Source organism: Blautia sp. AF26-2 (assembly GCF_003460955.1).
GTDB lineage: Bacteria > Bacillota > Clostridia > Lachnospirales > Lachnospiraceae > Fusicatenibacter > Fusicatenibacter saccharivorans.
The window spans coordinates 236589-294259 of sequence record NZ_QTWD01000001.1 but is presented as its reverse complement, the minus strand read 5'-3'; the positions used below and the strand labels follow the sequence as shown (position 1 = coordinate 294259).

The window sequence follows — 57671 nt, the reverse complement described above, 5'->3', positions numbered from 1 at the left end:
CTCATGTGCCAGATCGTAAATATCTTTTCCTTCTGTCTCTACGCCCCACTCTTTTGCGATACGGATCAGTTTCTCCGGATCTTTTACTTTGTAGTTTCCGTTTGGATCAGCCTCATGCAGTGTGTGGCAGATCTCACGGCCATGATCGGAATGTGTTGCGGAACCGCCTGCTGTAAAGCGCAGGAAGTTACGTCCTACAATACCGTGTACATCGCATCCGCAGATTCCTCTCGGTGCCTTTGGTGTAATACGGCAAGGTCCCATCGTACAGATACGGCAGCAGGTTCCCTGCTCACCGAATTTACAGTGCGGGGTCTGGTTTTTTACACGAAACTGCCATGCGTCAGCGCCAACCTTTGCACCATTTTCCAGGAGCTCATTCGTGGCCTGTTCGAATTCTTCTACGCTTGTTAATTTGAATTCGCTCATCTTGTCCTCCTCAAGATTGTATTTTAATATTTTTATGGTAAAAACATCCTCCCATGGGGGATATTTTACTTTTGAAATATCCCTCCGTCTGCAGCGTGTACAAAGCGGAGGGCAGATTCTCTGTTTTTATAAATCAAGGTTTTCTACGATTTTCTTTAATGCCGCGCGTACCGGAGAGTCTTCCGGCAGACGTACGGTTGGTTTTCCGTCACAGTCATATTCATAAACCTGATCATCGTGCGGAACAACGCCAAGGAGAGTTAATCCCTGTTTTTCAATCTCCTCACGGGTTCCCTCATTTAACACGCCATTCGGCGCACGGTTTACGATCAGTCCTACCTGCTTCGGCTTCATATCGCATTCTTTGATCAGCTCCGCGATTCTCGCAGCGGCCTGTACTCCTCTTCTTGAGCAGTCACTGACCAAAATAGCTGTATCCATTCCCGGAAGTATACCACGGCTGATATGCTCCATGCCTGCCTCGTTATCCACAACCATGAAGGGGTAATTCGGATACAGCTTTGCAAGCTGATTCTGCAGAAGTCCATTGACGAAGCAGTAGCAGCCTTTTCCCTGTGTTCTTCCCATCACAAGCAGGTCAAAATCATCTTCCTCAGTCAGAGCGCCTGCAAATTTAAATTCCGCATAATCTGCCTTGCTCATACCTGCCGGAATCGGGTTTTTGGATGCCATCTCTGCACGGGCAATCTCCTCCCGGATATCTCCAAGGGTAGCTTCTACTTCTACACCGAGTACCTCATTCAGGTTTGAGTTTGCGTCCGCATCAACCGCAAGAACAGGACCTTTTCCTGACTCGCAGAGATACTGGATCAGCAAGCCGCATAATGTTGTTTTTCCAACGCCGCCTTTTCCGGCGACAGCTATTACGTGTGCCATAAAAATCGGATGCCTCCCAAATTCAAGTAATTAATTCATTAAACCAGTGTGCAAAGGCCGGATCTGTCGATGATTTCAGATACGTCTTTCCATTTATTCAGTGCATACAGATGAATTCCATTGACACCGAGTGCACGGTATGCATCAATCTGTTTTACGGTATATTCGATACCCTCTTCTTTGAACTCTGCAACTTTCTTGTCGTAGAATACGTCGAACGGTTTGCCCTCTGCATCTTTTGCTGCAAATGGGTTCGGGAACAGCCAGTGTCTGGAGATCATTCTGGAAAGCTCTCTGTCCATCACACAGCCGTTTCTGGAAAGTGCCATGTTGATGGTAGCTGCCTGATCCAGGATCGGCATAACTCCAACGTCTACCGGCATGGTGATTCCTGCTTTACGGATTGCATCGAGCCAGTATTTGAACTGCTCCATATCCCAGCAGAGCTGTGTCATGATGTAGTCAGCTCCGTTGTCCTGTTTCTGTTTCAGAACTGCGATATCAGACTCCAGACTTCTGCAGGAGATGTGGCCTTCCGGTGAACCTGCAACAGCGATTTCAAATTTGTCGCCGTAGGTATCACGTACGAATTTTACAAGATCCGTAGCGTAGTCAAAGTCACCGCAGGTTGTGGTCTCGCCAAGCGGAATATCACCGCGCAGTGCCAGCATGTGGTCTACGCCGTCAGCCAGATACTGATCCAGCTGTTCTTTAATTCCTTCTTTTGTGTTTTTGATAACGGTGAAATGAGTAACCGGTGTGGTTCCGGCATTTTTGATCATCTGACATACTTCACGGTTTGCTCCGACGTTTCCGCCGCCTGCTCCGTATGTACAGGAAATGTAAGACGGGTTATATTTCATCAGGTGGTCGATGGTACCCGGCAGATTCTGCAGTCCCTTCTCTGTCTTTGGTGGGAACAGCTCAAAAGACAGAAGGGTCTTGTTTTTCATCTCTTCTGAAAGTTTCATAATTCAATTTACCTCCGCTTTAATATAATATATTCCTATTCTAAGTCCCGGTTCGCCTGTTCTGTTTGTTCCGATTCGCAGACCCCGGGGTCTTAAAACCACTTTTATAGAATAACTGGTTCCGTCAACCAATTATCATTCACAGTCCAGCTCTACGATGCTGTTTGCAAGATCTACCATTTTGATCTTACCCTGCAGTCTGATCTCTTCGCCCAGGATGTCGCGGATGAGAACGTATTCTCCATCGACATCGATGCGGCTTACATTTTTACAGACAACTGTGTTCTCCGGATTTTTGTATACCGTTGCAAGGCACATAGCTTACGCCTCCTCTACTTAACTTCTTTCAAATGCTCTTTTACAAGCGTCAGTGCAAGGGACAGGCGCATATTGCCTTTCTGGAAATCGGATACTCCCTCCCTGATCTGTTTTGCGGCGTCCGCCATTCCGGCTTTTTCCAGTTTGTCGGCCATCTCGTCGAGTTCTGCTGCGTGATGTTCATTGTGCTGCAGCATATAGGTTAAAAGGGCAAGATTCTCGTCCTTGCATTTTTCTTCGGAACCGCATGCATTGCAGGCATGTCCGCAGTCTTCTCCCTCGTGATGATGGTCATGGTGATGATGGTGCTCGTCGTGAGCTCCGTGCGGAATGGGATTTCCATTCTCGTCATATAATAAATGCATAATATGGCCTCCTCTGTCCCCGTTTTTCTGCTCTGCCGTCCGTTTCGTCCGCTTTTGTTTTCCTGAAACGTCCTGCAGATTGTACAGGGAATGATAAATAAATATCAATTCAAACTTATTATACTCTATTTCATGCACAAAATCAATACGGCCTCCACAAAATTTCTGTACAATTCGCCGTACAGGCCGTCCTGGCATCCTTCTTTTTTCTTGCGTGGCTTGTTATTTTTTTCATTTCCCGATTGTGTTAAACTTTTTTAATATATTTGGTCTGATTTCTTTAAATTTTCATGTTATACTAAACATAATTATGAGAGAAATACGGCAGAATCTTTTTTTGATTCAAGATACGGAGGGTTTTTATGGCACTTTCTATTCCAACCATCACATTGAACGACGGCAGAGCGATGCCGCTTCTGGGGCTTGGCACTTACAAATCGACAGAAAAAGAGGCAGAAAAAGCAATTGTCACCGCGGCAAAATACGGCTACCGTCTGGTCGATACCGCCTCCTCCTATAAAAATGAGGACAGCATCGGCCGCGGGATCCGCGCAAGCGGGATTCCGCGGGAAAACTTTTTTATTACCACAAAGGTATGGAATACCGCGCAGCGGGTCGGTGATATCGAAGGTGCCTTCAACCGCAGCCTCGACCGTCTCCGTCTCGACTACGTTGATCTTTACCTGATTCACTGGCCGGTGCCGGGCTGCTACCCGGAGACGTGGCGCGCACTCGAAAAAATCCGCGAATCCGGGCGTGCAAAATCGATCGGCGTCAGCAACTTCGAGGAGCCGCACCTTACCGCCCTCTTTGAATTTTCCGGCATCATCCCGGCCGTCAACCAGATCGAATGCCATCCGCTCTGGAACCGGAAACCGCTCATCGCTTTCTGCCGTTCACATGGAATCGCCGTTCAAGCGTATGCGCCGCTCGCAAGAGGTCTTTATCTGAACCGTGAGATTATGCAGCAGCTGGCAGAAAAGTATGTACGCACTGAAGCGCAGATCGGCCTCCGCTACCTCGTCCAGCAGGGCATCAGTGTCATCCCGAAATCGACACAGCCGGACCGCATTTTTGCCAACGCGGATGTCTTCGACTTCGAACTTTCTGAAGCCGACATGGCGCTCATCGACACGATGGACGAACAGCTCCGCTCTGCTTCCATACCGGATGACCTGCTGTAACTGCGGATTCACAGAAAAAGCAGCACAGAAAATCTGTTTCTTTCCGTTTCAGATTTCTGTGCTGCTTTTTCTGTTTCTCTTTATTTCGAGGATACCATCCAGTCTGCTGCAGGTGCAGATCCAGTCCCCCATTGCTTCGGCTTCTTTTAAATCATGCGTGACCAGAAGCATCGTTTTTTCTTTTCCTTTTCTGCGGATATAGTTCATCGTTTTCTTTTTCGTCCCCGCATCCAGTCCCCGGAACGGCTCATCCAAAAGGAGGAAATCTGCGTCCATGCGCATGGCCCGCAGAACCGCCACCCGCTGGCGCATGCCACCCGACAGTTCCGATACAGCCTGGTTTTCACAGCCCGAAAGGCCGAGTTCCTCCATCTCCTCCACAAGATGACGGGAGCTTCTTTTTTCTTTTCCAAACATGCGGCGCCTTACCGCGAGCTGGATATTGGCTGCAGCTGTCAGTTCTTCTGCCAGCCGCGGTTCCTGAAAAACCATACTTTTTCTTAAGGCTTCCAGTCCCCCGATTTTTCCGCCGTCCGCCTGCTCCAGGCCTGCCAGAATCCGCAACAGGGTTGTCTTTCCCTCCCCGGAAGGAGCCATCAGACAGGTCACTGCTCCTTTTTTCAGTTCCATCGTAAGATTCGAAAAAATAACGTGTTCTCCATACGCTTTTTTCAGATGGCAGATTTCAATCGTATCTTCTCTCATTTCATCACCAGCATCCTTTTTTCTGCAAGATCCATTCCTTTTAAAACAGCTTTTTCGAGACAGAAGCTGACGTACACGATCGCTGCCGTCCAAGCAAAGAGTCCCGGTGTGTCGAGATATATTTTTGCCTGATACAGATGCTCTCCGATGGATCGGTTCGGAATGCCGATTACTTCTGCTGCCGTTCCGGCCTTCCAGCAAAGGCCGAGGGAAAGTGAACATCCCGTCCGGATATATGGGTACAGCTGCGGCAGGATCACCCAGCGCAGCCGCACCGGCCGCGGAACCTGAAAAACGTCTGTCATCTCCAAAAGCGCTGTATCCAGTTCCCGCAGGCCGTTCCGCGTGTTTGTATACAGGATTGGAAATACCATCAGAAACGAAATCACAACCGAAAGATTCTTCGACGAAACCCATATCAGGATCAGAATCACAAAAGAAGCGACCGGCACTGCTTTCACTGCTGCAACCAGCGGCGTCAGGAGTTCTTCTGCAATGGAAAACCGACCGGCAAGTGCAGCTCCTGCAATTCCCGCCGCCGCACCAAGAAAGAATCCGGCTCCGATGCGTGCTCCGGAAAACAACAGGGACTGCCAGAAGACCGGTTCTGTTACAAGCGTAAAAAGGCGTTTCAAAACAGCGGCAGGAGATGCCAGAAGGATCTCCTGCCCGACAAAAACGCTTGCCGCCTGCCAGATCATAAGCCAGAACACGATCGGCCAGCGCTTCGTTTTTCTCTGTTTCTCTTTTTTGTTTTTATTCGGAATAATAGAAGTCATCTCCTGGAAGTTCTCCTCCGACTGTCTCCGGGTTCTGGTCTTTGAGTACACCGAGATAACCGGAAAGCTTCTCTTTCATCTCATCACCGGTGATGCAGACAATGTTGCATGCCGGAAGTGCTTTCTTTGCGACTGCCTCCGGAACAATGTCATAATCCCCGATCAGTTTTGCCGCCTCATCAGTGTTTTCGGTTACGTAGGATACGGATGCCTGATAAGCTTCCATGAAGTCTGCAACTGCTTCCGGATGCTCCTTGGCAAAGGCAGTGCGCACAACGGTAACACCTGTCACCAGTGTGCTCGCCGTTCCTTCGGACTCCTGGATTTTGTTCCATTCTTCGGTCAGGTCAAGTGCGGTGCGCAGCGTTTCTTTTTTCGTCTGTGCCGTCGTTACAAACGGCTGCGGCAGCATGGCGATTCCATCGGCATCTTCTGCAAGTGCTGCCACGCACTCGGCGTGTTCGCTCTTCCACTCGATCGTTACGTCCTCACCCGGTACGAGGCCGTTCTTTTCGAGGATATAATTCAAAGCATACTCCGGAGTTGCACCTTTGCCGCCCGCATAAATGGTTCTGCCTTTCAGATCCGCAATGGAATGTACGGTATCGCCGTCCTCGACGATATAAAGGACACCGAGCGTATTGACTGCGAGCACCTGCACGCCGCCGTTTGTCTTGTTGTAGAGTACGCTTGCAAGGTTCGCCGGAACCGCGGCGATATCCACCTCTCCCTGTACCAGTTTTGCGCTGACCTCATCCGGGGCAGCGGCAAGTTCAAACGTGTCCGCAGGTGACTCTTTGCTGTCGTTATCGCTCATCATTTTTACCATTCCCATGCCGGTCGGTCCTTTTAATGCAAGCACATGGACCAGTGTCTCATCTTCTGTTTCCGATGCCGCTGTGCTGCTCTCTGTCTGCGTACTTTCTGATCCTGTGCTTTTTATCCCGCTGCTCTCCGTCTTTGTCTCTGTCTGGCCACATCCTGCAAACAGAAGTACCATTGCAAGAATCGCTGTCGCAAAGCCCATCTTTCTTTTCTTTTTCACTTTTGTCTCCACCTTGCTGTTCTTTTTAGTCTACCAGCTTGTCCAGTTCTTTTACATATTCTGTCTGGCTGGAAATCTTGTGTTTTGCCTGCGCCGCATATTTGTTGACTGCCGCCTGTGACTTTTTGATTGACTGCATCGTGCCGGCTCCTGCCACGCATCCGCCCGGACAGGCCATGCCTTCGAGAAGATAACCGTTGTACTTTCCGGCCTTTGCCATTGTCAGCAGTTTCCGGCATTCCTTCAGACCTTCTGCATTTGCCATCTTGATTTCGCGGTCCGGGTATTTTTCACGGATTACATTTTCCACAGATTTTGCAACGCCGCCGGAGACAGCAAAGTTTCTTCCGTCCACCGATGCATCGCTGACGCCGTCCGGATCTTCCTCAAGTGCACTCACATCTACCTGGCGCGCATCGAAAATGCCCGACATCTCTTCAAACGTCAGAACGAAGTCCACCTCACTGCGGACAGACCGGCGCATGGCCTCCAGTTTTTTCGCCGCACACGGTCCGACAAAGACAACCTTCGCATTCGGATTGTGTTTCTTGATCAGACGCGCCGTCAGCGTCATCGGGGTCAGTGCCATCGAGATACAGTTAGCGTAATCCGGGAACAGTTTCTTCGCCATTACAGACCAGGCCGGACAGCAGGATGTCGCCATAAACGGCAGTTTCTCCGGAACTTCGTTCACAAAATCCTCTGCCTCCTGTGCCGCACAGAGATCCGCTCCGATCGCGACTTCAAAGACATCCGCAAAGCCGAGCTTTTTCATCGCCGCACGCAGTTTTCCAGGCGTTACTTTCGGTCCGAACTGGCCGACAAACGCCGGTGCCAGCGCTGCATAGACGCGCTCTCCCGACTGGATCGCACGGATTACCTGGAAGATCTGGGATTTGTCCGAAATAGCGCCGAACGGGCAGTTGACGAGACACTGGCCGCAGGATACACATTTCTCGTAATCGATATCCGCTTTTCCGTTCTCATCTGAACCGATGGCATCCATTCCGCAGGCTCTCGCACACGGACGCTCCTGAATGATAATAGCCTGGTATCCGCATACCTTGGCACACTGACCACATTTGACGCATTTATCCTGATCAATATAGGATCGTCCATTGGTGCGGTCCAGCGTAATGGCCTTTTTCGGACAGACTTCCACGCACGGATGTGCAAGACATCCCTGACATCCCTCCGTGATCAGAACCCGTTTTTCATGACAGGCGTTGCATGCAAATTTGATGACATTAATGAGCGGCGGTGTATAATATGTCTCCGCCTGATCCGCCAGTTTGATATTGTCCGAGATCGGGGCGTGCTCTGCCGCGCTTCTGCACGGAAGTCCCATTGCAAGGCGAAGCCGCTCTCCTACAATCGCCCGCTCCAGAAACACATCATTTCTAAAATTTCCGACCTCACCGGGAATTACACGGTAAGGAATTTCTTCGATCGTCTTTTCCACCGGGGAGTTCACGTCATACGCCATTTTTGCAACTTCCGTAAAAATGGCATGGCGGATTTCCTGAATTCTTGTTTCTACTCCTCTCATTCTTTCTTCCTCCTGCCGTATTTTCCTCCGCATCTTTTCAGTTAAAATTTTTCCGCTTTCTATTACTATACTTGATTTCGAAAGTATTGTCATCTTTTTTCCGTATTTTTGCCGAAAAAATTTCGGTCTGCACAAAAAAGAACCTGCCGTCTCTGTATCATTTCACAGAAGTGACAGGTTTCTTATTTTTACCGCTCCCAGAGATCCGGGGCGAGTTCGTCTTTTTTCATACGCTGCATCAGTTCATCCACAGCCTGTTTCGGGTTTTTGTTTTCAAACAGAACCTGATTGACTGCCTGAATGATCGGCGTTTCGATTCCGAATTTTTTCGACAGAGTAAGACCCGCTTTTGCGGAATAGACGCCCTCGACGATCATCTGAACCTCATCCATCGCCTGCTGCATCGTTCTGCCCTGGCCGATCAGGTATCCGGCTTTCCGGTTCCGGCTGTGAACGGAAGCACACGTTACAATCAGGTCGCCGATACCGGAAAGACCGTAGAAGGTTTCCGCATGGGCGCCCATCGCCGTGCCGAGCCGTGCAATTTCCGCGATCCCGCGGGTAATCAGAGCCGCTTTCGTATTGTCGCCGTAGCCAAGACCATCCGCCGTTCCGGCTGCCAGTGCGATGACATTTTTCAGAGCTCCGCCAAGTTCAATTCCCGTGATGTCCGGGCTTGTGTAAACGCGGAAGACCGGGCTCATGAACACATTCTGCACATACAGTGCGCTCTCGCGGTCATGCGCGCCGACAACGATCGTGGTCGGCAGGCCGCGGCCGACCTCCTCTGCATGGCTCGGTCCGGAGAGAACAACGACATTCGTTCCCGGCACTTCCTCCTCGATGATCTGAGACATCGTCATCAGGGTATCGGCTTCCACGCCTTTTGCCACATTGACGATGAGCTGGCCGTCCGGAATATCCGCCGCATACTTTTTACATGTGGTTCGCACGTACGGGGATGCTTTTGCCATCACAAGGATGTCCTGTCCGGAAAGGGAGCCGCGCACATCGCAGGTGAACTTCATTTCATCCGGCAGTTTTACGCCCGGAAGCTTCGTCAGATGCTCTCTGTGTTCCTTTAAGCTCTCAATTTCCTTTTCATTTTCCGAGCAGATCGTCACGTCATGCCCGTTGTTGCAGAGCAGGAGGCCGAGGGCGGTTCCCCAGCTTCCTGCTCCGATGATACTAATCTTTGCCATATTTTATTTCTCCGACTTTTTGGATAAATACGTTTTCCGCTCTGTTCCCGCGATGAGGCGCTTGATGTTTGCACGGTGCTCCCAGAAGGCAAGCACGGCAAGAAGTGCGATCACCACGTACATCTCATAGAGATACGGCGGTTCCAGCGCAAAGCAGCCCGCCTGTCCCATGATAACGGCCATCGCAAAAAAGACAACGTAAACCATCATGGAACCGAGGGAAACATAGTGTGTTACTGCAAGATTCAGGAAAAACAGCGCTGCACAGACCAGCGTGATTCTCCAGTCAAACGAGATAATCAGACCCGCGGTTGCAGCGATTCCTTTTCCGCCGCGGAAGCCTAAGTAAAACGGGAAGTTGTGGCCGAGAATCGTTCCGGCCGCAGCATACACCGTCAGCAGTTTCAGCAGTTCCGGGTGCGATGCACCGAAGATCAGGCGTACCGTCAGGACCGCCAGAATGCATTTGATGCAGTCGCCGGCAAGCGTGATGGCGCCTGCTTTTTTCCCTAAAGTCCGGAGCGCGTTGGTCGTTCCTGCGTTTCCGCTGCCGTGTTCCCGGATATCAATTCCCTTCGTCCTTCCATAAATATATGAGGTCTGAAAAAGGCCAAATGCGTATCCGATCAAAAGGCATATGATCCGTACCATAACTCTTTACTGCTCCTTCTCTTTTCGTTCTCTGATGATGAATTTCAGCGGTGTGCCGCGGAAGCCGAACGACTCTCTGATTTTATTCTCCAGATATCGAACATAGGAGAAATGCATCAGTTCTTTGTCGTTGACGAAAATAACAAATGTCGGCGGTTTGACCGAAACCTGTGTCATGTAGTAGATTTTCAGTCGTTTTCCACGGTCTGACGGCGGCTGCTGCATTGCCATTGCCTCGGTCAGAATCTCGTTCAGGACACCGGTCTGTACGCGCAGGTTCTGGTACTGCAGAACCATGTCGATCGTCTCGAACAGCTTCGGAAGACGCTGTCCTGTCTTCGCAGAGATGAACAAAAGCTCTGCGTACGGCATGTAAGCCAATGTATTTCTTACTTTTTCGGTAAAGCGGTAGATCGTCTTGTCATCTTTTTCCAAGGCATCCCATTTATTTACCGCAATGATCATACCTTTTCCACGCTCATGGGCGATACCGGCAATTTTGGCATCCTGCTCGGTGACGCCCTCGGTTGCATCGATCAGAAGAACAACGACATCTGCGCGCTCTACGGCAGATACTGTACGGATGATGCTGTACCGCTCCAGCTCCTCTTTGATCTTGTTTTTCTTTCGAAGGCCTGCGGTATCGATGAAAATATATTCATTTCCATTGTGCATGATCGTGGTATCGATCGCATCGCGCGTCGTTCCGGCGATGTCGGATACGATGACACGGTTCGAGCCCAGCAGTTTGTTGACCAGAGAGGATTTTCCGACGTTCGGTTTTCCAACAATGGCGATGCGCGGAATCTCGCTCTCCTCCTCGTTTTCCATCTCCGGATCAAAGTATCCTGTCACCTCATCGAGCATATCGCCGATGCCGAGCTTTCCGGATGCGGAAATGGCGTGCGGCTCTCCGATGCCGAGGTTATAGAATTCATAAACATCCATCATCTGACGGTCAAAGTTATCTACCTTGTTGACAACGAGTACAACCGGCTTGCGGCTTCTTCTGAGCATATCAGCTACTTTTGCATCGGCATCTACAAGTCCCTGACGGACGTCTGTGATGAAGATGATGACATTTGCGGTATCAATGGCGATCTGCGCCTGGTCTCTCATCTGGGAGAGAATGATATCTTTGGATTCCGGCTCAATACCGCCGGTGTCTACCAGCGTAAATTTGTGGTTCAGCCACTCTACGTCGGCATAGATGCGGTCACGGGTTACACCCGGTGTGTCTTTTACAATCGAAATATTGTCTCCGGCTAATACATTAAACAGGGTGGATTTACCCACGTTCGGCCGGCCCACAATTGCTACAATCGGCTTGCTCATACATTGTTCTCCTTCTGTGTATCGTCTCCTGGTTTTCCTCCACAACGGCTTTCACCAGGTCGCTGCCCGGCTCATCGATAATCTGTACCGGTGTTTTCAGGCGCTCTTCCACCTCTTCCACCGTCACATCATCGAGAAAGACGTTTTTTCCCGAACGGAGCATGTTGCACGGAAGCAGCAGGCAGTCGCCAAGATCTCTTCCCTCTAACTGCTCCATCAGATCCTTTCCGGTAATCAGACCGGATACGGTAATGGATTCTCCAAAGAAATAGTTGATAATCGTGACAACCTCCGCCTGTACATTCGGATATTTTTCACGAATTTTCTGCATGTGTTTTTCCAACGACGGCGCCGCAGCTTTTCCGGTCGCAATCGTTACATGGCGGTGACGGTCATCCCCTTCTCGTTTCGAAAGTTCTTCCGCAACCTCGTCCTCCAGAAGCCGGAGCATTCCCACTCCGTTTTCCAGCTGGATATAGCCATCGTAATTTTCCTCCTCCGGGATCGGCTCTCCCGCCAGCAGATACCATTCATCACCAGCATGGATAAAGTGAAGTCCCCACTGTTCATACAGCTTTTTCTGCCATTTGTGAATCGTGGCAAGAACTTCTTTTGCATCCTCCCTGGTAAACGGTTCCAGAGGTGCCAGTCCGTCGCGGTACTTCGAAAGTCCGACCGGGACAACCGAAACACTTTTCAGATGCGGCAGATATTTTGACAGATCCGAAATACTGCGCTCCAGCTCTGCGCCGTCGTTGTATCCCTTGCAGAGCACAATCTGTCCATTCATCTCGATTCCCGCCTCGTAAAGGCGCTGGACCTTCGGAAAGATATTGCCCGCAAAACGGTTGTGCAGCATTTTGCAGCGGAGCTCCGGGTTCGTTGTCTGGAACGAAATATTGATCGGTGCCAGATGGTAGCGGATAATCCGGTCGATATCGTGGTCGCTCATGTTGGTCAGTGTAATATAGTTTCCCTGCAGGAAGGACAGACGCGAATCGTCATCCTTAAAATACAAGGTGGGACGCATTCCCGGCGGCATCTGATCGATGAAGCAGAAAATGCAGTTGTTGCTGCAGGAACGGTACTGATCCATGAACTCGTTCTCGAATGTAATGCCGATTTCCTCGTCATACTCTTTTTCGATTTCCAGATCCCATTCCTCGCCGTCCTTTTTCCGGATCGTGAGTTCCAGATACGTGTCGTTGGTCTGGAAGTGGTAATCGAAGACGTCCTCGATGATTTCCCCGTTCACGCGGAGCAGTTCATCGCCCGGTTCGAGTTCCAGTTCTTCGGCAATACTGCCCGGTTCTATTGTCTTGATAATGTGTTTCGTCTTGTTTTTCACAGATCTTACGTTTTGGCCTTTCCATTTACTTCTTTATAACTTCTCTTTGCCCAGTAAAAAGCGTGCTTTTTTTGCATACCTTCCGGGCATTCATTCATTATAATAACAACAACCTGCACAAAAAGCAAGGATTCTTTCGTTTTTTGCTTGACGCACCCTTTCCCAAGATGATATAAATAGGAAGTAAATGGTTTGTAAAAAATGTCGATTACTGGAGGTTTGTATGGCTAATTTAGATTTACTTGAAAATTCCATTCCGGTTGCTCCGTTAAAGCTCGCAGCTCTGCCGGGCAGTATGGAAATGGCAAAAAAAGTTGATGCGTATCTGGTTCAGTTCCGTAAAGAGCTCGCCGAGCGCCGCAACGGGGTTTCCTTTTCCGGATATTCCGAGGATTCTTTTCTGATTGACTGCGAGTGCCCGCGTTTCGGTTCCGGCGAAGCAAAAGGAAAGATCAACGAATCCGTCCGCGGTGCCGATCTTTACATCCTGGTTGATGTCTGCAACTACAGCATCACTTACAAGGTCTGCGGCTACGAGAACCACATGTCACCGGATGACCATTATCAGGATCTGAAACGTATCATCGCTGCTGCAACAGGAAAAGCACACCGGATCAACGTAATCATGCCTTTCATTTATGAAGGAAGACAGCATAAGCGCACCAAACGTGAGTCTCTCGACTGCGCACTTGCTCTGCAGGAGCTGATGAACATGGGTGTTTCCAACTTTATCACCTTCGACGCACACGATCCTCGTGTCATGAACGCAATTCCGCTCGGCGGCTTTGACAACTTCATGCCAACCTACCAGTTTTTAAAAGCCCTTCTTCGTTCCGTTCCGGATCTGACGATCGACAACGATCATCTGATGATCATCAGCCCGGACGAGGGAGCGATGGCGCGTGCCGTATACTTCTCCAACGTGCTCGGCGTCGATATGGGTATGTTCTATAAGAGAAGAGATTACTCCACCATCGTAAACGGAAAGAACCCGATCGTGGCACATGAGTTTCTCGGCGATTCCGTAGCAGGAAAAGATGTTGTCATCATCGACGATATGATCTCCTCCGGTGAGAGTATGCTCGACGTTGCAAAACAGGTCAAAGAGCGCGGCGCTGACCACGTCTTTGTCTGCACCACCTTCGGCCTCTTCACCGATGGTCTGGAGAAATTCGATGCTTACTATGAGAAAGGCTATATCAGCAAAGTCATCACCACCGACCTGACCTACCGTACACCGGAACTCGTTTCCCGTCCTTGGTATGAGCCGGCTGAGATGAGCAAATATATGGCAAGCATCATCGATACGCTTAACCACGACGTATCCGTTGCAAAAGTACAGTCTACGACAGAGAAAATCAATAAGCTGCTGGCAAAACACAGATAATCGATTTTGTGTCCGCCGGATGCATACAGCAAATAACGGATCTGTTTTTTCCAGGTCCGTTTTTTGCTGCTTTCTATTCTGTTTTCAGACCAGGGAAAGGAATGCCGCGAGGTTTCCTCTTTTTCCCTTCGATGCACGGTGGGAATACAGGAAATCCGGGTTGCAGCAGGTGCAGAGGTTCGGCAGATGAATCTGCTTCTCCGGCACTCCTGCCGCAAGAAGGATCTGATGATTCGCCTCCCAGAGATTTAACTGGTATTTTCCATCTGGTTTTCCGTAGAACAGTTTCTCATGCAGTGTTTCCGGGAATGCTGCCCGGAACTCTTCGATCACGTCACCGCTCACCTCGTAGCAGTCCTGGCAGATCGACGGGCCGACGGCTGCGATCACATCTTTTGCTTCTGTTCCAAACCGTTCGTGCATCGCATCGAGCGTTGCCTGTCCCATCTTGTGGACCGTTCCACGCCAGCCGGAATGTGAAAGTCCAATTGCACGGTGCACCGGGTCGACAAAGTAGAGCGGCACGCAGTCCGCATAGAATGTCGCAAGTACGACGCCCGGCTCATCAGTGATCATACCGTCAATATCATGAAAATCGCGGTCTCTTGTCACGCCGCTGCCGCAGTCTGCTTTCGTCACATAACGGACCTTCGTCGTGTGTGCCTGATCGGAGGTAACAATGTTTTCCACTTCAAACCCCGCCGCCTCACAGAATCTTCTGTAATTCTCCCGCACATTCGCCGGATCGTCGCCGCGCGAAAAGCTGAGATTCATGCTGGAAAGATGTTTCTTACTCACCCCGCCGATCCGTGTAGAAAATGCATGGCGGATGCCCTCAATTTTCTCAATCGCCGGCCAGGTCAGATAGACCACGCCGTTTTCCGCCTCGTTGACATGCATCGTTTTTTTATCGTTTTGTTTCCATTGAATTGGTATCATAAAAACTCCCTTCCTACCAGCCGCTCCCCTGATAATAAAACGCGTTCGCATAGACGCGGATCTCCTCCGGTGTCTCTGCCACGACGTCGAAGCGGCAGGGCACATCCATCGGGATCTGGTGGAGCATGCGGTAGTAATCTGCTGTTTTTGAAATTTTCTTCTGTTTCTTTCCATCCACGGCGCTTGTCGGGTCTCCGGCTGTCCGGCCGGTGCGGTATTTTACTTCGATAAAAATGTATGTGTCGTCCTGTTTTGCGATCAGGTCGATCTCACCGAAGCGGCACCGGAAATTCCGCACCAAGATATGATATCCCAGGCTTTCCAGATATTCTGCCGCACGGCTCTCCTGTCTCGTTCCTACTTCCCGCTGGTTCAAATGCGATACCCTCTCCTTTTTTTGATGCGGCGCCTTTACACGAAATGGCCGATAAACGACTGCCGGTGGATCGGTGACGGGCCGATTTCTTTTAAAGCAGCGATATGCTCTGCCGAACCGTAGCCCTTGTTCGATGCAAAACCGTAGCCCGGAAGCACCTTGTCGTACTCTTCCATCAGGCGGTCCCTTGTCACCTTCGCAATAATACTTGCCGCCGCAATCGAAACACTCTTGGCATCTCCCTTGATGATCGGCACCTGGCGGATGTCCACCTGCGGGATTTTCACCGCATCGTTTAAGAGCACATCCGGCTTCACGGAAAGCTTGCTGATCGCCTCCCGCATCGCCTCGTACGTTGCCTGTAAAATATTGATCTCGTCGATCCGCGCCGGAGAGGCATAGCCGATGCCGACGGCCACTGCCTCACGCATGATCACATCGTACAGCTCGTCGCGTTTTTTGGCCGTCAGCTGCTTGGAATCGTTCAGATACAGGATTTTACTGTCGCGCGGCAGAATGACCGCACCTGCGACCACAGGGCCCGCCAGAGGGCCTCTTCCGACCTCGTCGATGCCGCAGATCCAGCCAAGATCCTCATATTTGTGCTCGTAGATCTTCATCTGTTCCGTGCGCTCGCGCTCTTTTTTCAAGGCCTCTTCCTGTTTCTGGTATTTTTGAATCAGATTTTGTACGCCGGCACGGGAATCCTCTTCGTATTCCAGATAAAGGGCGGGCAGCTCCGTCTCCGAAGCTGCCGCAAAAATTTCCCGTATGGCGGATATTGATTGTTTTTTCTCTGTCATCGTTGTTCTCCGCATTTTTTATTTTGATAAATCCATTTATTCCGGTTTTTCCAGCGTGATTCTGCCGAGCTTTCCGCTCCGGAAATCATCCATCAGAAGCCGTGCTGCTTTTTCGTAATCGAGCTCATTTCCCTTTTTCAGGCAGCCGCGCACACGCGCAATCTCACCCAGGATTTCCACACGATCCGTCACACCTTCAAAGCCAAAGCGTTTCTCCAGCGTTCCCGGATACTCTGCCGTCAGATAATCGATGACGGACAGCGCCAGCTCCTCTACGTTCAGGATCTCATCGTTGATGGAACCGATCATCGCAAGATGCAGTCCCACCTGCTGGTCCTCAAACTTCGGCCACAGGATACCAGGTGTGTCCAGAAGCTCCAGCTGTTTGCTCAGACGGATCCATTGTTTTCCCTTCGTGACGCCCGGTTTGTTTCCGGTTTTCGCACAGGCTCTGCCCGCATACGCATTGATAAATGTCGATTTTCCGACGTTCGGAATACCGACAACCATCGCGCGGACCGGACGGTTCAGGATGCCGCGTTTGCGGTCGCGCTCGATTTTCTCTTTGCAGGCCTCCTGTACGGCGCTGTTGATCGCTTTCATGCCGGCTCCGGAACGGGAATTGACCTTCACAACAGAATATCCCTTTCCCTTGAAATATTCCATCCAGGCATCGTTTCCGCGCTCATCGGCAAGGTCCGATTTGTTCAGCAGAATCAGCCGTGCTTTGTTCTTTCCAAGTTCATCTATATCCGGGTTGCGGCTCGCTGCAGGAACTCTCGCATCGACCAGCTCAATCATCAGGTCGATGAGCCTTAAGTCTTCCTGCATCTGTCTGCGGGCCTTCGTCATATGACCCGGGTACCACTGATAATTCATGTTTCTTCTCCTTCTATGCTGCGTTTACACGAAACCGATTTTCTTCCACGGCGAAATCGTAAACCAGAGCTTTCCGACAATGCGGTCCGAATCCACGAGTCCCATGCCGTTGTGGCGGCTGTCCTCGCTGTTGTTCCGGTTGTCGCCGAGCACAAAGTACTGTCCCTTCCCGACCGTGATCGGCTCGGAGGCAAGTCCCGCGTTTGTGATGGCCGGAAATTCATCTTTTTCATTATAGACTTCCCCGTTGATGAGGATCTGTCCGTCCCTGATCTGTACCGTCTCGCCCGGCAGCGCAATCACACGCTTGATGTGGATGCTCGCCTTCTTGTCCTCACTCGTCCGGAACGCGATGATATCCCCGCGTTTCGGAGAACTTAAGCGGTACCAGGCGGAGTCCATCAGCACACGCTCCCCCGGCACGAGAGTCGGCTCCATCGAGCCCTCCTGCACCACGACACTTCTGCAGAAAAACCAGGAAAATGCCGCGGCAAGAAGAATCGCCGCAATAATTTCCAGAATCCATACAAACGTGGAACGGATCTTTTTCTTGTAGAAATATTCCTTTACATATCTGGTATTCATACCCATAGTGTAATTCTCCGTAAGACAAAACCGGAGAAACACAATTGCTCATGTTCCTCCGGCCATCCTTTTAACGACTTATTATTTTACCAGCTCTTTCACTTTCGCTGCTTTACCAACACGGTCTCTTAAGTAGTTCAGTTTCGCACGTCTTACTTTACCACGTCTGATAACTTCTACTTTCTCAACGTTCGGAGAGTGTACCGGCCATGTTTTCTCAACGCCTACGCCGTTAGAGCTCTTACGAACAGTGAAGGTCTCTTTGCTTCCGCCGCCCTGTCTTTTCAGGACAACGCCTTCGAATACCTGGATACGCTCGCGGTTACCCTCTTTGATTTTACCGTAAACTTTAACGGTATCACCAACGCGGAACTCCGGTGCTTCTGCTTTTAACTGTGCATCTTCGATTTTCTTAATAATGTCGTTCATTTCTTTATCTCCTTTTTTTACCCTGGATGTTCTTAATGCCTTTTTGCAACAGCGGACCATCTCTTTACTCACAACAAAATACATTATACTATAATGCATCCGCAGATGCAAGTATTTTTTTCACTTTCCATTCGCCGCTGTACAGCAGACTGCGAAGCGCGAAAGAAAACCGCTGCAGGCCGTCCGCGGACGGTATGCCGGTAAGCCGTGCGACCAGACGGAAACCGTTTTTTTCCAGCTGCTCTTCGAGTTTTTCTTCCTCTTCCGAGAATCCGTCCGGGCACAAAAACACCAGCGGTGTTTCTTTTCCGGCAAAGCTGCGGATATACTCGCTCTTTGCTTTCATACCCTCCTCAAGCGTTCCCGGAAGCTGCAGAATCAGCAGATCATGGTCATCAAACAGATTTTTCTGTTTCCGGATCTTCTTTCGTCCGAGATCAAGGCTTACACCATAGCGTGTCATGCCTGCCAAAAGATCGTGCGCCCAGGCAGACGATTCCTCTTTTTCATTGCATGCGCAGGAAATCTGGAATGCATTTTCCAGAAGGTCCGGCCGCCGCTCGGCTGTCCGCACCAGAGAGGCCTCATGGCGCCATGCTTCGATCTTTTTGTGGTCACCGGAAAGCAACACTTCCGGAACTTTTTTCTCGTGCCATGTCTCCGGTCTTGTGTAATGCGGATACTCAAGCAAGTTGTCCTGCAGTGACTCAAACTGCGAAGATTCCTCGTTGCTTAAGACACCCGGCACAAACCGCGATACCGCATCCACCAGCACCATTGCACCGAGTTCTCCGCCTGTTAAAACATAATCCCCGATCGAGATATAGTCCGTTACTACTTCCTGCAGTACGCGGTCATCGATGCCCTCATAGTGGCCGCAGAGCAGCACAAGATCGTCCTCAAGCGCCAGCTCTTCCACCATCGTCTGGTTCAGTACTTTTCCCTGCGGTGTCAGATAGACCGTGCGCGGCTTTTTCCCGATCTTTTCGGCTACCGACTGGTAGGCGCGGAACACCGGCTCCGCCTCCATGACCATGCCCGCACCGCCGCCGTACGGGTAATCGTCCACGCGGTTGAATTTATTTGCTGAAAATTCCCGGATATTCGTCGTCTCGAGGGAAATATAGCCGTTGTTGATGGCTCTTCCGAGGATGCTGGTGTGCAGCCCCTGCTCGATCATCTCCGGGAACAGCGTCAGAATATGATATTTCATCGTTCTTTACTCTCTTTATCAGTCAATCAGGCCCGGAAGAAGGTGAATCGTCATCTTCTGCTCATCCAGGTCCACATCCAGAATGCAGTCATGGATCGCCGGAATCAGAACCTCTCCGTGCTCTTTCGAATCTACAATATAGACGTCGTTCGCACCGGTCTCCATCACATCGCGGAGCGTGCCGAACAGTTCGCCGTCCTCGGTGTACATCTGCATTCCCTGCAGGTCTGCGATATAGTATTCGTCCTCTTCCAGCGGAATGGCATCCTCTCTCGTCACATAGAGGCTGCAGCCTTTATACCGTTCGATATCGTTGATGTTGTCAATTCCTTTGAATTTTACAATGGCAAGCTGTTTGAAAAAACGCACGCCAGTTACATGGAGTTCTTTTTTTTCTTTTCCTGTATCGAGAAAAACGCGGTCCAGAGAAAGAAAACGCTCCGGATCTGTCGTCGGGTATACCTTTACCTCACCGCGTACGCCGTGGGTTGTGGTAATTACGCCAATCTGCAAATATTCTTCCATTCAAAAACCCTTTCCAACCAGTTCTACTGTGTATTGCAACTTGAGAAACACGCTTTGCGAGTTTCTCAAGTTATCGCGGCAGTCGCCAAGGTCCCGTGCAAGCACGGACTTTGTCTCGTTGCCCGCGTAAAGAAAGGAACCGGCAACAACTGTCGGTTCCTTTTTCTATCTTTTACTTACTGTAAAATTTCTACGACAACTTTTCTGTCGCTCTTTGAGGAAGCTGCTTTTACAACCGTACGGATTGCTTTCGCAATGCGTCCCTGACGTCCGATGACTTTTCCCATATCTGACGGATCTACTTTGAGTTCCAGCAGAAGGTCATCACCGCTGACGGTTTCTGTCACAACTACCTCAGATGGATGATCAACCAGAGATTTTGCAATTACTTCGATAAGTTCTTTCATTACAAGATACCCCCGTATGAATTATTTCTCGATACCAGCCTGTTTTAAGAGTTTGGCAACGATTTCGGTCGGCTGTGCGCCGTTAGCCAGCCATTTTTTAGCAGCCTCCTCGTTGAAGCTGATTGCGCTCGGCTCGCGGTTCGGATCGTAAGTTCCGATCTCCTCGATGAAACGTCCGTCTCTTGGGGATCTGGAATCTGCTACAACGATTCTATAAAAAGGAGCTTTCTTCTGTCCCATTCTTCTTAATCTCATTTTTACTGCCATTTTTCTTTACCTCCATTGTAAATTCATGTATTTATTTATATTTTTTCTTTTATGCTAAAAGGGAAGTTTGAATCCTCCTCTTTTACCACCCTTACCGACCATTCCGGTCATCTGTTTCATCATTTTTCTTGACTGTTCAAACTGTTTGATGAAACGGTTTACCTCCGCGATGTCAACACCGGCGCCTTTTGCAATTCTCTGCTTTCTCGACGGATTGATGAGATCCGGGTTTTCTCTTTCCTTTGGCGTCATAGAAAGTACAATAGCTTCCTTTCTTGCCATGTCTTTTTCATCCACCATGCTCTCAAGATCCTGGCCCTTCATTTTCGCGCCGACGCCCGGAAGCATATTCAGGATGCTGGAGATGCCGCCCATATTGCGCATCTGCTCCATGGAATCCAGATAATCGTTGAAGTCGAACTGCGCCTTCTTCATCTTCTGTTCCATGGCTTTTGCTTTTTCTTCGTCGATGTTTGCCTGCGCTTTTTCAATCAGGCTCATCACATCGCCCATGCCGAGAATACGGGACGCCATACGGTCCGGATAAAACTGCTCCAGATCCGAAAGCTTTTCGCCCATGCCGACATAGAGAATTGGTTTGCCGGAAACTGCACGGATTGAAAGTGCCGCACCGCCTCTGGTGTCACCATCTAATTTTGTAAGTACTACACCGTTGATGCCGACTTTATTGCTGAACATCTCGGCCACATTGACTGCGTCCTGTCCGGTCATAGCGTCTACTACCAAAAGGGTCTGATCCACAGGAACAGCCGCTTTGATATCCTGTAACTCCTGCATCATCTCTTCATCGATGTGCAGACGGCCTGCGGTATCCAGAATCAATACGTTAAAGCCGTTTGTCTTTGCATGCACCAGCGCTGCCTTTGCGATATCCACCGGACGGTTTTTATCTCCCATAGCGAACACTTCCACGCCCTGCTTTTCTCCGTTGACCTGCAGCTGTTTGATCGCTGCCGGGCGGTATACGTCGCAGGCTGCAAGGAGAGGTTTTCTTCCCTTGGCTTTTAACTTTCCTGCAATCTTTGCGGTTGTGGTTGTTTTACCGGCTCCCTGAAGACCTGCCATCATAATAATGGTAACTTCACTCGCCGGGCGCAGTGCGATTTCCGTTGTCTCGGAACCCATCAGCTTGACCAGCTCGTCATTTACGATTTTAATGACCATCTGACCCGGATTCAGTCCGTTCATGACGTCCTGTCCGACTGCCTGCTCCTGTACGGATTTGATAAACTGTTTTACTACTTTGAAGCTGACATCCGCCTCGAGAAGTGCCATTTTTACTTCCTTCAGCGCAGTCTTTACATCCGCCTCGGTCAGGCGGCCCTTGCTTCTGAGATTTTTGAAAACATTCTGGAGTTTCTCGGTTAAACTTTCAAATGCCATGCTCAAAGCTCCTCTAATATATCCGATGCAATTGCTGCAATCCGCTGCATCACATCTTCTTTCGGGGTATCACCGGATGGGTCTGTCAGCTTTCGGATCTCGTTCACATTTTCCCGGATCTGCACAAAGCGTTGTACCAGATGAAGCTTTTCTTCATACTCTTCCAGTGTCTTGTTGCAGCGTCTGACCAGATCGTGAACTCCCTGGCGGGAAATGCCCCGCGCTGCCGCAACCTCGCTCAGGGAAAAATCGTTGAGCACCACGTCCTCATATACCTGACGCTGATGTTCAGTCAGAAGTTCGCCGTAAAAATCATACAGTAATGTCTGTTCCAATATTTTTTCCATTGCGATCACCTTGGTTATCATACACGAAATGATGCTGGGTGTCAAGTATTTTTTCTTGACAGTTTTAAAATTTTTCTGATCCGTTTCAAAAGCCGCAGAAAAGGCGCATTTTCCGCGTTTTTTCGCAGAAAACACGCCCCTTATAAAGACTTTTGTATACCTACTGCAGCTCCGCAATCCTCGTCACAGCCACATAAATCGACTGAATTTTGTACCACGTCGGATAATCCACAATGCCGGAAACCGGCAGGCCGAACAGCCGCTGGAACGCTTCGACGGCGTCCTGCGTCTCTTCATCGAAATAGCCATTTTCATAGACCGTCGGAATCGATGAATACACCTCCGCAATCACGTTCAGCTGCTCCTGCATCTGCAGTACCTTGTTCCCGGACGAGCCGATGGTGAGGTCATACCCCGGCCAGGAGGACGGGATGCCGGAAATCTCCTCCGCCGTGTTGATATACATATTGTCTCCATAATAATTGCGGAGAATCTGAATCGTTGAATACCCTTGGTCCGCCAGGTTTTTGGACCCCCACTGGCTCATCCAGTTCGGGCAGCTCACACGGTTTCCGTCACAGTACTGCGTCAGAATCGGCTGTTTCACATTCGGGCGCGACAGGTAATCAGCAAAAATCTCATCGACCACAAGGGAAATGCTGTCGAAAATATTCCTGCCGTAAATCCATTTGTGATCGTAGGCCGTCGACGAAGTGATCGTAAAATCGTATCCCTTGTTGCGGTACCATTCTGTATAGACACGGTTCAGCGTAAATGACATGATTGCGAGGATATTCGCCCGGATCGCCGCATCCGGCCATGTTGCATAGATTTCCGAGCACGCCACGTTTTTGATGTAGTCGCGGTACCGCACATAATAGTCGCGTGCCGTGCTGTCGGTCGGCGCTCCGTCGTGGACGATGATATACTCCGGGATCACGACACGGGACAGCACAATCTCACCGCTCTCCCTCGTCGGCTTGATCTCACTTTCCGGAATTTTCGCCGGATATTCGCCGAACAACGTATGGTCCGGGATCGTCACATCCGCAAACGCTGCGCCCTCTGCCAGTTTGAGGTCCACCTGCTGGACGGACTGTTCTCCTGAAAGAAGCTCGGAGCCCGTCACTTCAACCAGTTCATACCCTTCCGCCTCCACTTTCACCGTATATTCGGAATACGGCTGATTCACATTCGGTTCCAGACTGTACTCGAGCGGCGGCGTCGCCAGATCCAGCGTCTCCGTTCTGCCGTCCCCGTCGGTAATCAGCTCCTCGATCACATTCTGCGGATCTCCCGTATACGAAACCGTCACCCGCGCCCCGGAAACAGGCCGCGCCTGGATTCTTGTATTTACCCGGATTTCCAGCCGCCCGCGGTCAGTCATTTCCTGCTGCATACGCAAATTTTTCATAAAAAAGCCCCATATCCTGCACTCCTTTTATGGTATGCAGAATATGAGGCTTTGTTGCTTTTCATTTTTCGATTTACAGGATCCGCTGGACGTCGTGGATCATGACGTAGACCATCAACGCCATCAGAAGCACCAGGCCCGCGAAGTGAACCATACCCTCCAGGTCTCGCCGGATTGGTTTTCTGCGGATGGCTTCTATGATCAGAAAGACAAGCCGTCCGCCGTCGAGTGCCGGGAGCGGCAGCAGGTTCATGACGCCAAGGTTTGATGACAGCAGAATCACCATGTTCAGCATCGTCATCACCGTAACCAGAACGCCCTGCGATTTTACATCATCATAGGCGGTTCCGATCGCATCCACCACGCCGACCGGGCCGGAAAGATCGTTCACAGAATACTGTCCGGTGATCAGCATACTGACGCTGTCAATGACGGTGCGCACCCAGTATTTGATCTCCAGCACGCTGTATTTCAGCACGCCGATCGGGGACTGTTTCTCCCGGAGCTGATACGAAAACTGTACATTCGCATACGTATTTTCAACCGGTGTCACCGTAATCTCTTTCGTCTTTCCGCTGTGCTCATACTCCAGCGTCACAGCGCTTCCATCGAAAGGATGCTCTGTCTGGTAAGCAGTAAAATCTGCCACACAGGTGATCGGCGCTCCGTTGATCGATACGAGCAGGTCGCCCGCGACAACACCCGCAGCGGCAAGCGGCATATTCTGCTGCACATACGTGAATTCCATGCCGCGGTCACAGTCATCGTAGTTAAAGCCCATCATATACCGCGTTGTCACCGTCGGTTCATATGTGATCGTTTTCTTTTCCCCGTCGGCCTTTTTAACCTCCAGCGTAATCTCATCCGTCGGCACACCCCGTACCGTCATCACAGAGTTCAGCTCTTTTCCGATGGAAATATGTCTTCCTTCATAGGAAGTGATGATATCTCCCGCTTCCAGGCCTGCCTCTGCCTCCGGCGAACCGTCTGCCACTTCTGTGACGCGTGCCGGGGAACTTCCCGCGTAACTGATCACAAAGATTGCGCAGAAAAATGCCAGAATCATGTTGAACACCGGTCCCGCCGCAACGACGGAAATTCTTGCCCACACGGATTTGCTGTTAAAGGTTCCTTCCCCCTCCTCTTCACCGTCCTCGCCGAGCATCTGGCACGCACCGCCGAAAGGCAGAAGTTTTAAGGAATAGACCGTTCCTCCTTTTTCTGTCTTTACCACCGTCGGGCCAAAGCCGATCGAAAATTCCGTCACGGTAATACCATTCGCTTTCGCCAAAAGAAAATGCCCCAGCTCATGGATAATGACGGTGATTCCGAAAATGAGTACGGCTATCAGGATTTTTACAATCATGCTGTCTTATTCTCCCATCTTATATCTGTTCGCAATCCATTCATACGTCTCCTGCTCCGCCGCGAGAATCTGCTCCAGCGTCGGATCGGCAATCGTTTTGTGTGCTTCCATTGCACCGGCGATCACGTCGTAAATCTCGAGGAAACGGATCTTCTTCGCGAGGAACAGTGCAACGGCGCGTTCATTTGCCGCATTGAAGACCGTCGGCATGGAGCCGCCCGTCCGGGACGCCTGCATTGCCATCGGAAGGCCGAGGAAGGTATCCATATCCGGTTTTTCAAACGTGATCTGTGTCAGCGCCGCAAAGTCGAGGCGGTCGCCTGCAAGGAAGCGGCGCTCCGGGTAATACAGTGCGTACTGGATCGGCAGTTTCATATCCGGTGTGCCAAGCTGTGCCATGACAGCGCCGTCTTTAAATTCTACCATGGAATGGATAATGCTCTTTGGCTGTACCACAACCTGGATGTGGTCGAGATCAACACCGAACAGCCATTTTGCTTCCATGACTTCCAGTCCTTTGTTAACGAGTGTCGCGGAATCAATCGTGATCTTGTGCCCCATCGACCAGTTCGGATGACGGAGCGCCTGCTCTACCGTTACGTTTTCGAGCTCCGCTCTTGTTTTTCCGCGGAACGGACCGCCGGATGCAGTAATCAGAAGTTTTTCAATTTCTTTTCTGTTTTCCCCGTGCAGGCACTGGAAAATCGCCGAGTGCTCACTGTCCACCGGAAGGATCTGCACACCGCATTCCTCTGCCAGCGGCATAATAATGTGTCCCGCCGTTACCAGTGTCTCTTTGTTTGCCAGTGCAATGTCTTTTCCTGCCTTCATCGCCGCAACCGTCGGGCGAATGCCGATCATGCCGACGATCGCTGTCACAAGGATTTCGCTCTCCGGCATCGTGGCAAGCTCGATCATGCCGTCCATGCCGCTGCCGATTTTTACAGGAAGATCCTTCACTCTGTCACGGAGTTCTGCCGCTTTCGCCTCATCGCCGACTGCCGCAAACTTCGGATGAAATTCCCGGATCTGCTGCTCAAGCAGTGTAATATTACTTCCGGCGCTGATGCCGACCACCTCAAGATCGCCGTTGGCACGCACGACATCGAGGGTCTGGGTTCCGATCGAACCGGTTGAACCAAGAATTGCTATTTTCTTCATATTCCAGTTTCTCCCATCTGCTTCCCGTTTATGCTGTAGGGGAAGCTTTTTTAATGAATCAGAAGCACCGACAGGAAATAGATGATCGGTGCGGTAAAGATCACGCTGTCGAAGCGGTCAAGAATACCGCCGTGGCCCGGAATCAGCTTTCCGTAATCCTTGATGCCCTGATTTCGTTTGATTGCGGATGCCGCAAGGTCTCCGACCATGGAGATCAGCGCGCCGACACCGCAGATGATGGCGTATTCCACCATGCCGCCCTTTGTCGCAGCCGCATAGATGATGCCGAGCAGAATCGCTCCGACGACACCGCCGACAGCTCCTTCTACGGATTTTTTCGGGCTTAAAACCGGCGCCATTTTATGTTTTCCAAAGAGTACGCCGACACAGTATGCACACGTATCGCAGCCCCAGGAGCACAGGAAAATCAGCCATACATGGAATTTTCCGCCGTCCAGCATACGGGTCTGATATACATAGGAAAGCATTACGCCGACATAGACAATCGCAAAGAACGCCGGCATCACCTGATTGGCGTTGTATTTCGGATAAGTAAATACGTATACTGCCATCAGAAGCACGAGATCCAGGATCAGCGCGAGCATCTGGTACATCGGGTCATGAAGCAGCAGGGACAGATAGAAAATCACAACGCCCGCATAGCCCGTAATTTCCAACAGATTCCATTTATCTTCTCTTACCTTCATCACGCGGAACAGCTCTCCTGCGCCGATCAGCGACAGGCACAGAACCGTCATATAGAGCACAGTTCCGCCGCTGCAGATCGTAAGCAGCGCCACAAGGACGAGCACGATGCCGCTTAACAGTCTTGTCTTAAACATCTTTTTTATTCCTCCTTCACACCGCCGTAACGCCGGTCTCTGTTATTATATTGTTCGATGGCTTTTCTCAATTCCTCTTCGTGGAAATCCGGCCACGGAACCTCGGTAAAGTAAAATTCCGTGTAGGCCAGCTGCCACATCAGGTAGTTGGAAAGGCGCTGCTCGCCGCTTGTACGGATCAGAAGATCTGGATCCGGGATTCCGGCGGTGTCGAGGTAGCTCTCAAAACACTGCTCCGTCAGTTTTCCGTTCTCATCAAACGCATTCTCTGCGAGAGTTCCGTTTTTCACATCCTCGATCATACGGGTCATGCCGCGCAGGATCTCATCACGGGAACCGTAGTTCATTGCGATCTGGAAGTACATGTGATCGTAATCTTTGGAGCACTCCTCCAGTTCATGAATGCTGTCCTGAATATCCTGCGGGAATGCGCTCGGATCTCCGATGATTTTGACGCGCATCTGATTTTTATGTGCTTTTTTGATGCATCGTTTCAGATACTGGCGGAACAGCTTTAAGAGGCCCTCCACCTCGGCGCGGGAGCGTTTCCAGTTCTCGGTTGAGAACGCATAGACGGTCAGATATTTGACACCCATGTCTTTAATCACGTCACACATTTTTTCCAGATTGTCGCATCCGACGATATGGCCGTAGCCGCGCGGCATATTGCGTTTTTTCGCCCATCTGCCGTTTCCGTCCAGGATGATGGCGATGTGATTCGGCACTTTTAATTCATTATCCATACTTTTTTCCTCCGTAAACGATAACAGGCTGCCTGCAAATGACAGGCAGCCCCTCGTTTTCTTTGTATTACACGGTCATAATTTCTTTGGATTTTACGTCCACCATCTGATCTACTTCTTTGATATATTTGTCTGTTAATTTCTGGGTCTGCTCCTCGAGCTCTTTGATTTCGTCCTCGGAAACGTCCTCTTTGGCAAGTTTCTTGAACGCATCATTGGCATCGCGGCGGATGTTGCGGATGGCTACCTTTGCGCCCTCTGCTTTTTTCTTTACCTCTTTTACCAGCTCTTTACGACGGTCCTCGGTAAGCTCCGGGAATACCAGACGGATGACTCTTCCGTCATCGGACGGGTTGATGCCAAGGTCAGACATCATGATCGCTTTCTCGATCTCTTTTACCAGGGATGCTTCCCACGGCTGGATCTGGATCATACGTGCTTCCGGAACAGAGATGTTTGCCACCTGCTGCAGCGGAGTCGGTGTTCCATAGTAATCTACAGTAATGCGGTCCAGTACGTGCGGGTTTGCACGGCCTGCGCGGATGGTTCCGAATTCGGAATCGAGGCTTGCAATGGATTTGCCCATTTTTACCTCAAACGGTTTTACTCTCTCGTCGATCTGATTTGCCATATTAAATTTGTCCTCCTGCTATCTCTTATACGGTCACAGTTCTGCGAACTGTGACATTCGCAGCTCTCATTTAAAGTTTTGCTTCGCAAAAGGAGAGCTGCTCACACCTGAATCATTTTCTTACGCAGTAAAACAGCAAGTGTTTTACTGCTGAATTTTTATTAATTATACCGTTACTCTTGTGCCGTTAATTTTTCCGTTTGCAGCATTTACAATGCTGTTCTCTTCATTTAAACCAAATACCAGCATCGGCATTTTGTTTTCCTTGCAAAGGATGGATGCGGTCATATCTACCACTTTCAGATCCTTTTCAATGACTTCCTGAATGGAAATCTCGTCAAATTTCTTTGCATCCGGGTTTGTTTTCGGATCGCTGTCGTAGACACCGTCTACTGCTTTTGCAAGCAGAATCTCGTCTGCCTCGATCTCAATCGCGCGAAGTACGGTTGCCGTATCGGTTGAGAAATATGGATGGCCTGTACCGCCGGCAAAGAATACAACCATGTTGTGCTGGAAATATTTGTTTGCACGGTCTTTGGAAAATCCTTTTGTGAACTCTCCGCATGGGAATGGAGTCAGAACTGCGGTCATCATTCCCTGGGAACGGAAGATTTCTGATACATAGATACAGTTCATAACGGTTGCCAGCATACCGATCTGGTCTGCTTTGGTACGGTCGATATTTTCGGAACTGCGTCCTCTCCAGAAGTTTCCTCCTCCGATTACGATGCCGACTTCAATCCCCTGGTCTACCAGAGTTTTTACCTGTTTTGCCACTTTTGTGACGGTCGGCTCGTCAAAACCGGTGTGTTTCTCTCCTGCAAGAGCTTCTCCGCTCAATTTCAGTAATACTCGTCGTTTCATCTTGCATCCTCGTTCCTTTATGATATTTTTTCACAAATGTCTTGCATTTATGAAATGATTATACCATCTGTTCCCAAAAACGACAAGGGCAAAATTCGTTTGTGTTCCGCAGATCGTCTGCCGCTGCGAGAATCCGTCTCCACTGCAGATATTCCATCATTCCATCGGCGTCCGGTGCAGATACGCTTTGAAAATCCGCTGACATTCCCGTGGAGAGAGGTGAACGCTTGCGGCGGCTTCTGCGAACCGACGGCCTGGATCATCTGCTGTGTGGTAATCTGTATTTTTACATTCACCATTCGAAAAGAATTCCGCGATACGGCGGCATAAAAACCATAAAAAATCTCTGTCGGAAGTTCAGACTCCTGACAGAGATTTTTTATAGATTCATTTTAGATCTGCGCTACGACAAAGATATCATAAATTGCTTTGATTGCTGTTTCAAAGTCGCGGTTTTCAACGCCAATGATGATGTTGAGCTCGCTGGAACCCTGATCGATCATCTTGACATTAACGTGTGCATGCGCCAGTGCAGAGAAAATCCTTCCGGCTGTGCCTCTCGTTCTTCTCATACCGCGTCCTACAACAGCAATCAGCGCCAGATCGGATTCAAGATCAATAGAATCCGGCTGTACGGCACGATGCAGTCCTGCGATAACCTGCTGTTCTTTTGCTGCAAACTCACTCTGATGAACAAATACCGTCATGGTATCGATGCCGGACGGCATATGTTCGAAGGAAAGATTGTTGTCCTCAAAAACACCGAGCACTTTTCTGCCAAAGCCGATCTCGGTATTCATCATGCTCTTCTCAACCGTGATGGATGCAAAGCCTTTCTTTCCGGCGATACCGGTGATGGTGAATTTCGGTTTGCTGCAGGTGTTCTCCACAATCATGGTTCCCGGATCCTGTGGTGCGTTGGTGTTCAGCACGTGGATCGGGATTCCCTCCTGACGGAGTGGGAAGATGGAGTCCTCATGAAGGACGGTAGCTCCCATGTAGGAAAGCTCACGCAGCTCACGATAGGTAATGGTGGAAATGACTTCCGGATCCTTGACGATACGCGGATCGGTTACCAGGAAACCGGAAACATCGGTCCAGTTCTCGTAGATGTCAGCGTGTACGGCCTTTGCCACGATGGAACCAGTGATATCGGATCCGCCGCGGGAGAAGGTTTTTACGCTTCCGTCCGGTTTTGCGCCGTAGAATCCAGGAACGACTGCGTTATCCAGATCTTTTAAACGCTCGGAGAGCACTTCGTCAGTCTTGTCTGCAAGGAAGTTTCCGTTCTCGTCGAAGCAGATCACTTCTGCAGAATCAATATACGTATATCCCAGATAATTTGCCATCACGATACCGTTCAGGTACTCTCCGCGGGATGCGGCGTAGTCCTCTCCGGCTGCTGCGGCAAAGTTTTCTGCGATTTTTTCAAATTCCGGGGAAAGATCCAGGCTGAGGTTCAGACCGTCGATGATCTCCTGATATCTCGCTTTGATGTTCTGCAGTTTCTTCTTGAAATCTCTTCCGGCAACTGCAGTGCGATAGCAGTCATACAGCATATCGGTTACTTTCGTATCAGCAGAATTTCGTTTTCCAGGAGCGGAAGGTACCACGTATCTTCTTCCCTCATCTGCGCGGATGATGTCTCCGACCTTCTTAAACTGCTCTGCGCTCGCGAGGGAGCTGCCGCCGAATTTTACTACTTTCTTCATAATAATCTCTCCTTGCGTTCTTTTCGGATATCTTTCGAAATCTCGTTTTTCAGCCCGTCACTTTAACGTTAGAAAGCTGTTACGTACTAGATTAGAACAAAATCCCGTATGCGTCAAGAACTTTTTTGGCTGATTCATTCATTCCACAGATAAATTTCCGGTTTTTTCTCCATTTTATAGGAGAATGTCTCTCCAAGCCCGTAAACCGCCTGGCTTAATACGTACTCGCCGTTGTTTGCATAAATTTCGATCATATTCGGATCCACGAAAATCTCAAGAAGATCGCCCTCTTTTAACTGCGGCGTCTCGGCATGAAGCCATCCTTTTGCACCGGATGGATAGACATCCGTGCGGTCTGCGCAGACTTTTCCGCTCTGCCGCCAGATCTTATAGCCGCCGATTTCCAGGCTCTCACCCTCTTTTAATTCGGCGCGGATCATGGCACACTCTCCGCATGCCGAAACGAGGGAATCCGTCTTTTTGCAGAATCCGTCGCGGATCGCAGGCAGAACACGGAAGTAAATATGATCGTTCTGTACATCCACCACACGCGGCAGGCAGAACATGCCTTGCCATATACCATCTACCGGTTCCGGCATCCGAAGCCATGCGATGGAAATCCGGTTTCCGTCCGCATCCGTCATGGTCTGCGGTGCATAGAGGTCACCGCCGCAGTCCAGAAGCTGCCAGTTCTCCGGAAATTTCATTGTGCAGGTTTTTTCATCAAACTCAGGCAGCATACAGATCGCCCGATCCGCATAGCCGTCGGGGTCCTCGATCAGTTCCATCGGGGAGAATACAAAAACGCTGCGTCCGTTTACGTTAAAGAGATCCGGGCACTCCCACATCCAGCCGAGCTTCTGTTTCGTCGTCGCCTGTCCGGCCAGATGCCAGTGGGAAAGATCCTCACTCTTATAGAATAATGCCTCGCCCTTGTGATCCTTCGTCGTGCTTCCAAGCACCATATACCATGCGTCGCTTCCCTTCCAGACTTTCGGGTCACGCGTGTGCGTATTGTCGCCGATTTCCGGATCGGTGAGTGCCGGGATAACAACCTCCTTATCCCCGAAGACATCAAAATGCATACCGTCCTTCGAAGTAAGGTGAAGCTGCGCCGAGGTAAAATCCTGATCAAGGCACTGATGAATATCCTTCGGATTTACCTGATTATAGTGAACACCCGTGTAAAAGAGATGCATCACGCCGTTCTCTTCTACTGCGCTTCCGGAAAAGCAGCCGTTCTGGTCCTCGGAAAGACTCGGGAACAGGGCAACGCCGACATGCTCCCAGTGAATCAGATCCGGACTCACCGCATGGCCCCAGTGCATGGTGCCCCAGCGCGGCGCGTACGGAAAATGCTGATAAAAAAGATGATACTGTCCCTTATAATAAATCATGCCGTTCGGGTCATTCACCCAGTTGCCCGGCGCTTTTACGTGTAATCTGTTTTTCATGTGTTTGATTTCCTTTCTGTCTCTTTCTTGTTGTCTCTGATAAGAAAAGCCGGAAAAAGAAAGCATTTTTAATTCCGCCCTCCTTTGCCCGGCTTGTTCTTGATTTCTATGATTTACTTATTTGACTGCTCCGGCTACGACACCGTTGATGATCTGTTTCTGCAGTGCCACGTACAGAATCAGGATCGGGATGACGCAGAGCAGAAGACCTGCCATGATGGTTCCGTAATCTGCGGAGTAAGTTCCGTAGAAGCTGTAGGTGGAAAGCGGCAGAGTCAGCAGCTTTTTGTCGGTCAGCACCAGGGACGGCAGCAGGAAGTCATTCCAGAATGCCATCGCATTCATGATTACCATGGTGGAAATGATCGGCTTTAACAGCGGGAACACGATGCGGAAGAAGGTCTGGGTGTGGGTACAGCCGTCGATGTAAGCGGCCTCCTCCAGCGCCAGCGGGATACTTCCGCGGATGAATCCGTGGAACATGAACACGGACATCGCCATGGAAAATCCGGTGTGCATGAAGATCAGGGTCAGTCTGTGGTTCAGAATGTTTAAGGTTCCGCCGTATACACTGACAAGCGGGATCATGATTGCCTGGAATGGAATGATCATGGATGCAACCATCAGTGCAAAGATGATATTGGAAAATACGTTGACATTACGCACGATGTAGTAAGCCAGCATGGCTGCGAGTACCGTAACCAGTACGGTTGCTGTTACGGTTACAACCAGAGAGTTCTTGAAGGCATTCAGGAAGTTCATCTGATTGAATGCTTTTACAAAGTTGTCAAACGAAAGACCTTTGATCGTAAACAGCCAGGAGAACGGGCTCTTGATGATATCACGTTTCTGTTTTAAGGAGTTGATGATAACCATGACAAACGGGAACATGAACGCACAGAAAACGATGATCATAAGGAGCATAGCCAGCGCGTCAGTTACTTTTTTCTTTGTTCCGCCAATTTTCTTCTGATTCATTATGCTTCAACCTCCCTCTTCTTGGTGGTGTATACCTGAATACCGCTGATGCAGGCTACAATGATAAACAGGATAAAGGCTTCTGCCTGGCCGACACCGAACTGTCTCGATGTGAATGCTTTCTCATATACGTGCATGGCTGCCATCTCGGTGGTTCCGTACGGAGCACCGCCGGTTAAGGACAGGTTGACATCGTATACCATGAACGCACGGGACAGGGTCAGGAAGAGGCAGATAGTAACGGAGGACATCATCAGCGGAAGGATAATGTTTTTCATTTTTACCCAGCCGGATGCACCGTCGATGCTTGCCGCCTCGAGCACGTCCTCGGAAAGTCCCATAAAGCCGGCAACGTAGATCAGGATCATATAGCCTGCCAGCTGCCATACTGAAACGAGCACCAGCGCTGCAAATGCTTTGTTCGGGGTAGAAAGCCAGGAAATTTCAAACAGGCTCCATCCTGTGGTCTCACCGATGCTGACGAAAACACGGGAGAATACGAACTGCCAGATGTATCCAAGTACGATACCGCCGATCAGGTTCGGGGTGAAAAATCCGGCGCGGAAGAAGTTCTGACCTTTGATGCCGCGGGTCAGGATATAAGCCAGTAAAAAGGCGATCACATTGACGAGAACAACAACCGCAATGACATATTTAAAGGTTAACAGCAGGGATTTCCAGAACTGCGCGTCGCGCATAACGGCTGCGAAGTTGGAAAGTCCTACAAAGTTTTTCACGCTGGAAACACCGTTCCAGTCGGTTAAGGTCAGGTAAATACCGTAGATAAACGGTACCATGACGACTGCCAGGAAGCAGAACAGGCCCGGCAGCGCAAATACACAGAAATCTTTTCCCTTGTTGCTTGATTTCATTTTCGTTCCTCCTTCATATCCTCCGGCTTACTGCTCATCCCAGTATGCCTGGATGGAATCTATCAGTTCCTCGCGGTCACTTCTTCCGGCCAGATATTTCTGCATTGCCGCACCAAGGACAGACCAGTGATCGTTCGGCACGATCGCAGATGCGTTGAATGCTCCGCCGTTCTGTACTTTTTCGTAAATGTCGCGGCTTAACGGATCGCTTGGCTCGTTCGGGTTGTTTTTAAACGGAGGGATCAGGCTGCAGGTCTTTACAACCATCTGCTGTCCGATCTCACTGTAAACCAGCCAGTTCAGGAACTCTTTTGCTGCTGCTTTCTGCTCGTCGGTAGCCACGATATCATCCAGCATGATCTGTTTGGACGGGGATGCCTGGATTTTGCTGTTGACGAAGTCGTCCGGATCATTGTTCAGGAAGTATGGAAGGAAACCGTACTCGTCGGTCGTCTCGGCTCCTGCCTCCTCAAGGTTCGGCCATGCCCAGTTTCCGTTGAACCAGAAAGCGGTTTTTCCGTCTGCCAGGTCAATTGCCATCTCATCGTAATCTGCGCCGAGTGGATCGCCCTTTGCTACGTTGTACTCTTTTAACAGGTCAAAGGTATTCAGGAACTCGTTCATGCGGGTGTAGTCCGGCAGATATAAGGTTCCGTCCTTCAGCTCGTTGATGACTTCTGCTGCACCGTCGGAGGTTCCGTTGTATGTCTCGTAGATGTACTGCAGCTGGTGTGCTCCAAGGGACCAGTCTTCTTTTGCCATGGAGATCGGATTCTTCATTCCGTTGTCCCGCAGGCTCTGGAGAAGTGCTGCGAAATCGTCCTGGGTTTTGATATCGGATGGATCGAACTCGGTACCTAAGGTATCTTCAATCACGCTCTTGTTGTAGATAATACCGCGGCCCTCGATACAGAGCGGGAAGCTGTAAACCTTTCCATTGATTTTGGTCAGGTACTCTTCTGCCTCGCCGGTCCATGCTTCATTGCTTAAGTCGGCTGCTTTTTCTTCTGCCAGTGCAATGACATCGGTCGTATCCAGAATGGAAAGTGTCGGCGGGTTTCCGGAGTTGTAGAGGCTGACTACTTTGGTATAAGGAGAATCGCCGTCCGTTACCGGCATGATCTCAATATGTACGCCTGCTTTCTCCTCGAACACTTTTGCAATCTCTTCCAGTGCTGTCTGGATTTCTGCTTTTGTGTTCATGATGACGATACTCGTTCCGGAAAGCGACGTATCGTACTGGAAGGTATCGGTGGTCATGTCGATCGGCACTTCTTCTTTTACTGCGTTCGGGTCATCCGGATCGCTTGCGAAGCCGAAGGTGCATCCGGTCAGTGCAGAAGTAAGAAGCACGCCGGACATTCCAAGAGCTGCCGCCCTGGCACTAAATTTCTTTCTCATCACAATTCCTCCTGTTATCTCTGGACAGCTGGTCCTGTCCTTCGTTTTGTGTAACCGGTCAAGTAACCGGTTACTTTCGTTGTCTTTATCATAGCATTGACAGTGGGTTTCGTCAATATTTTCTTTACTTTTCGTGATTTTCCATAATTTTGTTTTTGGCTTTTGTGGAACTTTTACAAAACCGGTTACTTAACCGATTCCCGCTTGTTCCGGCGGGCGAGAAATGTTATACTATCTTCATATATTATTTGTTTTTTTCTGAAAGCTTACATGATTCACGCAACACTTTTGAAGGGAAGGACACTTGAACTTATGGCACGAAAAAAAAATGTAACCTTTAATGATATTGCACAGTACACGCATTTTTCCAAAACAACCATTTCCCGGTATTTCAACAACCCGGATTCCCTGACACCGGAAAATCAGCAGATCATTTCCGATGCACTGGATAAACTGAACTATAAAGAAAACAAAGTGGCAAAAATTCTCGCGAACGGACAGACCGAATTTGTCGGCGTCCTGATCCCGAGTCTCTCCATGAACTACTATTCCGAGATGCTGAATCAGATTCTTGCTTCTTATGAGAAATATGGCTATAAATTCCTCGTCTTCGCCGGAAACGGCCACGATGAGACGGAGCACCGCTACATTCAGGAGCTGATGTCGTACAAAATCGAGGGCCTCATCGTCCTCTCCCATACACTCTCCTCCCGCGAACTCTCCGATCTGCAAATCCCGGTCGTTGCAATTGAGCGCGAAGACCAGTTCGTCAGCAGTGTCAATACAGACAACTACCTCGGCGCGTACGAAGCGACTTCGCTTCTGATTCATAACCACTGTGATGTCCTGATTCATCTGAACTCACCGACCAAAGAAAATGTTCCTGCCTACCGCCGTCTCGCCGGTTTCCAGGATGCCTGTGTAAAGGCCGGTGTACCGCACAAGGTTATCATTCGGGATTTTGGACTCTCCTATCAGGAAGCCGCAGCACCGCTGCAGGAAATCTTTGACAACATCGAACAAAAATATGCCGGTCAGAAAAAGGGCATCTTCCTCTCCAACGATGATCATGCCAATATTCTTTTAAATCTTCTGATCCGCAAGTACCATACCCTGCCGGACGATTACGAACTCATCGGCTTCGACGGTGCGCCGATTTCCGAGCAGGCTATCTATCCGATCAGCACTGTCGGCCAGCAGATTGACCAGATTGCAGACGAGGCTGTTTCCCTTCTGGTCTCCCAGATGCAGGAACGGAAAAAACGCCACCCGGTGCCGCTTGCCGAGCCGGTTCACAAGACCGTTCCGCCGCTTCTGATCCGGCGTCAGACGACCACTTGATTTTAAAAGCAGATTTCTATCATAAAAATGTTTTTATCAAAAAAGTGTCATCCACCTGCGGGCTGTGTGCCCTGCAGCTTGTGGATGACACTTTTCTTATCTTCTTACTCTTTTTTAGTTCTGTCCGTAATAAGCATTTGCACCATGCTTACGGTAATAGTGTTTATCCTGCAGCTCCTGCGGTGCCGGCTGGATTCTCGGGTTGATGGTCTCGGCACGGTATGCCATTTTGGCAACCTCTTCGAGGACAACAGCATTGTGAACAGCCTCATGCGCATCTTTGCCCCAGGTGAACGGTCCGTGGTTCTTGCAAAGAACGGCCGGAACGGCTTTTACATCTTTTCCCATCCGTTTGAACTCATTGACGATCAGATGGCCGGTGTTTTCCTCGTATGCCTCGTCAATCTCTTCTTTTGTCAGGCAGCGCAGGCACGGTACTTCACCGTAGATGTAGTCTGCATGGGTTGTTCCGTAGCACGGAATGCTTCTTCCCGCCTGTGCCCAGCTTGTCGCATAGGAGGAATGGGTGTGAACAATGCCGCCGATCTCCGGAAATGCTTTGTACAGCTCCAGATGGGTCGGGGTGTCAGAAGACGGACGGTAGCGTCCTTCTACTTTGTTTCCGTTCAGATCCATGACAACCATATCGTCCGGTGTCAGCAGGTCGTAATCCACGCCGCTTGGTTTGATGACGAACAGACCGCTTTCCCGGTCAATCTCGCTGACATTCCCCCAGGTAAAGGTAACCAGTCCGTATTTTGGAAGAAGCATGTTGGCTTCGTATACTCTTTTTTTCAGTTCTTCTAACATTGTGTTGTCCTTTCTGTCTTTCCCAAACGATGGTTCATTTTAAGCTCTCTACTGCTGCACGCTCAATCGGCAGGCCTTTTTTGTAGCGCTCGGTGAATACTTCAAATCCAGCGACGTCTGCCGGGTCCGGATCCATCTTGGTTCCGGCATTTCCTGCGAAGACTTTTGCATCGAGGTAATCCTCGAGTGTTTCATTCTCTTCTTTGTTGATCATATAAGAAGCCAGCAGTGCGATGCCCCAGGCTCCGCCCTCTCCTGCTGTCTCCATAACGGAAACCGGTGCGTCGATGGCACCTGCGAGGATCTTCTGGCCGACACCTTTTGTCTTGAAGAGACCGCCGTGGCCGAGAATCTGGTCGACCTGCACATGCTCCTCTTTCATCAGGATATCAAGGCCGACTTTCAGGGCGCCAAGGGAAGTAAACAGGTTGACTCTCATAAAGTTTGCCAGATTGAATTTCGCATCCGGAGTACGTGCGAAGACAGGACGGCCCTCGTTGAAGCCGGTTACGTGCTCGCCGGAGAAGTAGTTGTAGGCAAGGAGTCCGCCGCAGTCTGCGTCGCCCTCCAGGGCTTTGTTGTACAGCTTGCCGAACAGATCATTCGTGCTGATTTCCATGCCGAAGGTCTGCGCAAATTCACGGAAGAGATTGACCCATGCATTCAGATCAGAAGTACAGTTCTGGCAGTGCACCATGGCAACCGGATGACCGGACGGGGTTGTTACCATATCGATCTCCGGGTATACTTTGGAGAGGTTCTTCTCCAGAACGATCATAGCAAAAACGGAAGTTCCGGCAGACACGTTTCCGGTTCTGACGCGGACGCTGTTTGTTGCTGCCATACCTGTTCCGGCATCTCCCTCCGGCGGGCAGAGCGGAATGCCTGCTTCCAGATTTCCGGACATGTCGAGAAGTGCGGCACCTTCTTTTGTCAGAACACCGGCATTGTCACCTGCGGTCAGAACGTGCGGCAGAACATCGAGTGCTTTCCATGAATATGCTTTATCTGCGACTGCCTCGTCAAATTTGGCAATCATGTCGGCAAAGTAAGTGTTGGTTTCAGAATCGATTGGAAAGATTCCAGATGCCTCGCCGACACCAACGACACGCTCGCCGGTCATTTTCCACTGAATGTATCCGGCAAGGGTTGTCACATAGTCGATATCTGCCACATGCGGCTCACCGTTTAAGATTGCCTGATACAGATGGGCGATAGTCCATCTCTGCGGGATGTGGAATCCGAAAAGATCGGTCAGCTTCTCGCTTGCTTCTTCTGTGATATTATTTCTCCAGGTGCGGAACGGCACGAGGAGGTTTCCTGCTTTGTCAAATGCCATATAGCCGTGCATCATGGCACTGAAGCCGATGGCTCCGACGCGGGTCAGGGTGATGTCGTATTTTTCTTTGACATCAGCTGCCATTTTGGTATATGCATCCTGCAGGCCCGTCCAGATGTCCTCGAGGGTGTAGGTCCACACGCCGTTGTCGTAGCGGTTTTCCCACTCGTGATCTCCGGATGCGATCGGGGCGTTGTCTGCGCCGATCAGGACGGCTTTGATTCTGGTTGAGCCGAACTCAATACCAAGTGCTGTTTTCTGTTCGAGGATTGCTGTTTTTGCATCCATTCCCATTGTTTTTTCCTCCCTTGGGTTCTTTTCTATTTTTTCGTCTCTGTTGACAGATTTTTTCCTGCGGTGGATTCTCTTACGATGAGTTCCGGGGAAATCAGGCGTTTGACGCTGCTTTCTTCTTCCGGGACTTTTCTGATTTTTTCGAGAATGAGCTCTGCTGCCATCTCACCGAGTTTTTCCTGCGGATGGGCAATGGTCGTGATCCCGATCGGACTGCTCTGGCCGATCAGCGAGTTGTCGTATCCGGTGACGGCGATGTTTTTTTGAATTATGACGCTGGATTACGCGCTCGGAGCAAAAGGTTCCTTTGCCGTGCTGGGCGGTGATGTAGCCTTCATTTTCGAGAAGAGCGAGGGCCTTTCGGACGGTGTGGCGTGAGAGGGCGTATTCCCGGGTCAGTTCGTTTTCGGAGGGAAGCTTCTGGCCGGGTTTTATGGTTCCGGAGAGAATCTGCTCTTTTAGGGCTTCCATCAGGGTGTAGTATTTGGCTTTGCCGGTGGTTGGTTCCATGTGATTGGTGATTCCCCTTTCTGGAATTTATAATACAACTTGTACGGTTGTCGTGACAAGTTGTATTTTTGTTGTGGGAAAGGGACGCTCAGGAGTATCGGGAGGGCGGGTGGGTCCAATACCTTAATGAGTGGACGGGGACACTTTCTTGCGGATGGCCTCTTCGTAGACGGTGCATTCTTGAGGACAGTGCATTCGCGGAACGGGGTCACCTTTTAGGAAGTGGTAGCGGATGTAATAGAGGGTATCATCTTCGCCGCGTTCCGAGAGCATGCGCAGCAGAAATTCGAGCTGCGAGAGTGTCTCGGGATGGACGAACCAGAGGTGGCCGATTCCTTTTTTGAGATACTGGTACGGCGCCTGATCGGTATAAGCGTCTCCGAGGTAGACGCGGGACGCGCTGATGCGGTCCATAATCATCTCGGCAACGTAGCGGCGCGGCATTGGGACGCCTTTGATGATGGTGTCACAATTGATACCGTAATCAATCCAGTATTCAAAATGATGTTTGTTGCGCCCTTTATGGTGCATCCAGGATTTTGACATGCCGTTGTCTTCGCGCTCGGCGTTATTGGGACTCCGGTCGCCCTGGTAGTATTTCATGCCGACCAGAAATTCCGTCGGCGAATATTTCGAGAGGTCGTGGGTCAGTCCCTGCCAATACAGTCCTATTTTGAAGCAGTACCGCATGACCCACATTTTGTGTGTGCTAATGGTTTTAAAGTGCTGCCATGCTTTCATCATTCTGTCTCTTCTCCTGCTTTCCTGTTAAAATTATGATACTGCGCGGCGGCACGATGACCGTTTTTGCGCTGACTTTTTTCTGATTTTCTTCTGTCAGGAAGACTTCCGGTGTGTTGGTGTCGGCCGTCAGATACCAGACCTTCTGCTCCGGGAGGGACGGCAGTGCCAGCTCATGCGGATTCCAGTGCATGTTGTAGGCAATATAGAGGTCGTCGTCCTTGTTGCCGTCTTTATCCTGGAAATAGCTTCCGCAGTACATGACGCCGATAAAACGGCATGTGTTTTCCATCTGGGAGAACCAGGCTCTCTGGCTGTGGAAGGACATATCCGGGCAGCCGTAGGATTTGTAGTCGATGAGGCGCGGCTCGCGTTCGCCGTGCAGCGCCGGATGCGCCTTCCGGAAGGCGATTGCTGCTTTTACAAAGGCGGCAAACTCCGGATTCCGGGCGGCTGCTTTCCAGTCGATCCAGCCGGTTTTGTTGTCCTGGCACCAGGCGTTGTTGTTGCCCTTCTGGCTGTTGCCGAATTCATCGCCGCCGTAAATCAGCGGTGTTCCCTGGCTTGTCATCAGCATGAGAACGGCATTTTTCAGCTGGCGGAGACGCAGCGCGCGCACAGCCGGTTTCCGGGTCACGCCTTCTGCGCCGCAGTTCCAGGTCAGGTTTTCGTTGGAACCATCCATATTGTCTTCGCCGTTGTCCAGATTGTGTTTCTGTTCGTAGGAAACGCTGTCATACAGGGTAAAACCGTCGTGATCCGCAAGATAATTGATCACACCGTGTGTCTCCGGGCTTCTTCTCAGATAATAGGTGAAGTCGGAAAGGCTGCCCTCATCGCCTTTTAAGAAGCGGCGGATATGGTACTGGTAGCCCTGATTGTGTTCCCCTAAATTCCGGAACCAAGGGCGTTTTCCCTGATAGATCCGTTCGCCGTCAAAACCGAGAAAAATCAGTTTCGTCTTCCGAAGGAGTGCATCTTTGGACGCTTCTTCTGCCAGCGATGCATCGCCGACCAGATGGAAACCGTCGATCTGATAGCGGAGCTGCCAGTGGTGCAGAACCTGCAGGACAAAACCAGAAGGCGTTCCCGGGGCAAAACAGAATTCCATCAGGCATTCGATACCATTCTCATGCAGGGCATCGACCATCTCTGCGAACTCTGCGACGGCATCTGAGGATGCAGCATACGAAGCTTTCGGAGCAAAATACAGGGCCTTTGTGCCGTATCCCCAATAATTCACGCGCTTCTCTTCCACCGGCGCCGGATATACATAGGCCGGCTCCGTAAGGGAGGTCCACTCAAAAAACTCATAGGACGGCATCAACTCTACTGCATTGATACCGAGTTCTTTTAAGTATGGAATTTTTTCGATCACGCCGCGGAACGTTCCCTTGTTCTTTACACGGGAGCTTCCGTCTTTGGTGAAACCGCGCACATGGAGCTTATACAGAATCGTCTCCTCATACGGCCGGTGCAGTGAGGTGGTGCGCATTACCGGGTACTCCGGGAGAAGGCAGCAGCAGGCGCCCTCTTCTTTTTCCATCGGTGCACCGAAGGTTTCTCTTCCTTCTACTGCTCCCGCATATGGATCCAAGCAGAAAGCTTCGTCCATCCGGTAGGCATACGAAAACTTTCCTACCGTCAGGCCTGTGATTTCCACGGAACTGATCACGCCAGTGCGCTCCTCTTCCGGAAGCGGCACGGTAAGAAACGGTTTCTGGTGACCTTTCCGGTACAGCAGAAGCTCTGCTTTTTTTCCATCTGATACTTCTACGGCAAAATTGTATCCGTCTTTCGTCGCCGATGCGCCCATTTTCTCCGGATTTCCCGGTAAAATTCGATATTTTCCTCTGTTTTTTGTCTGTATCATAATTCCTGCCCTTATTTTTTATAATTTGTTGCAATTGTCATACTATTAATGTAAATCATTTGAATAAAATTGTCAATTGACCAATGTTACCAATTGTTATACCTCTAAATCCAGTTCCACCGGGCAATGGTCGGAACCGAGAATTTCGGTATGGATTTTGGCATCTGCAACTGCATCTTTTAAGGACTCTGATACCATAAAGTAATCAAGCCGCCATCCTGCATTCCGCTGGCGTGCCTGGAAGCGGTATGACCACCAGGAATACGTCACGGTGTCCGGATACAGCATACGGAAGGAATCAACAAAGCCTTTTTCTTTGATCACAGCAAATTTTTCGCGCTCCTCTTTCGTAAAGCCGGCGTTTTTCTCATTTGCCTTTGCATTTTTGATATCCATCTCGGTCGCTGCGACGTTCAGATCTCCGCAGAAAATCACCGGTTTTTCCTGCTCCAGTCCTTTTAAGTAAGAAAGAAACGCATCCTCCCACTCCATCCGGTAGGCAAGGCGTTTTAATTCATCCTGCGAATTCGGTGTGTAGACGGTTACAACAAAGTATTCCGGAAACTCTGCCGTGATCACACGGCCTTCCATATCATGTTCTTCGATTCCGATACCATAGCGAACAGAAATCGGCTCCTCTTTGGTAAACAGGGCCGTGCCGGAATATCCTTTCTTTTCCGCATAATTCCAATACTGATGATAGCCGGGCAGCTCAAGGTCGATCTGTCCTTCCTGCAGCTTTGTCTCCTGCAGGCAGAAAATATCGGCATCTGCCGCCTCAAAGTATTCCTGAAAACCTTTTTTCATGCAGGCTCTCAGTCCATTTACGTTCCAGGATATCATTTTTTTCATACGCAATTCATCTCCTTTTCCTGACAGTCTGTTCTCTGCGGTTTCTGTTGCAAAACGCTGGGAACCGACTTCCGTTTTCTTTTATTCCTCTTTCAGAACATACAGCACTTCCAGCGACGCATCCGACGGTCCGTGAAATTCGCAGCCGTCTGCTTTATACTGGCGCATCAGTTCCAACATTTCTCTGCTGTACCGCTCGCCCGGGCAGATGAGCGGGATTCCCGGCGGATATGGGGCTGCCATCTCGGCTGCAATTCGTCCTTCCGCTTCTGCAAACGGAACGGCTTCCTTCTCCGCAAAATATGCCTCGCGCGGTGTCTTTACCATCTCCGGCAGGCTGCGGAACAGCCACTGCTTTTCTGTAAACTTCGTCCGCCCCGTCGTTTTCCCGCTCTCTGCTGCCGAAATTCCTGCCAGCGCATCGATCAGCCGTGTGATATCTTCCTCGCTGTTTGCCCAGGTAATAACGCAGACCACGTTCTCCTCGTCGGCAAGCTCTGTACTGACGCGGTATTCCTCGTACAGACGCACCTGCAGATCGTAGCCGGAAATACCAAGTTCTCTTGCCGAGAATACAAGACGCGTCAGGTCGATCTTCCATACGCCGCACGTTCCTTCCATCTCGGTCCCAAGAACTTCGATTCCTTTGATCTTTGCAAGCTCCTGCCGCGCCCTCTGGCCGAGTTCCAGCGCGCGTTCCATTCGCTCTTTTCCGTGCAGCGCCATCCCGCGCCGCGCCGCATCGAGGGATGCCATCAGAAGGTAGGACGGCGATGTACTCTGTACCATCTGCAGATTGGCGGCCACTCTTGCCTCATCGAGACGGCCAGAACCGAGTGATAAGAAGGAGCTCTGTGTAAAGGAACCCGCCGTTTTGTGGATACTCTGCGCGCAGGCATCCGCACCACTTTCCAGTGCGCCGAGAGGAAGCTGTTCGGAAAAATAGAGGTGCGATCCATGTGCTTCATCGACAAGAAGCGCTGCGTTGTGGCAGTGACAGATTTCTGCGATCGCCTGCAGATCACTGCAAAGACCGTAGTACGTCGGGCTGACCAGAAGTACGGCTTTCGCATCCGGCGTTTCCGCGAAGGCTTTTTCGATCGTCTCCGGCGTTACGCCGCCCCACATCTGCCATTTCGTGCTGTACTCCGGCATCACATAAACCGGTGTGGCTCCGCTTAAAATCAGGCCCATCAGCACCGATTTGTGCACGTTTCGCGGAACAATGATTTTTTCGCCCTCTTTCACAGACGAAAGCACCATCGCCTCGTTGCCGCATGTTGTGCCGTTGACAAGAAAAAAAGTTTTTTTTGCCTTCCACGTTTCCGCCGCCAGTTTCTGCGCCTCTGCAATCACGCCCTCCGCGTGATGCAGATCGTCAAGCCCTTCTGCCTCCGAGAGGTCATACGCCGCAAGCGACGCTCCGTTTAACGTCTCATCCAGCCCGCGCTCAAACCGGTGTCCCGGAATACGGAAATAGGCCGGTGCTTCCTCCCGGAACTGTTGTAACGCCTCCACAAGAGGCATTCGATTCTGATCCATTCTGCTTTGTTTCCTTTCAAACGATTTCTGAATCTTTTTCTGAAGCGAAAGAATCCTCCCCGCACCGCTGTGCGGGAAGGACCCCCTTATCTGCATTTTTCTGTTTTATATGGTTTATTCTACCGGAGTAGTCCAGCCATATTTATCTTCCAGTTTACCCCACTGGATACCGGTCAGGGTATCGTACAGTTTCTGGGTCAGCTCACCGATCTTGAAGTCATTTACAACAACAGAATCGTCCTTGTATACAAATTCACCAACCGGAGATACAACTGCTGCTGTACCAGTACCAAATGCTTCTTCCAGTGTGCCGTCATGACCTGCTTTCATCAGATCGTCAACCGACAGATGTGTTTCGTTTACTTTATATCCCCAGTCTCTTAAGATATGGATCAGGGAATCACGGGTTACGCCCGGAAGAACAGTTCCTTCCAGCGGTGCGGTGTAGATTTCGCCGGCAATCTTGAACATGATGTTCATGGTTCCAACTTCCTCTACATATTTACGATGTACGCCGTCCAGCCACAGAACCTGGGTGCATCCCATCTTCTCTGCTTTTACCTGGCCTGCGATGGAACTTGCATAGTTACCGCCGCATTTTGTAAATCCTGTGCCACCTTTGACTGCACGAACATATTCATCCTCAACCAGGATCTTAACCGGGTTGATGCCCTCTGCATAGTATGCTCCAACCGGAGTGGTGATGATAACGAATTTGTAGGATTTTGCCATATGTACGCCAAGGCTTGCCTCAGTAGCGAACATGAACGGACGGATGTAAAGAGATGTACCTGGCTCAGACGGTACCCAGTCTTCCTGTGCTTTAACCAGTGCTTTGACAGCCTCTACAAACATCTCCTCCGGTACGCCCGGCATGCAGAGTCTCTCGTTGGATTTAATCATACGGCGTGCGTTCATTTCCGGACGGAACAGCTGGATCTTTCCTTCTGCTGTTCTGTAGGCTTTCAGTCCCTCGAACGTTTCCTGTGCATAGTGAAGTACCATGGTTGCAGGATCCATCGGGATTCCGCCGTACGGTACGATTGCTGCATCATGCCATCCCTGCTCTTTGTCCCAGTCCATGACAAACATATAGTCTGTAAAGTGTTTTCCGAATCCAAGATTTTTCTGATCCGGTTTTTCCTGTAAATGTTCTCTTTTTTCAAATCTGATATCCATTTTTTGCCTCCCCGGCAGTTGAGGATAAGTTTGTTCAGCTGCCTGTATATTTAGATTCAATAGTGATAGTATAAAACTGTACCCGAAAACAGTCAATAGAAAATACGACTAATTTTTCATTTTTTCGTTCTTATTTATTGTATCTTTTCCGTATTTTCCTGTATCAGCCGCATTTTTTCTGCTTTCCCGGCACAGCCATTGTGTTTTTTTCTATTATCTGTTAGAATGGCAGACAAGAACCTGATAAGACTTGAACACGAAAAAGGAAGGTAATACAAATGAGTGAAGAATTATTCAACAGCGCATCCTGCAGCGGAGACTGCGCAGACTGCGGCAGCGACTGCCAGGATCTGGATCAGCCGACTGTTACCCTGACACTGGACGACGATACCGAAGTAAAATGTGCCGTACTGACCATTTTCCCAGCTCCGAACCAGAAAGAGTACATCGCTCTTCTGCCGCTCGATGAAAACGGCGAGAACGAAGACGGCGAAGTTTATCTGTATCGTTACTACGAAGAGAACGGCCAGCCGAACCTCGACAACATCGATTCCGATGAAGAGTACGAAATTGCAGCAGACGCATTCGACGAGCTGATGGATACCGAGCAGTTCAACGAGATGGAAGAAAATTCCACCGAAGAGTAAGAATCACAGACTTTGAAACGATTGCAGAACCCGGCGGGAGACCTTATTTTCCTGCCGGGTTTTTCTCTCTTTTTCTCTCAAATTCCCATTATTTCTTATTTGTACAGCTTTTCTGCATCTCTCTTTAAGATCTGTTTCTATTCTTTTACAGACGTATAATATATGTGAGTAGCAATTTTCATGCCGCTACATTACATAGGAATACGAGGTATCTTTTTATGAGAGATAAAGATGTGATACAGCACATTCAGGATTTATGCCGCGAGCGCTCCTGGACTTATTACCGCCTTGCAAAAGAGGCAGACATTCCCTATTCTACCTTAAACAATATGGTAAACCGCACCAATATTCCAACCATCCCTACCCTGCAGAAGCTCTGCGACGCTTTCGGCATCACACTTGCCGATTTCTTTCTCGACGAGCCGGATGCCCTGCAGCTTACCGAAGGACAACAGGAAATCATTACGCTTTACAATAATCTTTCGCTGGAGAAAAAGAAAATCTTAAAGGCTTATATGAAAGGTCTTCTGATGGAAGTCTGACTTTTCCGGCATCATAAGTATCACAGATAAAGAAAGTTCCGTTTTTTGTTTTTCTGAAACAGAGGCGGAACTTTTTTTCTGTCGATAAACTTTTCTTAAATTTTTCTAAAGCCCGGGACTTTTCCCGTATTTCGTTGTAGAATAAAGGACAACTGTTCACATATTAATCACAGAAGGAGTTACCCTTTTATGCTACAGATTCAGCATATCAAAAAAGAATACCGGACCGGGACGCTGGTACAGAAAGCGCTCGACGATGTGTCCTTAAATTTGCGCGACAACGAGTTTGTCGCTATTTTAGGGCCGAGCGGTTCCGGAAAGACGACGCTTCTGAATATCATCGGCGGCCTCGACCGCTACGACAGCGGCGATCTGATCATCAACGGCATTTCCACGAAAAAGTATAAGGACCGCGACTGGGATTCCTACCGGAACCACACGATCGGCTTTGTCTTCCAGAGCTACAACCTGATCCCGCACCAGACCGTCCTTGCAAACGTAGAGCTGGCGCTTACCATTTCCGGTGTTTCCAAAGAAGTGCGGCGCAAAAAAGCAATCGCGGCACTTGAAAAGGTCGGTCTTGGAAAACAGCTCCACAAGCGGCCGAGCCAGATGTCCGGCGGTCAGATGCAGCGTGTCGCCATCGCCCGCGCTCTTGTCAATGACCCGGAAATTCTGCTTGCCGATGAGCCGACCGGCGCGCTCGATTCCGACACCAGTATTCAGGTCATGGACCTGCTGCAGGAAGTTGCCAAAGAACGCCTTGTCGTCATGGTCACACACAATCCGGAGCTCGCCGAGCTTTACGCCAACCGGATCGTCACCCTGCGTGACGGTGTGATCTGCTCCGACACGAACCCGTTTGAGCCGGATTCCGAAACCCTGCTTCCTCCCAAGCACAAAAACATGGGTAAATCGTCGATGTCCTTTCTGACGGCGCTCTCCTTAAGTTTTAATAACCTGCGCACCAAGAAAGCGCGGACCTTACTCACCTCGTTTGCCGGCTCGATCGGCATCATCGGCATTGCACTGATTCTGGCACTCTCCTCTGGTGTCAACGAGTATATTCAGAATATGGAAGAGGAAACTCTCTCCGAATATCCGCTTCAGATCCAGAGCACCGGCTTTGACCTCACTTCGATGATGGTCGGCTCACAGAATGCCGGCAAAGACGCAAAAGATTCCGGCAAAAAGAATGAAATCAAAGTCCAGGAAGTCGTGACCAACATGTTCTCCACCATGAACTCCAACGATCTCGCTTCCCTGAAAAAGTACCTTGACGGCGGTGCGGACGGCATTTCCGACTACACAAATGCCATCGAATATTCCTACTCCGTCACGCCGCAGATCTACCGCGAAGACGGCGATTCCATCCGCCAGGTGCACCCGGACCAGTCGTTCCGCTCGCTCGGCCTTGGCGCAAGCTCCAACAGCATCATGTCATCCATGATGAGCACCAACGTCTTTTACGAGATGCCGGACACCGCTTCCCTGTACGAGAACCAGTACGACTTAAAAGCCGGACACTGGCCGGAAAACTATAACGAATGTGTGCTTGTCCTCACTTCCGACGGCGGAATGAGTGATTTTCTGCTCTACACCCTGGGGCTCCGCGATGCACTCGAGCTGGATGAGATGGTCCGCCAGTTTTTAAATGAAGAAACCGTCGAGACCCCTTCCTCCATCGGCACGTATTCCTACGATGATATTCTCGGCACCACGTTCCGTCTTGTGAACAGCGCAGACTGCTACGAATACGACAGTCAGTATCAGGTCTGGAAAGATAAAAGCGACAATGAAGACTATATGAAAAAACTCGTTGCCAACGGCGAAAAGCTCACAATCACCGGTATTGTCCAGCCGTCCCCTGACTCTGCCGCCTCTGCCCTGACCGCCGGCATCAATTACCCGGCATCGCTGACCCGCCACGTTGTGGAGGAAGCAAAGAAATCCGAGATTGTGAAACAGCAGATGGCGGACTCCTCCATCGATGTCTTTACGAATCAGGAATTCGGCACCGTGGATCAGAACAGCGGTCTTGATATGGATTCCTTTATCACTGTCGATGAGGACAAGCTGCAGAACGCTTTCCAGTTCGACGATTCCGCACTCTCCGGTGCTTTTTCCGGTGATTCCATGAACCTTGATTTTTCCAGCGCCTTTGCGGACGCCGGAAGCAGCATGGATCTCGCGGGTGCGATTGACCTCAGTCAGATCTCTCTTAATTTCGACGGACTGCCGCAGCTTGATCTTGGCCAGATTTTATCCGGGCTTACTCTCAATGTCAGTGAAGACGGCATGCAGGAACTGGCTTCCAGCCTCATGGAGGGCTATCAGGGCTACGCCTCGGAGCACCCGGAGGCGGATTATTCCCATTTACAGGAGGATTTCGTCTCCTACATCAATTCCACGGAAGCACAGGAAATCCTGCGGCGCCACATCCAGACCATCATTGCAGACGGCGGCGGTGTTTCCATTACACAGGAACAGATCCAGGAACTCATTCAGCGGATCTTCAAAGGGTATCAGGCATACCTGATCAAGATGGGCTACACCGATCCGGAACAGTTTGATGCTTATCTTGCGGAGTATCTGCAGACCGAAGAAGCTGTTCAGATCATCAACGACTGGATTTCCGAGGTGATGCAGAACAACGGCAATATCGAAATTACATCCGACCAGCTCACTGCGCTTGCGACGGAGCTTTCTAACGGTTATCTCGCTTACGTGAAGGAGAACGGCCTGCCGGATCCGACGGAGATGGGCCAGCACTTTATCGCCTACCTGAACACGGCGGACGGCCAGCAGCGGCTGAACAGCGGTATCACAAAAATCGTCGATCTCGACGGACTGCAGTCCCAGGTTTCTTCTGCGCTCACAAACTACATGGCAGGCGTTATGGGAAGCTACTCCGCTTCTGTCGCCTCGGTTCTGCAGACACAGATCACTTCCGCGATGGAACAGATGATGACGCAGATGGCCTCTGCAATTCAGTCCGAGATGGAGCGCGCCATGACGCAGGTCGGTAATTCTCTGCAGGATTCGATGGGCGATGCCATGAAGATTGACACCGATGCCTTTGCAAGTGCCTTCCAGATGAATATGACTGAGGATGATATGAAGGAGCTCTTCGCTTCTCTTAGTTCTTCCGGCTCTTCCACCTATGAGGGCAATCTGCAGAAACTGGGCTACGCTGATTTTGACGAACCCTTTTCGATCAGCATTTACCCGAAAAACTTTGAGAGCAAGGAACACGTTGTCTCCATCCTCGACGGCTACAATGACACGATGGAAAAAGAAGGCAAAAACGAGCAGGTAATCTCGTACACCGATGTGGTCGGCACTCTGATGTCCTCCGTCACGGATATCGTCAACATCATCAGCTACGTGCTGATCGCTTTTGTCGGCATTTCCCTTGTGGTTTCCTCGATTATGATCGGCGTCATCACCTATATCAGTGTTCTGGAACGTAAGAAAGAGATCGGTATCCTGCGCGCGATCGGTGCTTCGAAACGCAATATTTCGCAGGTCTTCAATGCCGAAACCTTCATCATCGGACTCTGTGCAGGACTGATCGGCATCGGGCTCTCGCTGCTTCTGATGATTCCGGGCAACCTTCTGATCCACCATCTGGCGGATACGACGAAGGTCAGTGCTTCTCTTCCACTCGTCCCGGCGCTTGTTCTGATTGCACTCAGCGTCGTTCTGACCCTGATCGGCGGTCTGATTCCGTCGAAGAAAGCGGCAAAAAGCGATCCGGTTACGGCACTCCGGACAGAATAATCTGATCCTTAAAACACACTTTGCAAGTACGCAAAAAGCGGCCGGCAGAGGCTTTTCAAAAGTCCCGCCGGCCGCTTTTTTCTATCTTAAACTTTTATTTTTCTTCCAGAGAAAATCCATGCTCTGTCCGCACCAGTGTCGTCTCATAGAAGGTCTTTGCGAACTGCACCAGATAAGCAGTATCTTTGGCGCCTGCCGTCTCATACGGGGAATGCATCGCAAGCTGAGCCATTCCGATATCCACGCTTGTCACCGAGACAAGAGAGTTCAGAATTGCGCCAAGCGTGCTTCCGCCCGGAATGTCGGCGTGGTTTGCGAATACCTGGCACGGTACGCCGGCCTTCTCGCAGAGCATCTTTGTTACTGCCTCGGAAACGGCATCCGTTGTATATTTCTGGTTTGCGCTCTGTTTAATGACAACGCCCCCATTCATGTATACGCGGCTCTTCGGATCGTATTTCTCCGCATGCGCCGGGTGGAAGGCATGTGCATTGTCAGCAGAAACAAGGAAGCTTCCCGCAAGATCTCTGTGATATGCAATCGTGTCTTTTCCACAGGCTGCATTGATATGCTGCAGTGTCTCTGTCAGGAACGAAGAATCCGCACCCTGCTTTGTGAGGCTTCCTACCTCCTCATTGTCAAAGATTGCGCAGACATTGACCTGGCCTGTTGCCTTTGCGGCAAGAAAGCCCTTTAAGGAGCCAAACGCGCTCTGCAGGTCATCCAGACGCCCACTGGATAAAAACTCCCTGCTGGCACCCCAGATGGATCCTTCCACTCGGTTATACAGATAAAGCTCCATGGAGAGAATATCCTCTTTTGCGGTATCCGGCAGAAACAGCTCGTAAAAATGATCTTTCGCTGTCTCATCACCGAGAATCGGGAGCATGTCGGTCTGCACACTGTATTTGATTCCGTTGTTGATGTCACGATTCAGATGAATCGGCAGATTCGGGATCGTCACCAGATCTCGTCCGGCATCAACCAGCACGGATTTCACGCTGTTTCCGTCACGTACCACCATGCGGCCCGCCAGGGAAAGCGGACGGTCAAACCATGGGGAACGGATCATTCCGCCGTAGCCCTCCACGTTCAGGCGGGTATAATGACCATCCGTCACGAATGGGTCCTCTCCCTTTACTTTAAACGTCGGACAGTCGCTGTGGCTTGCGATGATCTGGTAGCTGGAAAATGCGCTCTCCGGGATCTGGAACGCAATCACCGAGGATTCATTTCTCGTCACATAATATTTTCCGCCCGGAACGAGACTCCATTCTTTTGTCTCCTCCAGTTTTGTATATCCATTTTCGTTCAGCAGATCGCCGGCTTCTTTTACCACATGAAACGGGCTTTTGCACCGCATGATAAAATCGAGCAGCTCCTGCGCTGTATTCAGGTATTCCATAGTTTTTCTCCTTTGCATATATTCAAACGCTTCTTCTATTTTATAAAATCCCGCTGTCTTTTTCAAGACCCAAAAACCTGTGGGAACTTACTGTATCACTCGCAATCATCATTTCGAAGCGGATATTCGCAATCCGCTTCGCTACTCGCACATAAAACCAGCCGCTGCTTCGCAAAAAAATCCCGCACAGACAGATTTTTATTTTCTGTCGTGCGGGACTTACTTTTTCCGTTTTTTCTGCTATGCGGAAACCTGATTTCCGGTATACAGCTGGTAATATTTTCCTTTCTGTTCCATCAGTTGATCATGGGTACCGCGCTCAATAATTTGTCCCTGCTCAAGAACCATGATACAATCGGCGTTTCGTACGGTGGACAGACGATGTGCGATAACAAAGGTTGTTCTTCCACTCATCAGCTTATCCATACCATCCTGAACAATGCGCTCGGTACGGGTATCGATGGAGCTTGTCGCCTCATCGAGAATCAGTACCGGCGGATCTGCAATGGCTGCACGCGCGATCGCAAGAAGCTGCCGCTGACCCTGGGACAGATTCGCACCGTCTCCGGTCAGCATTGTGTCATAGCCCTGCGGCAGACGCATAATGAATCCGTGCGCATTCGCCAGTTTTGCTGCTGCTACAACCTCATCCTCCGTCGCATCGAGCTTTCCGAAGGCAATATTTTCTCTTACCGTTCCCGTAAACAGATGTGTATCCTGCAAAACAATGCCAAGCGATCTTCTCAGGTCATCTTTTTTGATCTTTCCAATGTTGATCTCATCGTAACGGATCTTACCTTTCTGAATATCATAGAAGCGGTTGATCAGATTGGTAATGGTTGTCTTTCCGGCTCCGGTAGAACCGACAAACGCGATCTTCTGACCCGGCTCTGCAAACAGCGATACATCGTGCAAAACAATTTTATCCTGATTGTAGCCGAAATCAACATGTTCGAATACCACACGGCCCTGCAGCTCGCGGTAATCCACAGATCCATCTGCCTGGTGCGTATGCTTCCATGCCCATTTTCCGGTACGCTCTTTCGTCTCGGTGAGTTTTCCGTTTTCTTCCTTCGCATTGGCAAGCGTTACATACCCCTCATCCAGCTCCGGCTCTTCATCCATCAGTCGGAAAATACGTTCCGCTCCTGCAAGTGCCATAACAATTGCGTTCAGCTGCTGGCTGACCTGGTTGATCGGCATGTTAAAACTCTTGTTGAAGGTCAGAAAGCTTGCTAGACCACCGAGCGTAAAGCCACCGACGCTGCCAAGGGCAAGTGCACCGCCGACAATTGCACAGACAACATAGCTCATATTTCCAAGCTGTGCATTGATCGGTCCGATAACATTTGCAAACGCATTGGCATTGTAAGCACTCTCATACAGATTGTTATTAATTTCTTTGAATTTTTCGATATTCTCCTCTTCATGACAGAATACCTTGACAACCTTCTGGCCATCCATCATCTCTTCGATAAAGCCGTTGACTTTACCAAGATCCCTCTGCTGTTTTACAAAGAAATTTCCGGAAAATCCGGCCACCTTTTTTGTCACTCCCAGCATGATAGATACCATAACCAGCGTTGTAATCGTCAGCGGGATGTTCAGAATCAGCATACTGACAAAGACACTGACAATCGTGATTGCACTGTTGATGATCTGCGGGATACTCTGACTGATCATCTGACGCAGGGTATCAATATCATTTGTATAAATCGACATGATGTCGCCGTGCGCATGGGTATCAAAATATTTAATCGGCAGCTTTTCCATATTGCCGAACAGATCATTTCTCAGATTCCGCAGGGTTCCCTGGGATACATAAATCATGGTACGGTTCTGAACGAACGCAGCCACAATACCGATTCCGTAAAATCCGGCCACCCGCAAAATTGCGTGGAGCAGCGGGCCAAAATCCGGATCCGGCTGGGTCAGCATCGGCGTAATATAGCCGTCAATCAGCGTTTTCATAAACATCGTTCCCTGTACATTTGCCAGGACGTTGACAAAAATCGCAATGACAACAGCGATGCAGTGTACCGTATAATCCTTTAATACATATTTCATAATTCGGGTAAAGATCTTCATTGGGTTCTTGACCTGCGGTTTCACCCCTCTTGGAGGTCTTGCTCCCGGCCCCTTTACCTGCTGTACTCTCTCTGCCATTCCTTACTCACCTCTCTTTTCGTCAAAGTCTCCGCCGCCACCGGTCTGAGACTCATATACTTCGCGGTAAATTTCATTGGTTTTCAGTAATTCCTCATGGCTTCCAAAACCATTTACTTTTCCGTTCTCCATGACAATGATGCGGTCTGCGTCCTGCACACTGGAAATACGCTGTGCAATGATCAGCTTTGTCGTTTCAGGAATCTCGGTCAGGAATGCCTTCCGGATTTTTGCATCGGTTGCGGTATCGACAGCACTTGTACTGTCATCCAGAATCAGCACCTTTGGTTTCTTCAGCAGTGCTCTTGCGATACAGAGGCGCTGTTTCTGGCCGCCGGATACGTTGGATCCGCCCTGCTCGATGTAGGTGTTGTAGCCCTCCGGCATCCGGTCGATAAATTCATCGGCGCAGGCAAGACGGCAGACACGCTTGCACTCTTCTTCCGAAGCATTTTTATCACCCCATCGGAGGTTGTCGAGAATAGTACCGGAAAACAGCACATTTTTCTGTAAAACAACGGCTACTTCATTTCGCAGCGTTTCCATATCGTAGGAGCGGACATCCTTTCCGCCGACCTTAACGGATCCATCTGTTACATCATACAGACGGCTGATCAGGTTGACAAGACTTGTTTTCGCACTTCCGGTTCCACCGATAATACCGATTGTCTCACCCGATTGGATGGAAAGATTGATATCCGAAAGAACCGGCTCGCCGGCTCCTTTTTTGTAGTTGAAATAGACATGATCGAAGGTAATGCTTCCATCCGGAATCGAAAAGTCCGGATTCTCCGGATTATCGAGATCACTCTTCTCATTCAGGACTTCTGAAATACGGCGCGCACTTGCAAGGCTCATTGTGATCATAACGAATACCATGGAAAGCATCATAAGGCTCATCAGAATGTTCATGCAATAGGTCAGAAGGCTCATCAGTTCTCCGGTCGAAAGACTGCTTCCGACAATCATTTTGGCGCCGAGCCAGCTGATCAGAAGAATACAGCTGTACACGGTCAGCTGCATCAGCGGTGCATTAAAGGAAAGATTTTCTTCTGCTTTACAGAAAATTTTATAAATATTTTCGGACGCTTTGTGAAATTTTCCTGTCTCATAATCTTCGCGCACATACGCTTTTACCACACGGATTGCGGATACGTTTTCCTGCACACTCGCATTTAATTCATCATATTTTGGAAATGCCTGCTCGAAATATTTGGTTGCAGACCGCATGATCAGAAACAGACACGTTCCAAGAAGAATAACGGCCACCAGATAAATGCTCGCAAGGCGTGCATTGATGTAAAACGACATAATCATTGCAATGATCATACTCGCCGGTGCACGCATGCACATACGAAGGATCATCTGATATGCATTCTGCAGATTCGTCACATCTGTGGTCAGACGGGTGACAAGACCTGCTGTACTGAATTTGTCAATATTGGAAAAAGAATATTCCTGGATATTTTCAAACATGGCCTGACGCAGATTTTTTGCAAATCCGGCAGATGCCTTTGCTCCATATTTTCCGCCCATGATACCTGCAAACAGACCGATGGCTGCTGCCACTACCATGAATGCTCCCACCACGTAAATGTGATGGAGATCGCCTTTTTCTACACCGTTATCGATAATGGATGCCATCATAAGAGGAATGATCATCTCCATGATAACCTCCAGAATCATGAAAATCGGAGTGGCAATGGAGGCTTTTTTAAACTCTTTTACCTGTGCTCCAAGTGTTTTTAACATGATGTCTCTCCTAACATATTTTTTACGTTGTTTTTGACCTGATCGATGACACGGTAGAAAGTGTCAAGATCTTCTTTTGAAATTCCCGCAACCGTCTGTTCTTCCAGCATATCGATCATATCTTTCGTCTTCTCGTGAAGCTCTCTTCCGGTATCGGTCAGCACCAGTTTTTTCAGCCGCGCGTCATAGGGAACGGACTCCCGTTTGATGTAGCCCTTTTTCTCCATGAGCTTTAAAATGTTGGTCACGGTAGAGCGGCAGATCTTAAATTCCGCTTCAATATCTTTCTGGAAAATATCTTTGTGCTCGTTCCTGCACAGATAGCCCAAAATCCACCCGTGCATGGCGGTCAGTTCATCGACCCCCCGCTCTCTGGCGGCTGCCATCAGGTTCCGTGACATCATATTGTCCAGCGTCCGCAGTTCGTGGCCGATTTTTCTTTTTTTACAACACACGCTGCTTTTTTCCTCCTTTCCCCTTTGCTGCCGTCCCCATCTGTTCGTTATAAAACTGTTTGAATAAGGACTGTTCTATAAGCAACTGTTCTATAGATGACTGTTTCATATTAAACAGTTCGCTATAGAACATTCTAGGAGGTTTTGTGGGAAATGTCAACCTATTTGCGTAAAAAAATCGAAAAAAATGCTCCGGATAAAAGTTTTTCACTTTCCGCCCGGAGCATTCCGCTCGTTTATTCTTCGATTTTTCTTCTTAAATAGCTTCCCACCATATGGGAAAAGTTGCGGATATCGCGCGCATACGCGAAATCCTTGCCGAAAATCTTCTGCTCCGCCATAAGTTCCGTCTCCTCGCCTACAAAGACCCCAAGCACCGAGACACCCTGCTGCCTGAGGCGCCGCACCTCAGTTGCCGTGTCATGCAGTGCATAGTCATCCCGGTACGGCTTTGGATTTCTCGCATTCGGCCGGTTCACCAGCACATCGTACGGCTTTCCGTCGCTTAAGAGGATCAGCAGCTTCCGGTCCTCCTGGCGTTTTAAAAGATCCATCCCCGCCGCCTTGACAGCAAGCCCGTCGCGGTTGTTTGAGGATGTGATATACTCAAAAATATTGCTGTTCTTCTCCCGCGGATCGTCGTAATCGCGCATCCGGTGCAGG

The 57671-nt window shown here is 49.9% G+C and carries 58 protein-coding genes (2 of these 58 cut by a window edge); 7 read left to right on the top strand and 51 right to left on the bottom strand.

The features are described from left to right. The 5 genes from cooS to DWY63_RS01525 form a co-directional block, all read right to left on the bottom strand. Nucleotides 1–429, bottom strand: the beginning of a protein-coding gene (cooS, locus tag DWY63_RS01545) for an anaerobic carbon-monoxide dehydrogenase catalytic subunit (RefSeq protein ID WP_117509048.1). It extends 1464 nt beyond the left edge of the window; the window shows 429 of its 1893 coding nt (coding positions 1–429); it begins with the start codon at nt 427–429; its stop codon lies off the left edge, out of view. A 126-nt stretch (nt 430–555) separates the two neighbouring features. Next, complete coding sequence (locus DWY63_RS01540; RefSeq protein WP_022462430.1) at nt 556–1326, bottom strand: ATP-binding protein; 771 nt, start codon at nt 1324–1326, stop codon at nt 556–558. Between the two features lie 38 nt (nt 1327–1364). Further along, nucleotides 1365–2297 carry a methylenetetrahydrofolate reductase gene (locus tag DWY63_RS01535; RefSeq protein WP_022462431.1) on the bottom strand — a complete coding sequence of 311 codons (933 nt, stop codon included), beginning with the start codon at nt 2295–2297 and terminating at the stop codon, nt 1365–1367. Nucleotides 2298–2432: 135 nt separating this feature from the next. Then, entirely contained in the window at nt 2433–2615 is a 183-nt protein-coding gene (locus tag DWY63_RS01530) for a CooT family nickel-binding protein (RefSeq protein WP_117509049.1), read from the bottom strand. A gap of 14 nt (nt 2616–2629) precedes the next feature. After that, nucleotides 2630–2980 (bottom strand): hypothetical protein, encoded by a 351-nt coding sequence (locus DWY63_RS01525; RefSeq protein ID WP_055218122.1) that lies wholly within the window; start codon nt 2978–2980, stop codon nt 2630–2632. Between the two features lie 362 nt (nt 2981–3342). On the opposite strand from DWY63_RS01525, the gene DWY63_RS01520 reads away from it, so the two are divergent. After that, complete coding sequence (locus tag DWY63_RS01520; RefSeq protein ID WP_243001825.1) at nt 3343–4164, top strand: aldo/keto reductase; 822 nt, start codon at nt 3343–3345, stop codon at nt 4162–4164. 48 nt (nt 4165–4212) lie between these two features. On the opposite strand, the gene DWY63_RS01515 is transcribed toward DWY63_RS01520, so the two are convergent. The 8 genes from DWY63_RS01515 to DWY63_RS01480 all read right to left on the bottom strand — a co-directional run bounded on the left by DWY63_RS01515 (nt 4213) and on the right by DWY63_RS01480 (nt 12778). Further along, nucleotides 4213–4869 (bottom strand): ATP-binding cassette domain-containing protein, encoded by a 657-nt coding sequence (locus tag DWY63_RS01515; protein ID WP_117800941.1) that lies wholly within the window; start codon nt 4867–4869, stop codon nt 4213–4215. Continuing rightward, on the bottom strand, nt 4866–5648 hold the full coding sequence (locus tag DWY63_RS01510) for an ABC transporter permease (RefSeq protein ID WP_117800938.1): 783 nt from the start codon (nt 5646–5648) through the stop codon (nt 4866–4868). The genes DWY63_RS01515 and DWY63_RS01510 overlap by 4 nt, the downstream gene beginning before the upstream one ends. Then, nucleotides 5626–6693, bottom strand: a complete 1068-nt coding sequence (locus tag DWY63_RS01505; RefSeq protein WP_243001824.1) for an ABC transporter substrate-binding protein — start codon at nt 6691–6693, stop codon at nt 5626–5628. The genes DWY63_RS01510 and DWY63_RS01505 overlap by 23 nt, the downstream gene beginning before the upstream one ends. A 25-nt stretch (nt 6694–6718) precedes the next feature. Continuing rightward, nucleotides 6719–8242, bottom strand: a complete 1524-nt coding sequence (locus DWY63_RS01500; RefSeq protein ID WP_117800935.1) for a 4Fe-4S dicluster domain-containing protein — start codon at nt 8240–8242, stop codon at nt 6719–6721. A gap of 188 nt (nt 8243–8430) precedes the next feature. Further along, the gene (locus DWY63_RS01495; protein ID WP_117800932.1) at nt 8431–9444 is read right to left on the bottom strand and encodes an NAD(P)H-dependent glycerol-3-phosphate dehydrogenase; all 1014 of its coding nucleotides are present in this window, start codon (nt 9442–9444) and stop codon (nt 8431–8433) included. Nucleotides 9445–9447: 3 nt separating this feature from the next. Then, a complete protein-coding gene (gene plsY / locus DWY63_RS01490) occupies nt 9448–10095 on the bottom strand; it encodes a glycerol-3-phosphate 1-O-acyltransferase PlsY (protein ID WP_055226461.1) in 648 nt (215 codons plus the stop codon). A 6-nt stretch (nt 10096–10101) separates the two neighbouring features. Further along, nucleotides 10102–11430 (bottom strand): ribosome biogenesis GTPase Der, encoded by a 1329-nt coding sequence (gene der / locus DWY63_RS01485; RefSeq protein ID WP_022461518.1) that lies wholly within the window; start codon nt 11428–11430, stop codon nt 10102–10104. Beyond that, a complete protein-coding gene (locus DWY63_RS01480; protein ID WP_117800929.1) occupies nt 11384–12778 on the bottom strand; it encodes a DUF512 domain-containing protein in 1395 nt (464 codons plus the stop codon). The genes der and DWY63_RS01480 overlap by 47 nt, the downstream gene beginning before the upstream one ends. 223 nt (nt 12779–13001) lie before the next feature. Between DWY63_RS01480 and DWY63_RS01475 the strand changes: the two genes are divergently transcribed. Next, nucleotides 13002–14165 carry a ribose-phosphate pyrophosphokinase gene (locus DWY63_RS01475; protein ID WP_117509055.1) on the top strand — a complete coding sequence of 388 codons (1164 nt, stop codon included), beginning with the start codon at nt 13002–13004 and terminating at the stop codon, nt 14163–14165. A gap of 84 nt (nt 14166–14249) precedes the next feature. On the opposite strand, the gene pgeF is transcribed toward DWY63_RS01475, so the two are convergent. The 19 genes from pgeF to pyrH all read right to left on the bottom strand — a co-directional run bounded on the left by pgeF (nt 14250) and on the right by pyrH (nt 29360). Beyond that, nucleotides 14250–15104, bottom strand: a complete 855-nt coding sequence (pgeF, locus tag DWY63_RS01470; RefSeq protein ID WP_243001823.1) for a peptidoglycan editing factor PgeF — start codon at nt 15102–15104, stop codon at nt 14250–14252. A 13-nt stretch (nt 15105–15117) separates the two neighbouring features. Continuing rightward, complete coding sequence (locus tag DWY63_RS01465; protein ID WP_022461514.1) at nt 15118–15480, bottom strand: YraN family protein; 363 nt, start codon at nt 15478–15480, stop codon at nt 15118–15120. A 35-nt stretch (nt 15481–15515) separates the two neighbouring features. After that, a complete protein-coding gene (locus DWY63_RS01460) occupies nt 15516–16283 on the bottom strand; it encodes a ribonuclease HII (RefSeq protein WP_117800926.1) in 768 nt (255 codons plus the stop codon). 36 nt (nt 16284–16319) lie between these two features. Continuing rightward, a complete protein-coding gene (ylqF, locus tag DWY63_RS01455; protein WP_117800923.1) occupies nt 16320–17162 on the bottom strand; it encodes a ribosome biogenesis GTPase YlqF in 843 nt (280 codons plus the stop codon). 24 nt (nt 17163–17186) lie between these two features. Continuing rightward, nucleotides 17187–17747 carry a signal peptidase I gene (gene lepB / locus DWY63_RS01450; protein WP_243001822.1) on the bottom strand — a complete coding sequence of 187 codons (561 nt, stop codon included), beginning with the start codon at nt 17745–17747 and terminating at the stop codon, nt 17187–17189. Nucleotides 17748–17828: 81 nt separating this feature from the next. Then, nucleotides 17829–18176 carry a 50S ribosomal protein L19 gene (gene rplS, locus DWY63_RS01445; RefSeq protein WP_022461510.1) on the bottom strand — a complete coding sequence of 116 codons (348 nt, stop codon included), beginning with the start codon at nt 18174–18176 and terminating at the stop codon, nt 17829–17831. A gap of 88 nt (nt 18177–18264) precedes the next feature. Further along, on the bottom strand, nt 18265–19389 hold the full coding sequence (trmD, locus tag DWY63_RS01440) for a tRNA (guanosine(37)-N1)-methyltransferase TrmD (protein WP_117800917.1): 1125 nt from the start codon (nt 19387–19389) through the stop codon (nt 18265–18267). A gap of 18 nt (nt 19390–19407) precedes the next feature. Continuing rightward, complete coding sequence (gene rimM / locus DWY63_RS01435) at nt 19408–19914, bottom strand: ribosome maturation factor RimM (RefSeq protein ID WP_022461508.1); 507 nt, start codon at nt 19912–19914, stop codon at nt 19408–19410. Between the two features lie 176 nt (nt 19915–20090). Then, nucleotides 20091–20321: a KH domain-containing protein gene (locus DWY63_RS01430; RefSeq protein ID WP_022461507.1), complete on the bottom strand. Its 231-nt coding sequence runs from the start codon at nt 20319–20321 to the stop codon at nt 20091–20093. Nucleotides 20322–20342: 21 nt separating this feature from the next. Continuing rightward, on the bottom strand, nt 20343–20588 hold the full coding sequence (rpsP, locus tag DWY63_RS01425) for a 30S ribosomal protein S16 (protein WP_022461506.1): 246 nt from the start codon (nt 20586–20588) through the stop codon (nt 20343–20345). Nucleotides 20589–20642: 54 nt separating this feature from the next. Next, on the bottom strand, nt 20643–21992 hold the full coding sequence (gene ffh, locus DWY63_RS01420; protein ID WP_117800913.1) for a signal recognition particle protein: 1350 nt from the start codon (nt 21990–21992) through the stop codon (nt 20643–20645). 2 nt (nt 21993–21994) lie between these two features. Beyond that, nucleotides 21995–22339 carry a YlxM family DNA-binding protein gene (gene ylxM, locus DWY63_RS01415; protein WP_330377042.1) on the bottom strand — a complete coding sequence of 115 codons (345 nt, stop codon included), beginning with the start codon at nt 22337–22339 and terminating at the stop codon, nt 21995–21997. Between the two features lie 160 nt (nt 22340–22499). Continuing rightward, the gene (locus DWY63_RS01410) at nt 22500–23753 is read right to left on the bottom strand and encodes a peptidoglycan-binding protein (protein ID WP_117509058.1); all 1254 of its coding nucleotides are present in this window, start codon (nt 23751–23753) and stop codon (nt 22500–22502) included. 73 nt (nt 23754–23826) lie between these two features. Beyond that, nucleotides 23827–25119, bottom strand: coding sequence for an RIP metalloprotease RseP (gene rseP / locus DWY63_RS01405; RefSeq protein WP_022461502.1), 1293 nt, complete (start codon nt 25117–25119; stop codon nt 23827–23829). A 6-nt stretch (nt 25120–25125) separates the two neighbouring features. Then, nucleotides 25126–26280 (bottom strand): 1-deoxy-D-xylulose-5-phosphate reductoisomerase, encoded by a 1155-nt coding sequence (locus DWY63_RS01400; protein ID WP_055266585.1) that lies wholly within the window; start codon nt 26278–26280, stop codon nt 25126–25128. A gap of 50 nt (nt 26281–26330) precedes the next feature. Further along, the gene (locus DWY63_RS01395) at nt 26331–27122 is read right to left on the bottom strand and encodes a phosphatidate cytidylyltransferase (protein WP_022461500.1); all 792 of its coding nucleotides are present in this window, start codon (nt 27120–27122) and stop codon (nt 26331–26333) included. 5 nt (nt 27123–27127) lie between these two features. Further along, a complete protein-coding gene (gene uppS, locus DWY63_RS01390; protein ID WP_022461499.1) occupies nt 27128–27865 on the bottom strand; it encodes a polyprenyl diphosphate synthase in 738 nt (245 codons plus the stop codon). 67 nt (nt 27866–27932) lie between these two features. Continuing rightward, nucleotides 27933–28451, bottom strand: a complete 519-nt coding sequence (frr, locus tag DWY63_RS01385) for a ribosome recycling factor (RefSeq protein WP_373141022.1) — start codon at nt 28449–28451, stop codon at nt 27933–27935. Between the two features lie 210 nt (nt 28452–28661). Further along, the gene (pyrH, locus tag DWY63_RS01380; protein WP_022461497.1) at nt 28662–29360 is read right to left on the bottom strand and encodes a UMP kinase; all 699 of its coding nucleotides are present in this window, start codon (nt 29358–29360) and stop codon (nt 28662–28664) included. Between the two features lie 99 nt (nt 29361–29459). Between pyrH and DWY63_RS01375 the strand changes: the two genes are divergently transcribed. Beyond that, a complete protein-coding gene (locus tag DWY63_RS01375) occupies nt 29460–29690 on the top strand; it encodes a hypothetical protein (protein WP_117509062.1) in 231 nt (76 codons plus the stop codon). Between the two features lie 62 nt (nt 29691–29752). Here DWY63_RS01375 and DWY63_RS01370 read toward each other — a convergent pair whose 3' ends face one another. From DWY63_RS01370 to DWY63_RS01350, 5 genes are all read right to left on the bottom strand, one after another. Further along, nucleotides 29753–31072 (bottom strand): aspartate kinase, encoded by a 1320-nt coding sequence (locus DWY63_RS01370; protein WP_117800910.1) that lies wholly within the window; start codon nt 31070–31072, stop codon nt 29753–29755. 134 nt (nt 31073–31206) lie between these two features. After that, nucleotides 31207–32526 carry a glycoside hydrolase family 32 protein gene (locus tag DWY63_RS01365; protein WP_117801219.1) on the bottom strand — a complete coding sequence of 440 codons (1320 nt, stop codon included), beginning with the start codon at nt 32524–32526 and terminating at the stop codon, nt 31207–31209. 117 nt (nt 32527–32643) lie between these two features. Further along, entirely contained in the window at nt 32644–33504 is an 861-nt protein-coding gene (locus DWY63_RS01360) for a carbohydrate ABC transporter permease (RefSeq protein ID WP_022461494.1), read from the bottom strand. Further along, the gene (locus DWY63_RS01355; RefSeq protein ID WP_022461493.1) at nt 33504–34376 is read right to left on the bottom strand and encodes a carbohydrate ABC transporter permease; all 873 of its coding nucleotides are present in this window, start codon (nt 34374–34376) and stop codon (nt 33504–33506) included. The genes DWY63_RS01360 and DWY63_RS01355 overlap by 1 nt, the downstream gene beginning before the upstream one ends. A 27-nt stretch (nt 34377–34403) precedes the next feature. Continuing rightward, on the bottom strand, nt 34404–35777 hold the full coding sequence (locus tag DWY63_RS01350; RefSeq protein ID WP_117760371.1) for an ABC transporter substrate-binding protein: 1374 nt from the start codon (nt 35775–35777) through the stop codon (nt 34404–34406). A 312-nt stretch (nt 35778–36089) separates the two neighbouring features. Between DWY63_RS01350 and DWY63_RS01345 the strand changes: the two genes are divergently transcribed. Next, nucleotides 36090–37118 (top strand): LacI family DNA-binding transcriptional regulator, encoded by a 1029-nt coding sequence (locus tag DWY63_RS01345; protein ID WP_055266684.1) that lies wholly within the window; start codon nt 36090–36092, stop codon nt 37116–37118. Between the two features lie 114 nt (nt 37119–37232). Here the strand turns inward: DWY63_RS01345 and DWY63_RS01340 are convergent, their stop codons facing one another. The 9 genes from DWY63_RS01340 to DWY63_RS01305 all read right to left on the bottom strand — a co-directional run bounded on the left by DWY63_RS01340 (nt 37233) and on the right by DWY63_RS01305 (nt 46258). Next, a complete protein-coding gene (locus tag DWY63_RS01340; protein WP_022461490.1) occupies nt 37233–37928 on the bottom strand; it encodes an L-ribulose-5-phosphate 4-epimerase in 696 nt (231 codons plus the stop codon). Nucleotides 37929–37962: 34 nt separating this feature from the next. Further along, entirely contained in the window at nt 37963–39555 is a 1593-nt protein-coding gene (locus DWY63_RS01335) for a xylulokinase (protein WP_334291837.1), read from the bottom strand. A 32-nt stretch (nt 39556–39587) separates the two neighbouring features. Continuing rightward, nucleotides 39588–39764, bottom strand: coding sequence for a substrate-binding domain-containing protein (locus DWY63_RS18090; protein WP_243001831.1), 177 nt, complete (start codon nt 39762–39764; stop codon nt 39588–39590). Beyond that, complete coding sequence (locus tag DWY63_RS18610; RefSeq protein ID WP_199607165.1) at nt 39727–40071, bottom strand: GntR family transcriptional regulator; 345 nt, start codon at nt 40069–40071, stop codon at nt 39727–39729. The genes DWY63_RS18090 and DWY63_RS18610 overlap by 38 nt, the downstream gene beginning before the upstream one ends. Before the next feature lie 123 nt (nt 40072–40194). Next, nucleotides 40195–40770 carry a DUF5662 family protein gene (locus DWY63_RS01325; protein WP_330415395.1) on the bottom strand — a complete coding sequence of 192 codons (576 nt, stop codon included), beginning with the start codon at nt 40768–40770 and terminating at the stop codon, nt 40195–40197. A 19-nt stretch (nt 40771–40789) separates the two neighbouring features. Continuing rightward, the gene (locus DWY63_RS01320; protein ID WP_117800907.1) at nt 40790–42685 is read right to left on the bottom strand and encodes an alpha-amylase family glycosyl hydrolase; all 1896 of its coding nucleotides are present in this window, start codon (nt 42683–42685) and stop codon (nt 40790–40792) included. 96 nt (nt 42686–42781) lie between these two features. After that, on the bottom strand, nt 42782–43537 hold the full coding sequence (locus DWY63_RS01315) for an exodeoxyribonuclease III (protein ID WP_117509068.1): 756 nt from the start codon (nt 43535–43537) through the stop codon (nt 42782–42784). Between the two features lie 81 nt (nt 43538–43618). Next, nucleotides 43619–45079, bottom strand: a complete 1461-nt coding sequence (locus tag DWY63_RS01310; protein ID WP_158554953.1) for an aminotransferase class I/II-fold pyridoxal phosphate-dependent enzyme — start codon at nt 45077–45079, stop codon at nt 43619–43621. Nucleotides 45080–45193: 114 nt separating this feature from the next. After that, complete coding sequence (locus tag DWY63_RS01305) at nt 45194–46258, bottom strand: branched-chain amino acid aminotransferase (protein ID WP_117509070.1); 1065 nt, start codon at nt 46256–46258, stop codon at nt 45194–45196. Nucleotides 46259–46536: 278 nt separating this feature from the next. Here DWY63_RS01305 and DWY63_RS01300 point away from each other — a divergent pair, with 278 nt between their 5' ends. From DWY63_RS01300 to DWY63_RS01290, 3 genes are all read left to right on the top strand, one after another. Further along, entirely contained in the window at nt 46537–46905 is a 369-nt protein-coding gene (locus tag DWY63_RS01300; protein ID WP_117509071.1) for a DUF1292 domain-containing protein, read from the top strand. A gap of 218 nt (nt 46906–47123) precedes the next feature. Further along, nucleotides 47124–47447 (top strand): helix-turn-helix domain-containing protein, encoded by a 324-nt coding sequence (locus tag DWY63_RS01295; RefSeq protein WP_117800904.1) that lies wholly within the window; start codon nt 47124–47126, stop codon nt 47445–47447. A 189-nt stretch (nt 47448–47636) separates the two neighbouring features. Further along, nucleotides 47637–51230 carry an ABC transporter ATP-binding protein/permease gene (locus tag DWY63_RS01290; protein ID WP_117800901.1) on the top strand — a complete coding sequence of 1198 codons (3594 nt, stop codon included), beginning with the start codon at nt 47637–47639 and terminating at the stop codon, nt 51228–51230. A gap of 94 nt (nt 51231–51324) precedes the next feature. Here DWY63_RS01290 and DWY63_RS01285 read toward each other — a convergent pair whose 3' ends face one another. The 5 genes from DWY63_RS01285 to DWY63_RS01265 all read right to left on the bottom strand — a co-directional run. Continuing rightward, nucleotides 51325–52635 carry a M18 family aminopeptidase gene (locus DWY63_RS01285; protein ID WP_117800898.1) on the bottom strand — a complete coding sequence of 437 codons (1311 nt, stop codon included), beginning with the start codon at nt 52633–52635 and terminating at the stop codon, nt 51325–51327. Between the two features lie 240 nt (nt 52636–52875). Then, nucleotides 52876–54801 carry an ABC transporter ATP-binding protein gene (locus DWY63_RS01280; RefSeq protein ID WP_117800895.1) on the bottom strand — a complete coding sequence of 642 codons (1926 nt, stop codon included), beginning with the start codon at nt 54799–54801 and terminating at the stop codon, nt 52876–52878. Between the two features lie 3 nt (nt 54802–54804). Next, nucleotides 54805–56553, bottom strand: coding sequence for an ABC transporter ATP-binding protein (locus tag DWY63_RS01275; protein ID WP_117760378.1), 1749 nt, complete (start codon nt 56551–56553; stop codon nt 54805–54807). Next, entirely contained in the window at nt 56547–57008 is a 462-nt protein-coding gene (locus DWY63_RS01270; protein ID WP_242991099.1) for a MarR family winged helix-turn-helix transcriptional regulator, read from the bottom strand. The genes DWY63_RS01275 and DWY63_RS01270 overlap by 7 nt, the downstream gene beginning before the upstream one ends. Nucleotides 57009–57244: 236 nt before the next feature. Continuing rightward, on the bottom strand, nt 57245–57671 hold the 3' portion of the coding sequence (locus tag DWY63_RS01265) for a cobaltochelatase CobT-related protein (RefSeq protein WP_117800892.1). Its footprint extends 1361 nt past the window's final position; only the last 427 of its 1788 coding nucleotides appear in the window; its start codon lies beyond the right edge, outside the window; it ends in the stop codon at nt 57245–57247.

Coding starts and splice junctions, on each gene's coding strand:
- DWY63_RS01430 (WP_022461507.1), bottom strand. CDS start 20,321: ATGAAAGAACTTATCGAAGTAATTGCAAAATCTCTGGTTGATCATCCA.
- uppS (WP_022461499.1), bottom strand. CDS start 27,865: ATGGATAATGAATTAAAAGTGCCGAATCACATCGCCATCATCCTGGAC.
- DWY63_RS01360 (WP_022461494.1), bottom strand. CDS start 33,504: ATGAATCAGAAGAAAATTGGCGGAACAAAGAAAAAAGTAACTGACGCG.
- ffh (WP_117800913.1), bottom strand. CDS start 21,992: ATGGCATTTGAAAGTTTAACCGAGAAACTCCAGAATGTTTTCAAAAAT.
- lepB (WP_243001822.1), bottom strand. CDS start 17,747: ATGAATACCAGATATGTAAAGGAATATTTCTACAAGAAAAAGATCCGT.
- DWY63_RS01530 (WP_117509049.1), bottom strand. CDS start 2,615: ATGTGCCTTGCAACGGTATACAAAAATCCGGAGAACACAGTTGTCTGT.
- DWY63_RS01345 (WP_055266684.1), top strand. CDS start 36,090: ATGGCACGAAAAAAAAATGTAACCTTTAATGATATTGCACAGTACACG.
- DWY63_RS01275 (WP_117760378.1), bottom strand. CDS start 56,553: ATGTTAAAAACACTTGGAGCACAGGTAAAAGAGTTTAAAAAAGCCTCC.
- pgeF (WP_243001823.1), bottom strand. CDS start 15,104: ATGATACCAATTCAATGGAAACAAAACGATAAAAAAACGATGCATGTC.
- DWY63_RS01280 (WP_117800895.1), bottom strand. CDS start 54,801: ATGGCAGAGAGAGTACAGCAGGTAAAGGGGCCGGGAGCAAGACCTCCA.
- DWY63_RS01350 (WP_117760371.1), bottom strand. CDS start 35,777: ATGAGAAAGAAATTTAGTGCCAGGGCGGCAGCTCTTGGAATGTCCGGC.
- DWY63_RS01460 (WP_117800926.1), bottom strand. CDS start 16,283: ATGACAGAGAAAAAACAATCAATATCCGCCATACGGGAAATTTTTGCG.
- DWY63_RS01325 (WP_330415395.1), bottom strand. CDS start 40,770: ATGTGGGTCATGCGGTACTGCTTCAAAATAGGACTGTATTGGCAGGGA.
- DWY63_RS01355 (WP_022461493.1), bottom strand. CDS start 34,376: ATGAAATCAAGCAACAAGGGAAAAGATTTCTGTGTATTTGCGCTGCCG.
- DWY63_RS01305 (WP_117509070.1), bottom strand. CDS start 46,258: ATGGATATCAGATTTGAAAAAAGAGAACATTTACAGGAAAAACCGGAT.
- DWY63_RS01310 (WP_158554953.1), bottom strand. CDS start 45,079: ATGGATCAGAATCGAATGCCTCTTGTGGAGGCGTTACAACAGTTCCGG.
- DWY63_RS01395 (WP_022461500.1), bottom strand. CDS start 27,122: ATGTTTAAGACAAGACTGTTAAGCGGCATCGTGCTCGTCCTTGTGGCG.
- DWY63_RS01340 (WP_022461490.1), bottom strand. CDS start 37,928: ATGTTAGAAGAACTGAAAAAAAGAGTATACGAAGCCAACATGCTTCTT.
- trmD (WP_117800917.1), bottom strand. CDS start 19,389: ATGAAATATCATATTCTGACGCTGTTCCCGGAGATGATCGAGCAGGGG.
- DWY63_RS01400 (WP_055266585.1), bottom strand. CDS start 26,280: ATGAAGAAAATAGCAATTCTTGGTTCAACCGGTTCGATCGGAACCCAG.
- DWY63_RS01285 (WP_117800898.1), bottom strand. CDS start 52,635: ATGGAATACCTGAATACAGCGCAGGAGCTGCTCGATTTTATCATGCGG.
- pyrH (WP_022461497.1), bottom strand. CDS start 29,360: ATGAAACGACGAGTATTACTGAAATTGAGCGGAGAAGCTCTTGCAGGA.
- DWY63_RS01500 (WP_117800935.1), bottom strand. CDS start 8,242: ATGAGAGGAGTAGAAACAAGAATTCAGGAAATCCGCCATGCCATTTTT.
- rplS (WP_022461510.1), bottom strand. CDS start 18,176: ATGAACGACATTATTAAGAAAATCGAAGATGCACAGTTAAAAGCAGAA.
- rseP (WP_022461502.1), bottom strand. CDS start 25,119: ATGATTGTAAAAATCCTGATAGCCGTACTCATTTTCGGAATCACCGTC.
- rimM (WP_022461508.1), bottom strand. CDS start 19,914: ATGGAAGAATATTTGCAGATTGGCGTAATTACCACAACCCACGGCGTA.
- DWY63_RS01320 (WP_117800907.1), bottom strand. CDS start 42,685: ATGATACAGACAAAAAACAGAGGAAAATATCGAATTTTACCGGGAAAT.
- DWY63_RS01315 (WP_117509068.1), bottom strand. CDS start 43,537: ATGAAAAAAATGATATCCTGGAACGTAAATGGACTGAGAGCCTGCATG.
- DWY63_RS01515 (WP_117800941.1), bottom strand. CDS start 4,869: ATGAGAGAAGATACGATTGAAATCTGCCATCTGAAAAAAGCGTATGGA.
- DWY63_RS01290 (WP_117800901.1), top strand. CDS start 47,637: ATGCTACAGATTCAGCATATCAAAAAAGAATACCGGACCGGGACGCTG.
- DWY63_RS01475 (WP_117509055.1), top strand. CDS start 13,002: ATGGCTAATTTAGATTTACTTGAAAATTCCATTCCGGTTGCTCCGTTA.
- ylqF (WP_117800923.1), bottom strand. CDS start 17,162: ATGAATTATCAGTGGTACCCGGGTCATATGACGAAGGCCCGCAGACAG.
- frr (WP_373141022.1), bottom strand. CDS start 28,451: ATGGGCAAATCCATTGCAAGCCTCGATTCCGAATTCGGAACCATCCGC.
- DWY63_RS01495 (WP_117800932.1), bottom strand. CDS start 9,444: ATGGCAAAGATTAGTATCATCGGAGCAGGAAGCTGGGGAACCGCCCTC.
- DWY63_RS01540 (WP_022462430.1), bottom strand. CDS start 1,326: ATGGCACACGTAATAGCTGTCGCCGGAAAAGGCGGCGTTGGAAAAACA.
- DWY63_RS01510 (WP_117800938.1), bottom strand. CDS start 5,648: ATGACTTCTATTATTCCGAATAAAAACAAAAAAGAGAAACAGAGAAAA.
- DWY63_RS01520 (WP_243001825.1), top strand. CDS start 3,343: ATGGCACTTTCTATTCCAACCATCACATTGAACGACGGCAGAGCGATG.
- DWY63_RS01335 (WP_334291837.1), bottom strand. CDS start 39,555: ATGGATGCAAAAACAGCAATCCTCGAACAGAAAACAGCACTTGGTATT.
- DWY63_RS01300 (WP_117509071.1), top strand. CDS start 46,537: ATGAGTGAAGAATTATTCAACAGCGCATCCTGCAGCGGAGACTGCGCA.
- rpsP (WP_022461506.1), bottom strand. CDS start 20,588: ATGGCAGTAAAAATGAGATTAAGAAGAATGGGACAGAAGAAAGCTCCT.
- DWY63_RS01295 (WP_117800904.1), top strand. CDS start 47,124: ATGAGAGATAAAGATGTGATACAGCACATTCAGGATTTATGCCGCGAG.
- plsY (WP_055226461.1), bottom strand. CDS start 10,095: ATGGTACGGATCATATGCCTTTTGATCGGATACGCATTTGGCCTTTTT.
- DWY63_RS01410 (WP_117509058.1), bottom strand. CDS start 23,753: ATGAAAAATTTGCGTATGCAGCAGGAAATGACTGACCGCGGGCGGCTG.
- DWY63_RS01365 (WP_117801219.1), bottom strand. CDS start 32,526: ATGAAAAACAGATTACACGTAAAAGCGCCGGGCAACTGGGTGAATGAC.
- DWY63_RS01525 (WP_055218122.1), bottom strand. CDS start 2,980: ATGCATTTATTATATGACGAGAATGGAAATCCCATTCCGCACGGAGCT.
- der (WP_022461518.1), bottom strand. CDS start 11,430: ATGAGCAAGCCGATTGTAGCAATTGTGGGCCGGCCGAACGTGGGTAAA.
- DWY63_RS18610 (WP_199607165.1), bottom strand. CDS start 40,071: ATGGAACCAACCACCGGCAAAGCCAAATACTACACCCTGATGGAAGCC.
- DWY63_RS01370 (WP_117800910.1), bottom strand. CDS start 31,072: ATGAAGAAAGTAGTAAAATTCGGCGGCAGCTCCCTCGCGAGCGCAGAG.
- DWY63_RS01535 (WP_022462431.1), bottom strand. CDS start 2,297: ATGAAACTTTCAGAAGAGATGAAAAACAAGACCCTTCTGTCTTTTGAG.
- ylxM (WP_330377042.1), bottom strand. CDS start 22,339: ATGGAAAAAATATTGGAACAGACATTACTGTATGATTTTTACGGCGAA.